The organism is Kitasatospora sp. NPDC001095 (assembly GCF_053598615.1).
Window position 1 is genome coordinate 112,459 of record NZ_JBSFKQ010000004.1, and the last position, 57,096, is coordinate 169,554.

Here is a 57,096-nt window from a genome sequence, read left to right on the forward strand (position 1 = left end):
GCGCCCTGGTAATGGCAACGCGAAGGAGGCGGCGTTGCGCCAGGATCCGTTCCGCATCCCAGGTGGGGTCAAGCAGGCGCCCAGCGTAAGGGCCTTCGTAGATGACGACTCCGTCGAACTCCTTGCCCTTTGATCGGTGCATGCTCATCAGGGATACGGGCTCCGTGGGCTGCTGTGAGGCGGTGAGGGCTTCCGCGCCCAGGACTGCGCGTACGGCGGCGACAGCGCCGCTGTAGGAGGCTGTTCCATCCCAGGAGTCGGTCAGGGCCCAGGCAAGAGCGTCGGTGGCGTTCAGCAGACGCAAAAGCCGGGCGTGCTTGAGGACCTCGCCGAGTTCAGCGGATCCGGTAAGGCAGGAGCGGGCACTCTTCCAGTCGGTCACGGGCTGCCCGGTGAGCGAGATCCCAGCGTCGTAGGCCGCGACGAGCGCCCTTACTGTCTTGGATCGGATTGGCTTGCCTTCGATCAGAGCTGTCAGGCCGTTCTCCATCGTATTGATCTTGTTGCGGGCGCCAGCGGTACCGTTGGCGAGCTTCTCTCGGTAGAAGTCGCCGATGCTCCGCACGGTGCCGACGATGGCCTCGTTACGCGTCAGGCCGGGCCACTCCATGATCGATGCGACCGCGTAGCCGGCAGCGGCGGACAGCTCGGGGTCCCATTGAAGTGCGTGGTCGACGGCAGGGATCGTCCCACCCTCCGTCTGCCGCTCTGTCAACAGGGCCTCGGAGACGGGCCAGAGAATGGAGTTAACGCTGGCGAGGATGGCTATGGTGGGCGTCCGGCCCAGCCGTTCGGTCAGGTGCTTGCGCATGGCGACAACACCCCGGTGGACGACCACAGGACCGGGGACACCCCATCCGGGGGCATAGGTCGAGGTGAAGACGCCGTCCGCCTTGGGGTGCGGGACGTTACGCAGGACGGCATTGGCGAAGTCGAGCAGCCCTCCCGCCGGGCTTCGGTGATTGTCCTTGGACAGGTCGAACTGCCTTGGCTCCAGGTGCTCGATCGCCTCGTCGAGGCGTCCCTCCTCGACACCCTCCAGGTGACCGAAGATCCGCTGGTCGGGGTCGGCAAGGCAGATCACAGTGGAGTCGTCGCTCAGTGCCTTGACCACGCGCCACTGATCGGTGTTGGTGTCTTGGAACTCATCGACGATGATCAGCGGGTAGATGTTGCTGTAGAGGGCCCGCAGGGACGCGCTGCGCTCCAGCAGATCCGCAGTCGCGCCCGCGAGTAGATCGAAGACGTACCTGCCTTCCTCGGCGGCGAGCCTGCGCCGCTCGGCATCCCAGTCCCCGTCGAAATCTGCTTTCAGCTGCCGCTCGCGGTCGGGGGCGATGAACCTAGACGGCCGGCCGGTCAGCAGCCGGCCGTGACTTCGGACGATTTCGAGGAACGAGGCGTGGAAGGTCTTGACCTCCAGCCGTTCGCGTGCGGTGCGATCGAGCACTCCGGCCATACGGTCAGTGATCTGGCGGACCGCAGCCCTCGAAAAGCTCAGGAAGAGCACGCGCTGCTCGTCTTCGAGGGTGTCGAGTGCCTTCCGGGCCTTGAGGAGCGCGATCGACGTCTTCCCGCAACCGGGCCCGCCGACGATGACAAGATGGCCGACGGAGTCGAGAATCTTCTGCCTGACTTCGTCAATCCTCATCGAGCGCGCCCGCCAGCGTTCCGTCCTCGCCGTTAGTGGCTTCGGTGCTGGCCGCGGAGCGCAGGTCGTTGTCAATAGCGAGCAGGAGGTCGGCCAGGACTGCCGGCAAGTCGCTCCGGCTCTTGCACTCTGCGATGAGCAAGGCACCGTATCCATCACCCTTGCGGGCTGCGAGGACGGCAGCGGTCAGGGAGGTTACCTCCTCTTCGCTGGCCCCGGCCACCGGGCGTGCACACCCGCTCGGGTAGTCGTCGCGCTGGGCGACTGCATCGAGGAATCGCCGTTGGACATCCACGGGCACTTCCGTGACCAGGAGCCTCTCCACGCCCTTGTACGCGAGTTCCTCATAGTGCGTAAAGTCGGTCGTTTTGGCAGCGAGCGCCGGTATGAGTGGCTTGTTCGGCTGGTCGTGGATGCCGTAGACCGGCTTGTTCAACGCCTTGAAAACTGGCGCGAACAGCGGCACGTTGACGTCGCTCTGGGCGTCGAAGACGGTGATGCCGGCGAGGTCGATGTGCACGTAATCGGGCACCGCAGGGTCAGCCTCCAGGACATCCGACACCGCGGGGAACAGCGCCGCCTCTGTGGCTCCCTCGACCACCAAGACCGCGCGGGCCAGGATTGCTTCGGCGAACTGCCGGCGATACAAGCGGTACTTGCTCGGCTTGAAGTCCGGCGGAAGTGTGACGCCCCGGCTCGTCAGTGCGCCCTGCCCGTCCCGGGTAATGACGACTGTTCGGGAAGGTTCGAACTTCTCGATGACGTAGGGCGAGTGGGAGGTGACGATGACCTGGCCCATGTTCTTGAGGACGAAGTCCACCAGTCGCCGCTGGGCGTGGGGCGGCAGGGCAATCTCCGGCTCCTCGATCGCGAAGATCACTGACTTGTCGCCTTTGAGCTCGGCAATGTAAGTGAGCAGAGCGAACACCAGGAGGTTCAAAGAGCCCGTGCTGAGCCGGTTGAACGGCACCGAGTGGGTGCTGGGCTGTGTCGCGATGAACAGGCGCAGGACCTCGCGCAGGTGCTCCCGGGTGATCTCCGAGGCGCGGAAGTCCACCGGGTCGGGAGCATCACCCAGGGCTACGAACCGGTTGATCCGCTCGTGGATCTCGGTCCGGATCTTGTCGAACCCGGAGTCCGCGGCGGCGATGGTGACCTGGTCCAGGTTGCGCAGAGTGCTTTCCCATAGCGGGCCAGCCAGCTCGGCTTCCAAACGGACGATGGTGTCCAGCAGCGAGCCGCGCTGGAAGGTGAGCGCCCTGTTCCCGGTCCGGTTGGGTCGCAGGTAGAGGAAGCCGCAGTGCCTCTTGTCGGCGCGGGTGAACGGCTTCAGACCTGCGCCGAGCGCCGCCGTGTCGTCGCCGACAGGCTCGTCCGCCAGGTTCTCGGGGTGGGCGAAGAAGGTCCCCCCGACGAAGTCATCCTCCTGCGGGTCGTAGCGGCCGCAGAAGACCACGGGCAGACACCACTCGCCCGTATCGGCCGCATTGAGGCCGTTCGGGCCAAGGTCGAGGAAGTCGGCGGCCTGGCGCGACCACTGACGCAGATGACTGCCGAACCGTCGCTGGGCAACCTCCGACAAGTCGGTGAGAACGACCTCGATCCGGACCTCGGGCAGCTCTCCGTCGTGCTCCTGGTACTGCGCGCCATAGAAGTCGTACTCGTCGATCACTGGGCGCCGCGCCATCCGTTCAGGCCCCAGGACCAGATCCAGCGCTTCGCAGATGGTTGACTTGCCCGCGCTGTTAGACCCGGCCAGCAGGCAGTGACCGTCCAGGGAGACGGTCCCTTGCCTGATGCCACGGAAGTTCTGAAACTGCACCCGCCGGACCTGCACGCACCGCCCCGCTCTCCAGGGCGCGGACGGCCCTGAGCCGTGTTCCTGTGCTACGGCCGCACGCGCAGTCGGGCAGCGATGCGCCGAGATTGTACGAAAGTGTACCCGGGCGCAGCCGCTGGGTGAGCCCGAGAGTGATCACGTTGGCTGCTGTCGCCATAGATCACTTGGTGATGAACCCGCGGGTCAGGACGTTGCGCCGTGGCTCATGATCCCGCCCAAACCGGCACGTGCTCCGCAGTCCGCTCACGCATAGAACGGCGCGCCGAGGCCCCACAGGCTCTTCATCGTGGTCGGCGGTGGCGCGGCTCGGGTGCCTTACGGGCGGGTCGAGTTCGAGGTTCGAGCGAGAGTCGCTGGCCTCGCCTTCGGCAAAGCCAGGCGTCGAGCCCGGGACTGACACGATGGCTGATACTCCGCTTCCGGCTCCCGACGCTACTGAGGCCGACGTCGCTCGCACGGCTGGCCATGCAAGCCGCCTGCGGCAGCCGTTCGTGACACCGACTGCTTCGGTGGATGCTGGCTCTCTCATGAGGCGTTCGGGTACGAGCTCAGACTCCCCGTTGTAGGTTTGGGACCGTCATCAGCGCGGCCCGCCGGGCTTCCCTCCAGGGACATGCCCCCACCCGCACGAGTCACTTCGTGCTGCCTGGGAGCATTCCTTGCTGTTCCGCGACTCCGCGTCCGCGGTCGCCGCCGAGAACCTGGCCGGATCACTGTTCGTGCGTCTCATAGATCAGTTCGTCCACAAGCATGGCCACAAGCCCAGCCCATCCGAGGTGCGCTCCTGGGAGCGGAGCATTCCGGCCCTGACCAACGCTCTCCTGGACGCCGGGCTCGGCATGGTGGAGGTACTCCTTGAGTACTCGCTTCCGCTCAACAGCAAGCGAGCTGATGTCATACTCGCCGGCACCCACCCGAGCACGGGCGAACCGTCGTACGTGGTGGTCGAGCTCAAACAGTGGAGCAGCGCGGTCCCGGACGACGGCGAGCCCCTGCTCTGCCGGGTCGACGCGTACACCCGGCCGGTACTGAATCCCATCGAACAGGTCCGCGGCTACTGCGACTACCTCATCTCCTTCAACGGCGCACTCGCCGCCCATCCCGAGCGGCTCTCCGGAGTGGCCTTTCTCCACAACGCGACGGAGTTCGGCGTCCAGGGCCTCTACGAGGTGCAGCAGGACGAGCGTGGCCGGCTCTTCACCGCCGACCGCCGCGGGGAGTTCATCCAGTACCTCCTCTCGAAGCTGAAGCCGGTCTCCGGTGCCGAGGCAGCGGACCAGTTGCTCGCGGGGAAGGTGGCCCCGTCCAAGCAGTTGATGGCAGTCGCCGCCGAAGAGGTTCGCGAGCGCGAGCAGTTCGTCCTGCTGGACGAACAGCGAGTCGCCTACGAGCTGGTGCTGCGCGCGGTCCGTCAGGCGCAGCAGTCCGACCACAAGGAGGTCGTCGTCATCACTGGCGGCCCGGGTACCGGGAAGAGCGTCATCGCGCTGTCCCTCCTCGGCGATCTGTACCGGCGTGGCGTCACGGCTCTCCACGCGACCGGATCCAGCTCGTTCACCACCACCATGCGTCGGATGGCCGGGGCACGGAAGAAGCAGGTGCAGGAGCTGTTCAAGTACTTCAACAGCTTCATGACCGCCGAGCGCAACGGGCTGGACGTGCTGATCTGCGACGAGGCCCATCGGATCCGGGAGACGTCGGCGAATCGCTACACCCGGGCCGCCCAGCGCACCGGCAAGCCCCAGATCGAGGAGTTGATCGACGCCGCCCGAGTACCGGTGTTCCTGCTGGACGAGCACCAGGTCGTCCGGCCTGGCGAGATGGGCACGGTGGCCCAGATCCGGGCCGCCGCTGCCGTAAAAGGCCTGGACTGCCGGGTGGTTGAGCTGGATAGCCAGTTCCGCTGTGGTGGTAGCGACGCCTACCTGCACTGGGTGGTGCGCCTACTGGGTCTGGAGGCCGGCGGTCCCCTCGGCTGGGAGCCCGACGGCAAGGTCGTCCTGGAGGTGGTCGACAGTCCCCAGGAACTGGAGGCGTTCCTCGACGCGCGACGCGCGGAGGGATACGGCGCCCGCATGTCGGCCGGGTACTGCTGGAAGTGGACGACGAAGGTGGCCCCGGGCGACCCGCTTCCACTCGACGTGCACATCGAGGACTGGGCCCGGCCATGGAACGTGTACGGCGACCGCTCGATCGCCGGCGCCCCTCCGGCCGCGCTATGGGCCACCGACCCGGCCGGCTTCGGCCAGGTCGGCTGCGTGTACACCGCCCAGGGCTTCGAGTACGACTGGAGCGGCGTCATTCTCGGGCCGGACCTCATCTGGCGCACCGATCGCTGGATCACCGACCGGACAGCGTCCAAGGACCCTGTCTTCCGCAAGTCCACCACCGACGCCGACATCGATCGTCTGATCCGCAACACCTACAAGGTACTTCTGACGCGAGGAATGATCGGCACAGTCGTGTACTCGACGGACCCGGAGACGCGCGCCAAATTGCGGAAACTGATAACCGGGCAGCGTGGCCCGGAGCCCGGGTGCGAGCCTGCCGGCAGCTCCGCTTGAACGAAGGACCCGAACGCCGCTTCCGGGACTCCCCGGACCTTGGTTGGTTCGGACCCCTCCTGGTCAGATGGTGGGCACCGGCCTACCGGTGTTCAGCGGCGAACCTTTCCAGAGTAGGGAAGGCGCCGGTGTCGATCGTGTTGGACGACTCATACTGATCAAGTCCCATCGTGAACAGAGCTCGGCGGTACTGCCACTTGATGTGCTTGTCGTGCCGCGCGGGGTCGGTGGGCCGCATGAGGGCGAGGAAGAAGAAGCACTTGACGAGCAGGAAGTCGCCCAGGTGCTCGCTCACACGCCGCCCGATCAGGGATGCGGTGGTCTCGTCGAGTGCGGCGGTGTAGGCGGCGCGCTGCCCCGGAGTGATCGTGTAGCCCTTGCCTCCGCCCTTGAAGGCCACGATGTCGAGCGCGGGGTAGACGTCATAGCCGAGCGGGGCCGGCCCGTGATGCTGCCAGTCGATGACCCCGGCCCGGAGGGCGTTGGGCAGGCCGTAGTCCAGGTGCCCGTGCACCATCGGAAGTTGAGCCAGCCGGTCGAGGGAGTGCTTGACCGCCTCGTGAACCCGCGGGATGTCGAAGTCCGGGTTCTCCTCAAAGACCGCGGGTGCGAAGGCCGCCTTCTCGAACCATGCTGTCGAGGGCAAGGGGTGCCTCGCCTGGGCCTGTAAGAGACACGACGCGACAGCAGCAGCCGTGCTGATCACCTGGTCGCTGACCTGCCCGTCCCGCCTGGCATCGGCCATAGCCTCCTCGTGCAGCGAGGTATCACCGACGGCTCGCTCGACGACGAAGTAGCTTCCGTCTTCGGACCCGCTGTCGACGATCTCCGGGACGGGGTAGCCCAGGCTGGCGGCCACCTGCTGGAACTCGCACTCCGCCCGCAGGTCCTCGCCGCCGATTCGCTTGTAGAGCAGGCCGTCGGCTGACCTCAACACCGCGCCTTCAGTGGCGGTTCTCTCCTTCACGAACTCCCAGTCGCTCATCCATCCATCCTTCCGTAGCGCCGAGTTGGCGTGGAGGAGGCACACCGGCCAGGCAGCGACGGTGGGCACGCGGCGAGCGGTCGAGGTCAGCGGACTGGACGAAGCGGACGCCGTCAGCGCGTCGTTGATCGTGGGCTCGCCGCCAGCGCGGCGGCCGACGTCTCGATGCTTCAGTGCCATCGGCGGGCGACGCCGCGGCCCTGGCCGGGCGACGGCTACGCGAACCCGCCGGGCTTCGAATTCTCCTGAACGCCGCTGGGGTTCAAGCCCAATCTGACCCGAGCTGGAGCAAACCGGTGGGCAGTTGCTGGGGTTGGCCGGACGCCGAGCGACACGCTCCGGCGGCCAGGTGCAGTGATCAGTAGGACCAGGTCGAGCCCGTCCCCCGGTACTCCTCGACCGGGATCGGGTGAACGTCGGGGCGCATGCGGTCGGTGTAGAGGAGTCCGTCGAGGTGGTCGATCTCGTGGGCGATGAGGCGGGCGAGGCCGAACTCGTAGGTGACCGTGGTGATGGTGCCGTCGAGGGTGGTGGCGGTGACGTCCATGCGGAGGGGGCGGGGGACCATGCCGCGGACGTCGAAGAAGCTGAGGCAGCCCTCGTACTGTTCGTCGGTCTCGTCGGAGACGGCGGTGATCTTCGGGTTGAGCAGGATGATCGGGTCTGCGCCGGCAGCCGGGGGAAGGACGAGGGCGGCGGCGCGGGGGATACCAATCTGCGGGGCCGCGAGGCCCATGCCCTTGGCGAAGGAGTGGACCTGGCCGATCCGCTCGACGGCGGCGAACAGCTCGTCGATCACGGCCTGGGCGCCGGCACGTTCGGCCGGAAGGTCGAAGGGCTCAGCGGGACGGTTGAGGATGGGGGTGCCCTGTTGGACGACGCCGAGGGACTGCATCTGCTGGCTGGGCCGCACCTCGATCACCTGATCTCCTTGGTCTGCTGCGGGTTGTTAGCGCGCGGAAACGCCATTCGTCGGTGCCCCGGCGAAGTGCCGGCGCCCGCCGTCGTCGTGGCTGCTGATGGCTGTGCGGAGGGGCACGGTCTCGGCGGTCATGGAGGTCTTGGTTCCCACAGGGCTCCTTATGCCCAGGCACCGACCAGCATCGGCTCGGGGCAGAGCGAGATCCCGGTTGCGATCTCGACCTGCGCCGAGAGTTCGGTAAGGGCCTGGGCGAAGCCCGTCGCGGTCGCCCCGCTGTGGGCGGTGAGCGTGAGGGTCCGGCGTTCCGAGCAGCGAATGCCGTCTGCGATCTTGTAGGCGGGGCGGTAGCCGATGTGCTCCAGCATCCAGCCGGCGCTGGCCCGTAGCTGCCCGTCGTTGTCGGTGTGGACCGGGCAGCCGGCAGCCGACCAGCGGGCTGCCTGGGCGGCGGTGACGGGCGGATTGAGGAAGACCGATCCAGCCTGGCGGGCATCGGGACTGTGGGGGTCGAGGAGGAGTCCACGGCGGTGGCGGTTGGCGAGGACGGCGGCGGCCACCTCGGCCACGGGCGGTCGCGCGCTGACGTGGACGCCGAGTTCGTCGGCGAGCGGCTGGTAGCTGATCGGCGCAGCTGGTGAGCGGGTGAGATGGAACGTTGCGGTAAGGATGGTCCAGCGGCCGGGGTCGTTCTTGAAGCGGCTGTCGCGATGGTGGAGGCGGCATGCCTGGGCGGGCAGGGTCCGCAATCGGCCCATGTCCCAGTCCCACGCGGTGAGGTGGTCGAGGACGTCGGAGACCTGCTGGCCGTAGGCTCCGGCGTTCTGGACAGGGGCGGCGCCGACAGTGCCGGGTATGCCAGCGAGGCACTCGATCCCGGCGAGGTGTTCCGCTGCGGCCCACTGGACGAGGTCGGCGAGCGGGTGGCCAGCCTGGACGGTCGCGGCCACCGTGTCGTCGTCCACCCGCTTCACGGTGATGCCTCGGGTGTTCATCACGGCGACGGTGCCCTCGTGGCCGGTGTCGGAGGCGATGACGTTGCTGCCGTGACCGAGGGTGAGGGGTGCGTCCTCCTGCCGGTCGCCGATCGTACGGACCAGTTCGAACCAGTCGTCGGGATCGGCGACCTGCAGGACGTCGCGGGCCGGGCCACCGAGCCGCAGGGTGGTGAGGGACGCAAGCGTGGGGCTTGGCATGGGGCCTCCTAGGGTTCGTCGGTGATCGCCTTGAGGGCGAGGGCCCGCAGCGGGGCGAGGCGGGTGCGGTTGTCCTGGTGGTGGTAGACAGCGTTGGTGCAGATGGCCAGGTAGCGGCCGGTGGCCGGGGCGAGGTAGAGGCTGGTCCCGGTGAAGCCGTGGTGGTAGGCGACCCTGCCCTCGTCGGCGAGGATCCAGGCCAGGCCACGGTCGAGGCCCGGCTCGATCTCGGCCTGCGGCTGCATGCTGTGGGCGAGCCAGCGGCCCAGGGGCCCGCCGGTGGCGTGCGAGGTCAGCAGGTGGGTGGCGAAGGTGGCGAGGTTGGCCGGGGTGGTGAACACCCCGGCGTGGCCGGCGACTCCGCCGAGCAGGGCGGCGTTGTCGTCGTGCGGCATCCCCCACAGCCGGGGCCCGCCGGTCAACCGCTGCTCGGTCGGGGCGACCTGAGCGGAGCGGGGCACCGGTCCGTAGGTCGTGCTTGTCATGCCGAGGTGCTGCCAGAGCTCGGTCGCCAGCTCGTCCAGGCGCTGGCAGCGGTAGTGGGCCAAGGCCAGGCCGAGGAGGATGAAGCCGCGGTTGATGTAGCGGTGACCGGCTCCGGGGTCGGCGATCAGCGGCTCTCCGCAGATCAGGTCGGCCAGCGGCTCGGCGCGGTGCCGGTACTGGTCGAGGCGGGTGTCGGCCCGCAGACCGGAGGTGTGGGCCAGGACCTGGCGAACCGTCACCTTGCCCCCGGGTGCCTCGGTCGGGATGTCGGTCAGCAGTTCGCGGATCGGGGTGTCCAGGGTGAAGCCATCCATGAGGGAGGTGCCGACCAGCGGCCAGGTGGCCAGGACCTTGGTCAGCGAGGCCACGTCGTACACCGTGCCCGGCCCCGGCCGGGCGTCGCCGCACTCCGGGGCGACGACGCCGGACGCCAGGTAGCCGGGCTCGGTGTCGAAGGTGCCGTGGGCGATGACACCACCAGGCACGGTGCCGTCTGCGGTCATCAGGTCCAGGCACTCGCGCAGGTCGGCGAGCGCGTTCGGGGTCCACGGCACGGTGTTGGTCACGGCTACTCCTGGTCGATCGTCAGGTTGGCACCGAGCGCGGCCAACTTCGGCAGCAGGCTGCCGTATCCGCGCCGCAGGTGGTACATCCCTCGGATCGTAGAGGTGCCCTCGGCGGCCAGGGCGGCGATCACGAGAGCGGTCACCGCCCGGATGTCTTCCCCGGCCACGTCGGCGCCGGTGAGGGCGGATCGGCCCCGGACGGTGATCACCGAGCCGGTCGCGTTGACGGCGGCGCCGAACGCGGCCAGGGCGGGCAGGTGAGTGTCGCGCTGGGTGTAGATCCGCTCGTTGATGCGGGAGGTGCCCTCGGCCTGGGTGAGGAAGGCGGTCAGCTGCGGCTGCACGTCGGTCGGGAAGCCCGGGTGCGGGCCGGTGGCCATCTGCACCGGCCGCGGCCCGGCCGGGGTGCTGATGGCCGTTCCGCCGTCCAGCGGGTCGAGCTGGATTCCGGCATCGGCGAACACTGACACCAGCCCGTCCGGGAACGCGGCCGGCGGGAAGCCATCCAGGTGGACGGTGCCGCCGGTGATGGCGGCGGCCAGCGCGAGGGTGGCGGCCTCCAGCCGGTCCGGCGGCACGGTGAACACCCCGCCCCGAATGCGGCCGGTACCAGTGACGTTCAGGACCTTCCTGCCGCGCCACTCGATGCCGACGCCGGCCTGCGAGAGCAGGGCGGCGGTGTGGGTGACCTCGGGTTCCACACTGGGGTTGAGGATCGCGGAGGTGCCCGGAGTCCGGGCGGCCAGCAGCATCGCGGTGACCGTCGCACCCAGGCTCGGCCCCCACGAGCGGGTCTCGGCGTCGGTGATGAACGGCAGCCGTTTGCCGGTGAAGCGGGCCCGCACCCGGCCCCGGTCCACCTCGACCTCGGCCCCTGCGGCTTCCATCGCGGCCAGGTGCCGGTCGATGTAGCGGGCGCAGAAGGCGTCCCCGCCGGGCAGCGGGAAGGTGACCTTGCCGGTGCGGGCCAGCAGAGCGCCGCCCATCACCGCGGTGGTGCGGATGCGCCGTCCGAGATCGTCCGGGATGACGGGGAAGTAGGAGTCGGCCGGGCGGGTGGCGAACTCGTCGCCGGTCACGGTGGTGCGGGTGCCGGTGCGGTGCAGGATGTCGGCGACAACCAGGGTGTCCAGGATTTCGGGTGCGCCGATCAGGGTGAGCGGGTCGTCGGCGAGGATCGCGGCGGCGTACAGGTGCAGGGCGATGTTCTTGCTGCCCTGGACGGTGGCGGTGCCGGCCAGGCGGCGGCCGCCGGTGATCCGCACGGCCCGCTCGCCGGTCGTCGGGGTGGTGTCGGTGGTGGGCATGGTCACCTTCCCTGGCTTCCGGCCGGGAAGAAGCCCCCGACCTGGGTCTTCGGGTAGAGCAGGGTGTGCGCGCCGATCAGGGTGGCGGGCTGGAGCACGGTGCCAGCGGGAACGATCACGCCGTCGCCGATCACCGCGCCGAACTTGGTCTGGCCGGTGGCGACGCGGCGGCCGTCGAGGTGAGCGCAGACCTCTTCGGTGGCCGGTTCGGTGACCGGCCCTGAGGTGACCCGCAGGCCGGTGGTGGACACGAACGCACCGATGTTGACGCCGAGGCCGAGTACGGAGTCCCCAATGAAACTGGTGTGCTTCATGAAGACGCCACCGGTCAGCAAGGAGCGGGTGACCTCGGCGCCGAAGCCGATCCGGCAGTCAGGCCCGATGACCGTGTTGTCGCGGACCCGGGCGCCGGCCTCGATCACCGCGCCGGGGCAGACCAGCACCGGGCCGGTGACGAACGCGCCCTCGGCGATGACGGCTCCGGCCGCCGCGATCACCTGGCCGCGGACCGTGGCGCCGGGCTCGATGACCCCGACGGGCTCGGGCAGCGTGATGTCCAGGTGCCCGGCCAGCAGGTCCGCGACGGCCTTCTTGAGGCCGAACACGGTCGGGCAGCAGCTCAACAGGTGCAGCACCACGGGGTCGGTGACCTGTTCGGTGTCGATGTAGTACTCGGGGGTGGTGCGGTAGTCGATGCGCGCCAACTCGGCGCTCATCATGGGAGTTTCTGGCAGTCGGTGCATGGGCTGGTTCTCCTCTCGGGCGAGCGAGCGGAAGAAGGGGGGCTGGCGGTCGTCATGACCTACGAGATGGGCTCCGGCGCGGTCGCCGCAGCCTGGAAACGGGCTTCGACCTGGTGGTGGACCGAGAGGCCGAGCAAGGCCAGCACGGGCAGGTGCAGGGCGGCCCAGGAGGCAGTCAGGAAGGCGCCGAACCGGTCGCGGTCCGGTTCGGCGGCGTGCTGGGGGCCGACGGAGGGCAGGGAGGTGCTGTGCGTTGGCATGCGAAGGCCTTCGGCAGCAGGGGCGGGAGTGGACGTTCCCCAGTGAACTGCCAGGCCGAAGACCGGATCCGTAGCCGGGCTACGGGCCGTAATCCTGCTACGGGTCAGACGATCTGCACGCCCGCTCGGGCGGCGAAGTCCCGAACGCCGGGCAGCTTGCGGTCGTGCCGCAGCAGGCTGGCGGCGAGGTCGCGGACGGCGCCCCGGCGGATCTCCTGCGGGGCGGCCTCCTCGGCGGCGAGCAGGGCCTTGAAGCACTGCTCGGGCTTGCCCCACTGGTCGAATGCGCGGGCCACGTCGGTGAAGAAGCGGGCCTGTCGCTCGGCGGTCGGTAGCACGGTGGGGTCGATGGTCCTGGCCAACTCGATTGCCTGGCCGGCGTCGCCGAGCTCGTAGTGGACCGACAGCTCGTGTAGGGCGACGCCCTGGATGCCATCCGTCAAGCCGGAAGCCCGGCCAGCAGCGGCGGCGCTGTCGGCGGCCTCCCGGATCAGGGCGTGGGCGTAGGAGCGGTCACCGGTCTTCGCGGCGGTGTAGGCGGCGGTGGCGTACAGGTCGCCGCGGGCGGCCAAACGGGCGGCTTCTGGAACTGAGTTGTCCGCGAGCAGGTCCTCGGCCGCGACCACCACGATGTCGGTCGCCCGAGACAGGCTGCCCTGGCGGCGCCAGGCGCTGGAGACCATGCGCTGTGCCTCGGCAACGACCAGCGGATCTCCGCCTGCCCGGGCGGCAGTCAGCGCGCGGTCAGCGGTGATGGCAACCAGGTTGTTGTCGCCGATCTTGATGCACAGCCGGACGGCGATGTTGTAGAGCTGGGCGACGTTGCGGGCGCGTTCCTCGGCTGCACCGACCAACTGGGCAGCCGCAATTCGGCCCGGCAGAGCCTCGGCGAGGGCGTCGTACCGGGCCGCCTTGAACTCCAGGCGCGACGTCACCAGCGAAGTCGCGACGGACTCCTGGGTTGGCTCACGGCGAGGGGCGGGAATTCGATCCGTCCCGTAAAGCAGGAGGTCTTCCAGGCCGGCTAACGGTGCCATCGAGTCAGCGTGCGCGGCCTGTTGACCAGTGGCTGGGGTGAACAGGGCGGCAGCCGCCAGGGTTAGGAACGGGCGGCGTCGCACATCGTCCTCCTCGGCAGCGGAAGTGCTCGTCAGCGTAGCGGAGGCGGGCTTTCGAGGGCGTGATCTCGCCCGGTCGGCGGCCGGTTGCGGCAGGGCGATCAGCTCGGTGAGGTCGACACTCAGAACCTCAGCGAAGCGCTGGAGGAGCGTCAGATCCTTGACCTGCTGCATGTCCCGCTCGACCAGGGACATCCAGTCCTCACTGCGGCCGACCTCGGTGGCCAGCCGCAACTGGGTCCACCCCAGCGTCGACCGCCGGAGCGAGATGAATGCTCCGAACGTCTTGCCGTTGTCCCCCACCGCAGGCCCCCGCGGATCGTACCCAATCAGCTACAGGCCGCTACCGTACCGACGATCGAGGGCCACGGTGTAGGACTTTCGGATCGAACCCGGCGTCCACTGTGCTGTCCGGCGGGGCCTCGGCAGCCGCCTCCGCCCCGTTACGGGCGTGCTGTGCGAGTACTTCCTGTGCGAGTACCTGGCCGGCGAGGCAACCAACAGCGACGCCGTCGAGAACGTCGACGTGATGTGGGTTCCTCGAAACTCGGTGACCCGCTTCATTGACGCCGATACGATCTTCCCACCCATCCTGGCCGTCCTGGAGGAGCAGACGTGACACAGCAGACTGCGGAGGAACGCCCGGGCATTGCAGCCGCGATCGTGGTCCACGAAGGCCGCGTTCTGATGGTCCGGCGGCGGGTCAGCGAGGGCCAGCTCTCCTGGCAGTTCCCGGCCGGTGAGATCGAGGCCGGCGAGTCGTCAGAGAAGGCGGCCGTCCGCGAGACCGCAGAGGAGACCGGACTGGGTGTGGCCGCCGTCAAGCTCCTGGGCGAGCGGGTGCATCCGAAGACTGGTCGGCTGATGTCGTACACGGCCTGCGAGATCGTCAGCGGTACAGCCGAGGTGGTCGACACGGAGGAGCTGGACCAGCTCGCGTGGGTGGCCCTCGCCGAGATCTCCGAGTACGTGCCGTACGGGCTCTTCGAGCCGGTGCAGGAGTACCTGAACGCCACCCTCGATAGCTGATCAAGCTTCAACAGAAACCGCCCTGTGGGCGGTCCACCGACTGGTGGACCGCCCACAGGGCCGTTGACATAGTTCCAGGTCGTTTCGGCCAGGAGCCCGTCGTAGCCGAGGCTCACCATCGCGGAGTCGTTTCCGGTCGCTGATGGTCAGCGGCGTCGGGACTGGGTCCCGGGCTGTTGGAGGGCAGCCGCAGTGGTCGGACTGGTGGCGTGATGGCGGACGGTCGGGGTGGCAGGCGAGCGCAGGAGTGCGGCTTCGACGGTGCGGTTGGGTGCGGGGTTGTAGCTGGTGTGCTGGATGCGGGCGATGAGGACCTTGGCGGGCAGCCGGGCGCTGCCGAGTTCGCGGCGGGCGGCGGCCTCGGTGAGGAGCTGGTGGGGCGTGTAGCCACCGGCTTCGGCGTCGGCGAGGACGGTTGCAAGGGCGGGCCAATTGGGGTCAGCGAGGATACGGGCGGCGTGGTCGGGGATGGCGGCGCGGACGTCGCTGGCGAGGGTGTTGCGGGTCTGCTCCTTGGGCTGGCGTTGGACGAGGAAGGCGAGCTGGTCGGCGGCGGCCTGGTCGTAGGCGGTCTGGAGGTGCTGGACGGTTCGGCGGGCGGCTTCGGCCTGCTGGGCGTGGCCCTTGGCGGTGTGCCAGCGCTGAGAGAGGATCGCGGCCCAGGCGAGGGCCGCGACGAGGACGGAGAGGGTGCTGCCGTCCTTGCCGCTGCCAGCGTTCACGAGGTCGCGGGCGGCCTGGCGCAGACCGGCTGCCGCCGTGTGGTCTGCACGAATCTGGGAGCGCTGGGCGCGGGCGAAGGTCTTTGCTGCTGCTCGGAGTTCGGCGCGTAGGTCCTGGGGCGCGGTCTGGGCGGTGGCCTCGATCAGTTCACCGAGGGCGGTGATGTGCGCCTGCGCACGCGCGTCACCACTGTCGCCGGCGGTGTCCTGGTCGGTGGTGAAGGTGTCGAGGGCGTTGGTGGCGTGCTGCCAGCGGGTGGCGGGCTTGTTGCGGCGGGCGGTGGGGTGCTCCTCCGGCTTGCTGGCCGCGAGGAGGTCCTGCAGCTTGGGCAGAGACAGGTCGGGGGCGATCTTCCCGCCGGGGATGTAGTTCGGCTGCCCGTTGGCCTTCAGGTCGCCAGAGCGGGCGACGGAGTAGCCCCGAAGGTCGCCGGACGGGAAGCGAAGGATCTTGACCTCGACGCCATCGGCGTGGAGGTAGGCGAGAAGTTCCTCCGCGTTGCTCGCGTGGGGGATGGCGGCACGGATGCGGTCCTGGAGCCACTCACGGCTGGTCTGTTCCCAGCCGAGGCGCTTGGCCTTGTGCATCTCGGCCTGGGTGGGGCGGCGTTCGGCGGTCCGGTCGCCGGTGCCGAGCTGACGCAGGCCGTAGTCCTTCTCGATCTCGCGGCATTCGGTGCCGACGCGCTGGCCGCTGTTGTGGAGCTTGGGGCGCCGGCCGTCCTCGCGGACGGTGGTGGCGAGGATGTGGATGTGGTCGTCCGCGTGGCGCACGGCGATCCACCGGCACGCGAGGTCGTCGCCCTTGGGAGCGATGCCGGCGGCCCGGACGATGCGTTCGGCGATCTCGGACCATTCAGTGTCGGAGAGGTAGCGGTCCTCGGGTGCGGCGCGTACGGGGCAGTGCCAGACGTGGTCGGTGAGCTTCTTGCCGGGCTCGCTGTTGCGCAGGCGGACGGGCTCGTCGAGGTAGCGGGCGAGCTGGGTGAGGGTAGCGTTCTCGTCGCGGCCGGGGTCGGGCATGGCGAGCATGGCGAAGCCGGCGACGATGTGCGGGTCGCGGTGCTCGTCGTGGCGGCCGGGTCCGTAGAGGTAGGCGAGCAGGCCGCGGGTGTTGGAGCCGGGGTTCTTGATGGGTGCGATCACGGCAGTGTTCAGCCTTCCTGGCTGGCGGGCTGGCGAAGGGCCTCGGCGATCTCAGTGAGCAGGCCGTGCAGTTCGTCGAGGGTGCGGCGGATGTCGGCTGGGGGCTCGTATCCGCCGTTAAGGGCTCGGGCGATCTGGTTGACGTTGCTGGCGATACCGCTGATCTGGCGCAGGACGCGGGCGCGGAACTCGTGGATGAGTCGGCGTTCTTCCGCCAAGGGCAGGTCGATGAAGAACCGGCCAGCTATGAAGGCCAGGACGACATCGGCGGCGAACCCGGACAGGCCGCGGTAGCCGTTGGCGGTGGCAGCAGCACGCAGCCGAGGTTCTTCCTCGGGTTCGAACCGCAGAGGGCCGACGCGCTCTTCGCGTTTGGTGCCGGTGTAGCGGCGGTTCTTCGGCTCGGCCGCATCGGCGGCGCTGTCGTCGGAGGACTCGTTGTCGGTCTCGGTCGGGCGGACGTCGGCGAGGATCTGCTGTTGGACGGCAAGGAGCTTGTCCGGGTCGGGGCCGCCCTCGGCCCCGGCCTCCTGGCCCGGCGCGCCCTCGCGCCGGGCCTTCTCCGCCACCCCTGGGGCGGGGATCCCGCGAGTCCGGCCACGAGTCGGACTCGCGGTACTACTGGCTCCGCCAGGGGCTCGACTACCGAACGCCCACCGCCAAAGACCCTTCACGGTATGAGACTTCATCGCCTCCTTGGCGCTCTCGTCGGTGGTGTCGTGGGGGTGCTGGGTGTCCGTCACGGGCTGATCTCCTGTCGCGGGGTCGTCGAGGCGCTGTGGTGCGAGCGGGGTGTGCACGCGGCGCGCAGACCGGCTCGGGCAGCGAGCGGTTCGGCGGAAGCGTGATTCGATGCTTTGGCGAATGTCGCTGACCACGTGTTGGACATCCGCCAGACCGATTGGCGGTGAAGGGGCCGCCCGCCAGGCGCCGTGCCAGTCGTTGGCGGGCGGCCACCCATGGAGCGGTGACGCGTCAGGCGGGCACCGGATGCTCACGCGCCTGCTCAGGCTCGCGGTCGGCGTGCTCGGGCTGAGGGTCGGCCTGCTCATCCCGCAGGAGCGTCATCAGCTCCGTCCGGCGCTTGCTGCTGATCGGAATCCTGGCGTCGCTGAGGGCCTTCTCGACCACGGCGACGCTGACGCCGTGCTCGGCGACGACCGGCCGCACCATCTCCACGAGCTGGTCCATGGTCTTTGCCGGTGGGCGTCCGGTGCGCTTGCGAGGCGCGGCTGGTTCCTCGTCGGAGGCCGGGCCGCCGTTCCTGCGCTCTGTGACCGGCGTGGAGCTGGACGGGCCGTCCTGCTCCGCCTTCGGTACGGGCTGGACTGCCGGGGTGTACTCGGGGTTTTCGCGGAGCGGGAGTTCGCCCTTGGCGGGCTTCGGTTTGGTGGCGGTTGCGGTGGTGTTGTGGGCGAGGAGGGTGCCGCCGAAGAAGGCGAGGGCGGGCCATCCGGCGACCAGGATCCGCAGCCAGGCGGGGACGTGGGCAAGGTCGAGGAGTCCGGCGGTGGCGACGTTCGCGCCGAGGGAGGCGGTCAGGGCGATGGCGAACCAGGTCCAGGCGGTGCCGGCCGGGCGTCCGGTGGCGCGCAGGGTCCGCATGCGGTGCCAGGCGGCGACGAGCAGCAGGTCGACCGAGACGGGGTAGGCCCAGGCTTTCCAGCCGTGTTGTCCGGCGGCTTCGGCGATGTCGTGGAGGTGGGCAAAGGACAGGGCGCCAGCGATGGCGGCCTGTACGAGGACGGCGTCCGGGCGGGGCAGACGCGGTGGGGTGGTGGCGGTCATGCGGAAGGTGGTCCTCGCGGGTCGGGCGGTGGTGGTTTGTGGGATTGCCGTCTTTGCCGTCTTGCCGTCTTGGGGCTGCGAGACTGGCTCTGGGCTGGGGCGGGTTCGGCTGCCCGGGTGGTGCCGTGGACGCGGCGGTGTTCGGGTTCGGGACGGTGCGGTATCCGTCTTGGGGCTCGCATCCGTCCCGGCGGCATGGCCTTTGACCTGCGGTTTTACGGCAGGGACGGCAGGGACGGCACAAGACGGATGTGTTTCCCCGTCCCGGGGTCGGCCCGCCGCTCGCGCCTAGGTCCGGGCGGCGGCGGGCCGATGGCGGGGTGGGACGGTTGCCGTCCCACGCGCCGTCTTGCAGGCGGGGTGCTGCCGTCCCCGGTGCGGGAGCGATTCCCGTCTTGGGAGGCCGTTCCGTCCCGGCGGCAGGTGCTGTGACCTGCACTGTTACGGCAGGGACGGCAGGGACGGCAGTTCGGGGAGGCTGGTCAGGCTCTGCTGCCCATGCCCGCGCTCTCGTCCGTGGCCGTGGCCGTGGCCGTGGCCGTGGGGATGACGGGGTGGACGGTGGGGCAGTAACGGCGCCAGGCGTCGAGGAACTTGTGGCGCGTGTAGCCCTTGCGCTGGGTTCCGTCACCGAGGCGCACGTTGCCGGAGATGATGCCGAACTCGCGGAGCATCGCGCCGAGTGCGCGCGGGGTCAGCCCGCCTCGGGCCGACTCCGCCCACGGCGCCTCCTCGTTGCCGTTGAGCGCGAACAGCAGCTGGCCGGTGGTCATGCTGTCCGGCTCCGGCTCGCTGGCGGCGTGGAAGATCCGGCGGATGTCGGCGAGGATCCGCGCGCCGCCGGGGTTGTCCTCCTCCGTCTGCACCTCAGCGTCGACCATGCGCCTGCACGCCTGGCGGGCACGGCGGGGCCAGGGGCCTCCGGCGAGGTCGGCGACGATCACCAGGGGCTCCCAGGTGTCGGCCGCGCGGTCCTCGACCGGCATGGCGGGCTCCAGGCGCAGGGCCCGGTCGGCGAGCGGTGCCGTCCAGCGGGCGATCTTGTCGCGGATCGCGTGGAGGTCGGGGCTGTCGCGCTTGGTGCGATACGGGGCGACGCTCTCGCCCTCGGCGCGGCGGCGCATGCGGATCACGATCGAGCGGTCCATGATCGTGTCGGGAAGGTCACCGATGCCGGCGATGGCCGCCATGGCGAAGGTGTGGAACTTACGCGGGGTGTGGTCGTTGCCGACGACCCGCAGCACGTAGCGGTCGCGCTGGTGCCCGGCGTTGAGCAGGCCGCGCATCTCCTCGTTCTTCTCCGCCATCTTCGGGCTGCCGAAGATCGTGTCCGCCTCGTCCACCAGCAGAGTGGGCGGCTCCTCGGTGATCGAGCGGAACACGGCGGCCGGGGTCGAGTTCACCGTCAGCACCGGCTGGTGCACCGTCTCGGTGAGCACGTCGAGCAGGCGGGACTTGCCGCAGCGCTTGGCCGGGCCGACCACGGCCAGGCGCGGGGCGTGCTGCCACGAACTCTGCAGGTGGGTCGCCGCGACCCACAGCGTGGCAGCGTCCAGGGCCTGCTCGGAGGGAAGGATCACGAACTTCGCGATCTGGGCCCTCAGCCGCGCGAGCAGGTCGGCGCCCTCGGTCGCCTCGGTGTCGGGCATCAGGTCGGTCCCGTCCGGGGCGGTGAGCTCGGCAGGCGCCGCCTCGCCATCCTGTCCACAGGCTGTGGACACGGGCTCCGGCTGTTGGCCCGGCAGGAAGGATCCGGGCTCGCCGGGCCTCGCGACCGGCGGCCAACTCGCGGTGGAAGCTGCCGGATCGGGCCGGTGGGACGTAGACTCCATGGTGAAGCTCCAGACTGGGGCGCGGGACCTGATGCGTCGCGCGCCGCCGATGAAGGTCGTGGGTAAGGACTTCGCCTGGCCCTCGGTGTTCGCTGCACCGGGGGCCTTCGTGCGTCCTGGGGCCGGCGGACCGGGGGTTCCGGTCCGCTCAACTCGCAGGGACTGCTTGCGCCTTGGCGGCGGCCCCTCGGCGGCCGAGGCCGCCGAGGGACCACGAACGTACGGTCATGCCGGTGGAGGATCCACTCCAATCGAGCAAGTACGCCCACGGCAGACAGGCTTGTCGATCGGGCTCTCACCACGTCAAGCTGCATCAGCCGCCGAACCTTCACCGGCCGCCGAACCTTCACCGGCCGCCGCCTCAATGCCGAGCAGGCGCAGAAGGTCCGCTGTGATCACGCGGTACTTCTTGCCCAGCCGCAGGACCCGGCAGGGGTACGCGCCGAGGCGGGCCAGCTCGTAGCCCTTGCTCCGCCCGAGGCCGATGGCGCGGTTGGCGGTATCGAGGTCGATAGCCGCCGGCAGCCTGAGAAGTTCGGCCCGACCCATCCCCTGCGCTGTCGCCGATATCTCACCAGTTCGCACATGAACTCCAAATCAGAGCTTCCCCCGGAAGGGGGCTGCGGCGGAGTGCCGCAACGGAGAAGAGATTTCCAGTGGCTACTGTGTCGATATGACACAACGCCGCGAGGAACACTGGTCCACCGACGACGAGGACGCACTCGACTGGCACGAACGGATCACCAAGGACGTGATCCGAGCAATCACCCGAAGGAGGAAAGACCTTGGACTGTCCGCGCAGGATGTGGCCGACGAAACAGGGAACTTGGGCTACGAAGTCCCCCGGAACGTCATCGCCAACTGGGAGTCCGGCAGGCGCAAGACGATCACGATTCCGGAGCTGATCGTTGTGGCTGAGGCCCTGGACGTCGCTCCGGTCGAGCTGCTCTTCTCCCCAGCTCTCGGCGGTTGGGTCGACTACCTGCCAGAGCTGAGCCACCCTCGCTGGTCGGCCCTCACCCACTTCACCGGAGAGGACCGCCGCTCGATCGGGATGTACCGGCTCCGCCTCTACCGGGAGCACGCCCGGATCTGGCAGGAGCTCCAAGAGGAGCATCACGACGCTTTCCAGCTGGAGTTCAAGTTCTTCCAGCAGGAATGGCCTCCCGGCCCGAAGGAGAAGCACGACGCTTTCGTCGCAGCCATCCGCGAGCGGCTTCAACCTGTCAGGGCACAACTGCGCGAGATCGGTCTGGAAGTCCCGTACCTCGCACCGAGTCTCGACTTTCTCGACGCCGAGCTTCCCCCGCTGAACACCGATACCGATCTGGAGGACGAATGAAGGGTTCCACCTACCACCGCTGCTACTGCCGCGACGCCGAGACCGGGAAGCCGCTCGGCAAGGCGTGCCCAAAGGCAGGCGGCCGTAAGCACGGCTCCTACTCCATACGCCAGGAGCTGCCCAACGCCGAGGACGGCACCCGCCGTTCATTCAACCGTGCCGGCTACGAGACGCTGAAGGAGGCGCAGGCCGACCTCGACCACGTTCGTGGCCTGCTCGCCCTCGGCAAGGACGACCCCGACGACCTGGCCCTGGTCGCCGAGCTGCTGGTGAAGGTCGCCGACGAGAAGGCCCAGCTGCCCGACATCGAGGAAACCCGCAACCGTCTGAAGGCTGGTCAGGATCTCTCCAGCCGCGTCACCGTGGGCGAGTGGCTCGATACCTGGCTGGCCGGCAAGAAGATCCGCAAGTCCGGGATCACCCGATACGAGTGTGACGTGCGGGTCCACCTCAAGCCCCGGATCGGGCACATCCGCGTCGACCGGCTGCGGGTGAGCACGCTCGCCGAGATGTTCACGGCCATCGCCGACGCCAACGAGGAGATCCTGGAGAACAACGCCCTGCGGCACGCGCTGAAGGCCGAGCTCGCCACGGTTCCGATCAAGGGCGTGGAGAACCGCGCCCGCCGCAAGGCTCTGAAGGCCGAGCTCGCCGAGATGCCGCCATTCCGGCGCACGACCGGCGCGACCACCCGCCAGCGCATCCGCGCCACGCTCCGGACCGCCCTGAACGACGCGATCCCCGAGGGCCTGATCACCCTCAACCCGGCCGCCCACGTCAAGCTCGACCCGGCTGCCAAGCCGAAAGCTCTGGTCTGGACGCCGGAGCGGGTCGCCCAGTGGCAGGCGACGGGCGTGAAGCCCTCCCCCGTGATGGTCTGGACACCGCAGCAGACCGGCGCGTTCCTCGACTCCGTGGCCGACGACCGCCTGTACGCGCTGTGGCACGTGATCGCCTTCCGCGGGCTTCGCCGGGGTGAGGCGTGCGGGCAGCCGTGGTCCGAGACCAATCTCGACAACAGCTCGCTGACCGTGACGGCCCAGCTCGTGCAGGACGGCTGGGCGATCGAGGAGTCCGACCCCAAGACCGATGGGAGCTTCCGAACGGTGGCCCTGGACGACGACACGGTTGCCGTCCTGCGGCTCCACCGCGAGCGGCAGCAGGAGGAGCGCCACGACTGGGGTTGTGCTTGGAAGAACACCGGCCGCGTCTTCACGAATGAGGACGGTTCCTGGCTCCACCCCGGCAAGGTCACCGAGATGTTCGAACGACTCGTGACCGCGTCCGGCCTGCCGCCGATCCGCCTGCACGACCTCCGCCACGGCGCGGCCACCCTCGCGCTCGCAGGCGGGGTCGACATGAAGGTGGTGTCCGACATGCTCGGCCACTCCTCCATCAAGATCACTTCGGACATCTACACCAGCGTCCTGCCGGAGATCGCCAAGGACGCCGCCGAGGCTGCCGCGAAGCTCGTCCCCCTCCAGCGGAAGACCGAAGCCGAGGCTCACGCCAAGGCCGCCGCGAAGGCTGCGGCCGAAGCCGAGAAGGCCAAGCGGAAGGCCGCGAAGAAGGCGAAGTCCAAGGCCAAGAAGGCCAAGGGCTAGCCCAAGATCAACTCCCGCGCTCACGCATCGCTCACGCAAGCGATCTCGTAGCGCGTCGCCGACGCCTGCCCGCACGCCAAGAAACAACAAAAGGCCCAGGTCAGCGGCTATCTGACCTGGGCCTTCACTGAGCCGCCTGCGGGATTCGAACCCGCGACCTACGCATTACGAGTGCGTTGCTCTGGCCAACTGAGCTAAGGCGGCGCCGCTGCCGTGTGTGGCGGCAACGCGGGCCAGTCTACACAGGTTCGCGGGTGATCCGTACCCGGGTTTCCCGGGGCGGGGTCAGGCGGAGGAGACGGCGAGCTTGACGGCGAAGCCGGCGAAGAGGACGGCGACGCCGCTGGTGAGGGTGGCGGAGAGGCGCTTGCGGCGGCGGAAGGCGGCGGCGAGCGTGGTTCCCGCGAAGATCAGCAGGGAGAGGTAGAGGAAGCTGAAGGTCTGGAGGATGCCGCCGAGGAGGACGAAGGAGAGGGCCGGCTGACCGTAGGAGGGGTCGACGAACTGGGTGAAGAACGAGAGCAGGAAGAGGATGGCCTTCGGGTTGAGGAGGCTGATCACCAGGGCCCGGCGGAAGGGGTTCTCGGTGCTCTCGGGGGCCGGTTCGGCGGTGGGGTCGGCCGCGGCCCGGCGTTCGCGCCAGAGCTGGCGGGCTGCGCGGAGCATGCCGTAGCCGATCCAGAGCAGGTAGGCGGCGCCGCCGAACTTGACCACCGCGAAGACCGCCGGGTTGGCCTTGAGCAGGGAGGCCGCGCCCAGCGAGGTGAGGCTGATCAGGGTGAGGTCGCCGATGAAGACGCCGGCCGCGGCCCGGTAGCCGGTGCGGATGCCCTTGCGGGCCGCGACGGACAGGACGTACAGGGAGTTGGGGCCGGGCAGCAGGATGATGACGAGGGCGCCGAGGACGTAGGTCGCCAGGTCGTTGACTCCGAGCACGATGAGCTCCGGTGCAGGACAGGGTGGCAGGGGGCGCTCATCGTAACGTCGCACCGGTAATCGGTTGAAGGGGAAACCACCTGTCGGACGGCCCGCACGGGCCCGCCCTACCGCTCGCAGCGCTTGCCCGGCTCGGGGGCCTCCCCGGCCAGCAGGAAGCGGTTCACCGCGCCGTCCACGCAGGCGCTGTGCCGCCCGTACGCCGTGTGGCCGTCCCCGTCGAAGGTGAGCAGGCGGCCGGACTCCAGCTGGCCGGCCAACGACTGCGCCCAGGCGTACGGGGTGGCCGGGTCGCGGGTGGTGCCGATGACGACGATCGGGGCGGCGCCGGCGGCCCGGATGGTGTGCGCCGCGCCGGTGGCCAGGACCGGCCAGTAGGCGCAGGTCAGCGCCATCCAGGCCATGTCGCGCCCGAAGTGCGGCGAGACCCGCTCGAACTCGGGCACCGCCCGCTGGACGTCCTCCGGCCCGCGGAACGGGGCGGGCAGGTCGAGGCAGTTCACCGCGGTGTTGGCGAACATCAGGTTGGGGTACGAGCCGTCGGCCTCGCGCCCGTAGTAGTCGTCGGAGAGCTTCAGCAGCCCGGTGCCGTCGCCGGCTTCGGCGTCGGCGAGCGCGGTGCGCAGCTCGGGCCAGAGGAAGTCGGCGTACATGGCCTGGATGACGCCGGTGGTCGCCTGGGATTCGGTGAGCCGGCGGCCCCCGCCGGTGGTGGGCAGCGGGGCGGCGCGGATGCCCGCGAGCAGGGCGGTGAGCCGCTCGCCGACCTGCTGCTCGGTACGGCCGAGCGGGCAGCCCTCGCGCCTGGCGCAGTCCTGGGCGAAGGCGGCCCAGGCGGTCTCGAAGCCGCCCGCCTGGGTGCGGTTGCCGGTGACGGAGTCGAGCGCCGGGTCCATCGCGCCGTCCAGCACCAGCCGCCCGACCCGGCTCGGGAACAGCCCGGCGTAGGTGGCCCCGAGGAAGGTGCCGTAGGACTTGCCGACGTAGTTCAGCTTCTCGTCGCCGAGCAGGGCGCGCAGCACGTCCATGTCGCGGGCGGCCTCGACGGTGCTGAGGTGGCCGAGCGCCGCCCCGGCCTGCTTCCGGCAGCCCTCGGCGAACTCCCGGTCGGCCGCGACCAGCGCGTCGATCCCGGGCTGGTCGTCAGGGGTCAGACCGACGGCGGTGTAGGCGTCCATCCGGTCGCCGCTCAGGCAGCTGACGGGATGGCTGCGGCCCACCCCGCGCGGGTCGAGGCCGACCAGGTCGTACTGGGCCCGCACGCCGCGGTCGTACGTCCGGGCGGCGGTCTCCAGGTACTCGATCGCCGAACCGCCCGGCCCTCCCGGGTTGAGCAGTAGGGAGCCGAGCCGAGTGCTGCCCGGAGAGGCTGACGCGGCGGGAGAAGCGGAGGCGGAGGCGGAGGCGGAGCCCGACGGTTCCGCCGCCGCACGGGCGGCCGCGAGCGTGAGGTCGCCCTCGCCCGGGCGGTCGTAGTCCAACGGCACCCGGAACGTCGTGCACTCGAACCCGCTGTCGCAGGGCTGCCAGACCGGGCGCTGCGCGTAGTACGGCGCGAGCGCGGCCGGGACGGCGGCGGGCAGCGGCTCCAGCGGGGTCGCCGCGCCCCCGACGGCCGCCGGGCCCGTCGGGGCCGCCGAGCCCGAGGCGGAGGCCGTCGGCGCCCCGGACGGGTCCGGGCTGCACCCGCCCGCCAGCAGCCCGGCGACGACCAGCGCCGCGGCCGATCCCCGCGCCCGCGCCCGTACCGGTACCAGGGCCCGCTCGAAGGTCCTCATCCGCCACCTCTCCGCCATCGACCAGCACGTGGAACAACCGGGGAAGCCCCCGGAGGAAACGCCGCTGCCCGACGCCCCGCCCCGGGGTCCCGGGCAGCGTAGCGCCGCCGATCCCGCCCTCAGGACGCCTTGGCCAGCGCCTCGGCCAGGAACTGCGCCGCCTGCCGGACCAGCCGCAGCCGCTCCCGGTCGGGGGTGAAGTCCTGCACGTTGTCCGAGATCCGCACCTCCGCCTTGGCCGCCGCTCCGGAGCCGGCCTTCAGCGCGGACTGGAGCTTGCGCGCGGCGTCCAGCCCGGCGGAGTCGCCCTTGGCGGCGGCCAGCAGCAGCTTGGCCGCGCTGCCGGCCGGGGCCTCGGCGCCGGCCTGGGCGAGCGCGAGGGCGTCGTAGCGGCCGGAGACCGCCGCGGCCACGCCGTACAGGTCGGGCCGGGACAGTCCGGCGGCGGCCGCGCAGGGCGCGCCGCCCTCGACGCCGAGGACGCCCCAGGAGGCCGGGCCGGGCGGCAGGGTGCGGAAGGAGGTCGCGACGGTGGTGCGCAGCATCGCGTCGTCGGCGACGGCGGCCGGGGCGGCGGCGACCAGTTCGCAGGGGTACGCGGTGCCGTTCGGCGCCTCGGGGGCGACCAGGATGAACGGGTGGGTCTTGCCGCTCTGGAGGGCCGAACCGACGCCCTCGAAGACGTCCGGGATCTCGGAGTCGGCGGTCTTCTGGGGCGTGGCCGCGTGCATCACGACGACCGGGAAGCGGGCGTTCGGTTCCTTGGTGTACTGCGGCGGGAGCCAGACCCGGATGTTGCGGGGCTGGCCGTCCGGGCCGAGCACGGCGGACTGGAGCAGCTCGCCGCCGCCGGGGTGGCCGACGCTGTCGAAGCGGCTGGCGGCAACGGGGGCCGGGGCGGCCCCGCCGGCGGCCGCAGCGGCGGGCTCGGCGGCCGCGGGCGGCGCCGCCTGCTGCTGCCGGACGGCCGCCCCCGCGCCCGACCCGGCGTCCGCACCCACACCTTGACCCGCACCGGAGCGGGAGCCCGCGGTGTCCATGACCGGCTCCGCCCGGTCCGGCTGCTGGGTGCTCCGGCCGAGGCCGCCGAAGGCGCCGAGCGCGGTGAGCACCGTCAGCGCGGTGACGCACACCCCGCAGACCATCGCCCCTGCCGCCCGCACCAGCATCGGCCAGCGGTCACCGGCCAGTTCGTAGGTCTGGGCGGCACGTAGGTCGCGCCAGCGCTGTTGGGCGCCCCTGGCCAGCCAGATTCCGCCGATGGCGGCGGCCAGCAGGGGGATGACGAGGAGCGAACGAACCACGGGACGCACCGCCTCTGGAGGGGGCCGCGCCGAACCGGAACCGGCGCGTAGGGGAGACGACCACCCCGGCAGCGGGCGCAGTCGGCCCCCAGCGTGCACAACGGGCCGACGGTCACACGACGGTGTTCCCGGCGAGTGTCGCTCGTTCACTCGAAGGTGGGACGGCGCACCGCCTCCGGGAGGCGTACGGGCGCCAGGCCCGCAGCCCGCGCTCGGCCCGCGCTCAGACCGGACCGGACTCAGGCCGCTCAGATCAGACCGGACCCAGACCGCGCTCGGCCCGGGCTCAGCCCGCGCGCAGCGCCACCGTCATCGCCTCGACCGCGAGCAGCGGGTCCACGTTGCGGTCCAGCGCCTGACGGCAGGCCAGCACCGCCTCGATCCGCCGCAGCGTGCTCTCCGCCGGCCCCGCCTGGGCCACCCGGTTCAGCGCCTGCCGCTGGTCCTCGTTGGCGAGCGCGCCGGTGGAGCCGAGCTGGATGGCGAGCACGTCCCGGTAGAAGCCGAGCAGGTCGAGCAGGGCGACGCCGAGGGTCTCCCGGCGGGTGCGGGTGGCCCGGCTCTTCTGCCGCTTCTCCAGCTCCTTGACCGCGCCGGCCATGCCGCGAGGCGCCTTGCTGCCCTCGGCGGCGCCGTAGGCGGCCTTGAGGTCGTCCGTCTCCTTGGCGTCCTGGGTCTCGGCGAGCGCCTCGGCATCGGCCTTGGCGGTGTCGACCAGGCGCTGGGCGGCGGCCAGGCAGCCGCCGATGTCGCCGACCTCCAGCGGGATGCGCAGCACCTCCGCCCGGCGCGTCCGGGCCTGCTCGTCGACGGCGAGGCGGCGCGAGCGCTCGATGTCGCCCTGCCCGGCGAGCGCGGCGAGGCGGGCGGTCTCCGGGTCGACGCCGTCCCGGCGGACGAGGGTGTCGGCGACCGCCTCCGCCGCGGGGGTGCGCAGCACCAGCAGGCGGCAGCGCGAGCGGATGGTCGGCAGCACGTCCTGGACGGAGGGGGCGCAGAGCAGCCAGACGGTGCGCGGGGAGGGCTCCTCCACGCCCTTGAGCAGCGCGTTCGCGGCGGCCTCGGTGAGCCGGTGGGCGGCGTCCACCAGGATCACCGACCAGCGGCCGCCGGTCGGGTAGCTGGAGGCGCGCATCACCAGGTCACGCATGTCGCCGACGCCGATGGAGAGGCCGTCCGTCCGGACGTACTTCACGTCGGCATGGCTGCCGGCCAGCACGGTGTGGCAGCCGTCGCAGAACCCGCAGCCGGGCGTGCCGCCGAGCGCGAGGTCGGGGCTGGTGCACTGGAGCGCGGCGGCGAAGGCACGCGCGGCGGTGACCTGCCCGGCGCCGGGCGGGCCGGTGAACAGCCAGGCGTGCGTCATCAGGGAGGCGTTCGCGCCCTCGGCCGGGGCGGCTCCGCGACCGGCCTCGACCGTCGCCCCGGCCGCCCGGGCTGCGGCGGTCAGCTGCTCGACCACCCGCTCCTGGCCCACCAGGTCGTCCCAGACGGCCACTGCTGCTCCCAAGCTCCGTACGGCAGCGCTCGTGGCGCCTCTTCCCCGCCGTCGAGCATACGTCTCCGCTCCGACACCCACTGCTCCGTCCGGGTCACGGCGGGCGGGGGCCGGCTCACGGACGCCAGGCCGGCGCCCGACGGAACGCGGCCCCACCGAAACGCGGCCCTCCGGAACGCGGCCCCACCGGAAGGCGGTCCGCCCGGAACACGCCTGCCCCGAACGCGGCGGCGCCGCCGGGAACCGGTCCCGGCGGCGCCGCCCACGCGTGTCCGGTCAGCCCCGGCGGCCCCAGCGACGGCCCTTGCCCTTGCCGTCGCCCTTGTCCCGGGCGTCGCCACGGCCCTCGGGCCGCTCCGCGCCGCCCTGCGGGCCGCCGTACGGAGCGTCCTGGCCCGGGCCGCCGCGCTCCCAGCGCGTCCACTCGTCGTGGGAACCGAGCAGGGTGTCGGTGAGGCTCGGCAGGTCGTCCAGCGGCGTCTCCTCGGCCCACTCCGGCCGCGGCCGATCGGCACCCGGCTGCTGCTGCGACTGCGGCTCGGCAGCCGGCTCCGCGCCGACCACCGGCAGCTCGCGGGTGCTGTCCACCGGCTCCGCGCGCCGCGCCCCCTGCGCCGGCCGGCCCTCGGTTCGGCCGTCGGTACGGCCCGGCTCGATCCGCGGCAGCACCTCGGTGCGGTCGGCCTCCGCCGGGACCTTCGGCAGCACGGCCGTCTCGTCCACCGCCGAGGCCGGCACCACCGGCAGCTTGGCGGTCTCGTCGACCGCACCGGCACTCGCACCAGCGCTCGCGCCGACGTCCGCGCGCGCGGCCCGGCGCGCCTCGGCAGCCTTGCGCGCCTCGACGGCCTCCGCCGCCCGGACGGCCGCCTGCCGGTCCCGCGGCGACAGCTCTCGCGTCGCCTCGTCCCCGAGCCCGCCGCCCGACGGAGCCTGCGCCGACGGTTGAGCCGAGTCCTGCGGAGCGTCCTTCGGGACGTCCCGGACCGCCCGCAGCTCCGTGGTCGTCTCCCCGGCCGCCGAGCCCAGACCCGAGCCCGAGCCCGAACCCGAGCCCGAACCGTCAGCCGGTCCCGAACCGTCAGCCGACCCCGAACCCGATTCCGACCCCGCAGCCGGTCCCGCCCCCGGCCGCCCCTCGGCCCGGCCCTCGGCCCGGCCCTCCGCCGACTCCGCCGCCGCGGCCGCGGCCGCCAGCGCGGCGGCCTGCGCCAGCCGCGCCTCCTCGGCCCGCTGGAGCGCCTCCTCCGCCCGGCGGCGCTGCTCCTCGCGGGCGAGCTCGCGCTGCCGCTGGAGCTCGGCCTGGGCGGCCGCCTCGTCGGCGATCCGCTTGCGCTCGGCGGCCTCCGCGGCCAGTCGGGCCTCCTCGGCCTTGCGGCGCTCGGCCTCCTCGGCGGCGCGGCGCTCGGCCTCCTCCTCCGCCCGGCGGCGTGCCTCCTCCTCGGCCTTGCGCCGGGCCTCGGCGGCGGCCCGCTCGGCCTCCTCCTTGGCCAGCCGCTCCTGCTCCGCCTGCTCGGCCCGCAGCTGCGCCAGCACCTCCTGCCGCTTGCGCTCGGCGGCCTCCTCCTCGGCCTTCTTGCGGGCCTCCTCGGCGGCGCGGCGCTCGGCCTCCTCCTTGGCCAGCCGCTCCCGCTCGGCGCGCGCGGCCTTCTCCTGCTCGGAGAGCGGCAGCTCGCGGTCGAGCCGGTGGCGGATGGCAGTGGTGACGAAGCCGGGGGCCTGGCTGCCGTCCACGACCAGGTAGCGCGCCGGGTCGGCGGCGGCGAGGGCGAGGAAGCCGGCCCGGACCCGCTGGTGGAACTCGGTGGGCTCGGACTCCAGGCGGTCCAGCGCCTCGGTGAAGCGCTCGCGGGCCCGGGTCGGGTCGACGTCCAGGACGACGGTCAGGTCGGGCAGCAGCCCGCCGGTGGCCCAGCGGGAGATCCGGGCGACCTCGGTCGCGGCCAGGTCGCGGCCGGCGCCCTGGTAGGCGATGGAGGAGTCCATGTACCGGTCGGTGATCACCACGGCGCCGCGGGCGAGGGCCGGCCGGATGACGTTCTCGACGTGCTCGGCGCGGTCGGCGGCGTAGATCAGCGCCTCCGCGCGGTGCGACAGGCCGGTGTTGCCGACGTCCAGGACGAGGCCGCGCAGCCGCTGGCCGACCGGGCTGCCGCCGGGCTCGCGGGTGAGCACGACCTCGTGCCCCTTGCCGCGGATCCACTCGGCGAGCGCCTGGGCCTGGGTGGACTTGCCGGCGCCGTCGCCGCCCTCCAGCGCGATGAAGAAGCCAGTGCCCGTGCCCCGGTGCGGCACCGGGCCGCCCGGGCCGCGCACCGAGTCCACCAGGTCCCGGACGAACGGCGCGGTGCCGCGGCGGTCGTCGGTGCGCAGCAGCACGACCGCGGCGAGCACCAGGGTGAGCAGCCCCGCGGTGGCGACGGCCAGGGCCGCGCCGCCGTGGATGAAGGTGAAGGAGCCGGGCTCGACGGTGCCGTACTCGACGTCCCCGTAGGCGGCGGCGATCAGCGGGACGGCGACCAGGGCGGCGGCGACCACGGCCCGGAGCACCGCGAACAGGTGCTCGGTGACCTTCGGCAGCCGGGCCTCCTCGACCTCCTGGGCGAGCAGGGTGCGCCCGGCCGAGACCACGATCCCGGTGGCCAAGCCGGCCAGCACGGTGAGCAGCAGGACCAGCACGAAGTCGAGCACCAGCCCGGCCAGGATCAGCGCGACGCCCTGGGTGAGCAGCGCCAGCGCGAGCAGTCGGCGGCGGGACAGCGAGGGCAGCGTGGCCCGGGTGAGCCGGGCGCCCAGGGCGGGCGTCCCGCTGGCGGCGAGCACCAGCAGGCCGTAGCCGATCGGCCCGGCGCGGTGCTCGGCGGCGGTGAGCAGGGCCAGCGCGGCGACGCCCGCCATCGAGGCGTAGCCGGCCGCGACGGCGAAGGTGAAGTACGGGGCGCTGCCGGTGCGGCCCTTGCTCAGCGCGGGGCCGGGGACCGCGTCGGTCGGAGCGCGCAGGCCCTGCAGCGGGGAGACCGGCGCGACGGACACGGGGCCGCCGGGCAGCTGCTGGAGGTGGCCGCGGACCGCCGAGGCGGCGAACATCCCGGCCGCGCCGAGCGCCGCGAAGGTGAGCTGGTGGGCCCGGAGCCAGTCGGAGCCGAGCGCCGCGCCGATGTTGTTGAGCAGGGTGAAGGCCACCAGGCCGACGGCGCCGAGCGGCACCGTCACCCAGCCGGTGAAGCGGTCGATGCTCCGGACGCTCTCCAGGTTGGCGGCGGAGGGGCGCTGCTCGGCGACCGGGAGGTGGGGGTTGGCGGACGGCAACAGGCCCGGGACGACGGCGGACCTGGCGATCCCCCGGACCCGCTCGGCGGCACCGGTCACGAACACGGTGGCGAGCAGGACGTAGGTGGCGGCCCCGGAGGGCTTGGCGGCGGAGCCCAGCCAGACGCTCCACCAGGGCGCGAGGCCGATCAGCAGGGCGCACAGCACGTCGGCGCCGAACATCGTCCAGCGCCGGTCCAGCCGGCCCGCGACCAGCCTGTGCACCGGGCCGAGCAGCGCGACGCCGACCAGCCCGGTGGCCAGCACCCGTACGGCGAGGACCGCGGCGACGGCGAAGGCGAGGCTGCGTGGCAAGCTGCCGAACCGGCCGCCCTGGGCGGCGGCGATCACGGTGAGCGCGAGCAGCACCAGCAGACCGAGCCGGTCGGCGGTGCCGCCGATCAGCTGGGTGGTCCACAGGCGCCGGTAGGCACGTGTCCGCAGCAGCGCCCGGGCACGGTCCATCGGAGTCCCGGCGGGCGCGACCTCGGGCAGGTCGGACGCCCAGGCTCTGGCGGCCGGGGCGGCGCTGGGGGTGGGCTGCTCCTCGCTCGTCATACGGTCAGCGTAGCGGGCGGGGCCTGGCCGGAATGAGACGAACGGGCTTCCGGATCCCGCTCATCACCGGGTTGTGACGTACCCCGCACGACCCGGACGACCCCGGGCCCGCACCCCCGGATCGGGGGCACGGGCCCGGCTGCCGTGACCTGGGCTCAGCCCTCGTCGGTGGCGGTGGTCTCGCTCGCGGCCGTCTTGGTGGCGGCGGTCTTCTTGGCCGCCGTCTTCTTCGCCGCCGTCTTGGTGGCGGTGGTCTTCTTCGCGGCGGTCTTCTTCGCCGCCGCGGTCTTGGTCGCCGCGGTCTTGGCCGTGGTCGTCTTCTTGGTCGCGGCCTTCTTCGCCGGGGCCTTCTTCGCGGCCTTCTTCACCGGTCCGCGCGCCCGCTTCTCGGCGAGCAGCTCGTACCCGCGCTCGGGCGTGATGGTCTCGACGTCGTCGTCCTTGCGGAGCGTCGCGTTGGTCTCGCCGTCGGTCACGTACGGGCCGAAGCGGCCGTCCTTGACCACCACCGGGCGCTCGCTGACCGGGTCGTTGCCCAGCTCCTTGAGCGGCGGGGCGGCGGCGGCCCGGCCACGCTGCTTCGGCTGGGCGTAGATCGCCAGCGCCTCGTCGAGGGTGATCGTGAAGAGCTGGTCCTCACTGGTGAGCGACCGGGAGTCGGTGCCGCGCTTGAGGTACGGGCCGTAGCGGCCGTTCTGCGCGGTGATCTCCGCGCCCTCGGCGTCGGTGCCGACCACCCGCGGCAGCGAGAGCAGCCGCAGCGCGTCCTCCAGCGTGACGGTGTCCAGGGACATCGTCTTGAACAGCGAGGCGGTGCGCGGCTTGACCGCGTTCTTGCCGGTCTTCGGCGTGCCCTCGGGCAGGATCTCGGTCACGTACGGGCCGTAGCGGCCGTCCTTGGCGACCAGCATGTTGCCGCTGACCGGGTCAGGGCCGAGCTCGAAGTCGCCGCTGGGCTTGGCCAGCAGCTCCTCGGCCAGCTCGACGGTGAGCTCGTCCGGCGGCAGCTCGTCCGGGATGTCGGCACGCTGGCCGGGCTCGCCCTCGACGGCCGAGGCGCGCTCGACGTACGGGCCGTAGCGGCCGACCCGCAGGGTGATGTCGTCGCTGACCCTGAACGAGCTGATCTCCCGGGCGTCGATCGCGCCGAGGTCGGTGACCAGCTCCTTCAGGCCGCCCAGGTGGTCGCCGTCGCCGTTGCCGGCCTCGGCGGCCCCGCCCGCGGCGTGGCCCTCGCCCTCGCCGAAGTAGAAGCGCTTCAGCCACGGCACGGACTGCGCCTCGCCGGCGGCGATCCGGTCGAGGTCGTCCTCCATCTTGGCGGTGAAGTCGTAGTCGACCAGCCGGCCGAAGTGCTTCTCCAGCAGGTTGACCACGGCGAAGGAGAGGAAGGACGGGACGAGCGCCGTCCCCTTCTTGAAGACGTACCGGCGCTGGATGATCGTGTCGATGATCGACGCGTAGGTGGAGGGGCGGCCGATCTCCCGGTCCTCCAGCTCCTTGACCAGCGAGGCCTCGGTGTAGCGGGCCGGCGGCTTGGTGGCGTGGCCCTCCGGGGTGATCCGCTCGGCGGCCAGCGGGTCGCCCTGGGCGACCTGCGGCAGCCGGCGCTCGCGGTCGTCGAGCTCGGCGTTCGGGTCGTCGGCGCCCTCGACGTAGGCCTTGAGGAAGCCGTGGAAGGTGATGATCTTGCCGGAGGCGGAGAACTCGACGTCCCGGCCGTCGGCCGAGGTGCCGCCGACCCGGACGGTGACGGACTGGCCGACCGCGTCCTTCATCTGGGAGGCGACGGTGCGCATCCAGATCAGCTCGTACAGCTTGAAGTCGTCACCGGTCAGACCGGTCTCGGCGGGGGTGCGGAAGCGGTCGCCGGACGGGCGGACGGCCTCGTGCGCCTCCTGCGCGTTCTTGACCTTGCTGGCGTAGGTGCGCGGGGCGTCCGGCAGGTAGTCGGCGCCGTACAGCTGGGTGACCTGGGCCCGGGCCGCGGTGATCGCGGTGTCCGACAGCGTGGTGGAGTCGGTACGCATATAGGTGATGAAGCCGTTCTCGTACAGCTTCTGGGCCACCTGCATGGTCCGCTTGGCGCCGAAGCCCAGCTTGCGGCCGGCCTCCTGCTGGAGCGTCGTGGTGCGGAAGGGCGCGTACGGCGAGCGGCGGTAGGGCTTGGACTCGACGCTGCGGACGGCGAACGCCGTCTGCTCCAGGGCGGCGGCCAACTGGCGGGCCGCCTGCTCGTCCAGGTGCAGGGTGTTCGCGCTGGCGGCCTTCAGCCGGCCGTCCTGGCCGAAGTCGCGGCCGCTGGCGATCCGCTTGCCGTCGACGGCGGCCAGCCGGGCGCCGAAGGTCTCCGGATCGGCGGAGTCGACCGGGGTGCGGCCGGTGCCGAAGGTGCCGACCAGGTCCCAGTACGAGGCGGTGCGGAAGGCCATCCGCTCGCGCTCGCGCTCGACCACCAGACGGGTGGCGACGGACTGCACGCGGCCCGCCGACAGCTTCGGCATGACCTTCTTCCACAGCACCGGCGAGACCTCGAAGCCGTACAGCCGGTCGAGGATGCGGCGGGTCTCCTGGGCGTCGACCAGGCGCTGGTTGAGCTCGCGCGGGTTGGCCACGGCCTCCTGGATCGCCGACTTGGTGATCTCGTGGAACACCATGCGGTGCACCGGCACCTTGGGCTTCAGCACCTGCTGGAGGTGCCACGCGATGGCCTCGCCCTCGCGGTCCTCATCGGTGGCGAGGAAGAGCTCGTCGGACTCCGCGAGCAGCGACTTCAACTTGCTGACCTGGGACTTCTTGTCCGCGTTGACCACGTAGATGGGCGCGAAGTCGTGGTCGACGTCCACCCCGAGGCGGCGCACCTCGCCGGTGTACTTGTCCGGCACCTCGGCCGCGGTGCTGGGGAGGTCGCGGATGTGCCCGACGCTCGCCTCGACGATGTAGCCGGGGCCCAGGTAGCCCTTGATCGTCTTCGCCTTGGCCGGCGACTCGACAATGACGAGTCGCTGTCCGTGCGCGGTCTCGCTGCTCGGGGACACCTTCGCTCTTCTCTCCCGGTCCTTATGTGGCTGGTCGGCGCGGCAGCACGGGCTGCGCTCCGCCCGACCCCCTCACCGTCCCGGGGCTGCCGCGGCACGACACCCCCACCAGCGGAGTGTGACCGTACCCCGGCCACCCTTGTCAAACGGACGGATCCCGCTTTTTCACTTGCCGGGCTCTCCGACGCCACTCGAACGGTAACCCGATGACGGAGGTTCGCGCCCCGCGGAGGGGGGCCTTCGGCAGGTTCCGGAGGATGGAATGACGGATTTCAAGATCTGTCAACGGAAAATCAACGGGCGGGCACGGGCACTCGCCCGCGAACCGCTCGCGGGTACCCGGGGGTGGCGCTGCGGGGGGTGGTGCTCCGGGATCACAGGGGCCGGGTGTGCGTCTGGGGTGCGAACAGGGGTTGCGCTCGGCGGTGTGAGCAGGGGTTGCGCTCGGGGGACGTGCTCAGGGACTCCCGGGGGCTCAGCCGCCCGCGGCCAGGAGTCCGGCGCCCGCCGCCAGGCAACCCACGCCCAGGACGCTCCACAGCAGGTCGACGACGACCGCCCGGCCGACCTCCTCCGCCGCCAGCACCACCCGGCTCGGGCGCCGCGGGTCGTAACAGATCCGCACCGAGGCGCCGGGCACGAAACGGTCCGGACGGCGCAGCGGGGTGTGCCCGCGCGGACGGGCGATCACGAGCCCCGCGATCCCGAACGCGCCGGGCTCCCCGACCGAGGGCGGCACCGAGAAGGAGAGCAGCGGCGCGCTGTCCAGCCGGCCGTGCACGTCGTCCTCGGCCACCACGGTGGCCACCGCCGGCGCCCCCCGGCGGCGCACCCGCAGGCGCAGGCTCACTTCGGCGGCGCACCAGAGCAGCAGCACGCCACCGAAGAGGGCGAGCACCGACCCGCCCACCATCGCCGTCGTCGCGTCCACCCCTGGCCCCCGGCTCTCCAGCTCTGTCCACAGCCTGTGGACAGACAGAGCTTCACAGCGGAGAGCCAACGGGAGACAGCCGCTCGGCGGCGACCGGACGAACCAGGGGGTACGGGCGGGTGAACCGGCCCGGCAACGGCAGGGCCGGTCCCGGCAAGGGCTCACCTCGACGGGGCCGGCCTCGGGTGCCCGGCCTCGCGCGCCCGGGTTCGGCGTGCCCGGGCTCAGCGGACCGGCTCGATGAACCCCTGCTCGGTCAGCAGGCGCAGCGACTCCGGCACCCGGTCCCGCAGGGCCACCCGGTCCTCGCCGAGCAGCTGCGCGATGGCGTCCACGATCTCGCCCGCCGACAGCGTCCCGTCGCAGACCCCGACGAAGCCGGCACCCACGGTGTCCACCTTGGTGGCCCGCCGCATGCCGCGGTTGTGACGCAGGATCACGTGCTCCGGGTCCTCCGCGCCCGGCGCGCCGACCTGCTCCTGGACCACCTCGTCGGCCAGCACGTAGCGGGCCGCGAGCAGGCCCGCGTCATCGTGCGACCGGAGGAAGTCCTGCCGGTCGAACCAGGCCTCGATGTGCGGGCCGAGCGGCTGCTCCACCGGGTGCGGCCACTCCTCGACCCGTACGGTCGGACGCTCGGCGCCACTCGCCCGCAGGGTGATCCAGCCCATGCCGATGCCCTCGACCCGGCCCGCCTCGAAGGCGTCCAGCCACTCGCCGTACCGGGCCTGGTAGTCGCCGCCGGGGCCGCGGTGGTCCCCGCCGTCGCGCAGCCACAACTCGGCGTACTGGGCCACGTCCTGGACCTCGCGCTGGACGATCCAGGCGTCCAGGCCGGTGCCCGCGACCCAGCCGGCCAGCCGCTCGTGCCAGTCCTCGCCCTTGACGTGCTGCCAGTTGGCGAGCAGCTGGCAGTAGCCGCCGGGCTCCAGGTGATCGGCGGCCGAGCGGACCAGGTTGCGGCACAGGTCGTCGCCGGCCATGCCGCCGTCGCGGTAGGTGAACCGGCCGGCCGGCGAGATGACGAACGGCGGGTTGGAGACGATCAGGTCGAACTTCCGCTCCCCGACCGGCTCGAAGAGGCTTCCGGCGGACGCCTCGATGTTGTCGAAGCCGGACAGCGCCAGGGTCAGCTCGGTGAAGCGCAGCGCACGCGGGTTGACGTCCGTCGCGGTGACGGACCCGGCGTGCCGGGCCGCGTGCAGCGCCTGCACGCCGGAGCCCGAACCGAGGTCCAGCGCGGCCCGGACGGGGCGACGCACGGTGATGTTGGCCAGCGTGGTGGAGGCACCGCCGACGCCCAGCACCAGGTCCTTGCGGGCCACCCCGTGCGCGGTCTCGCCGGAGCCGATGCCGCCGGCGCCACCCACCGCGCAACCGAGGTCGGAAACCACCCAGGCGTCCGAACTGGGCATCCCGGCCACCTCGTTGGCGTACGGTCGGACGTCGACGGTGGCGCGCACCAGATCGCCGTCGGAGCGCAGCCAGCCGTCCGCCAGGCAGTCCTCCACCGGCAGCGCGGCGGCGGCCGCCCGGTACGGGACCGGCTGCTGGAGCAGGAACAGCCGCACCAGCGTCTCCAGCGGGCTGCCCCCACGGGTCGCCCGCAGCGCCGGGACCGCCTCGCTGCGGGCCAACGCCGAATAGCCGGTGGGCCCGAGCAGGTCCAGGCACCCGTCGGCGGTGAACGAGGCGGCGAGCAGCGCCTCACGGAACTTGGCGAGGCGGGTCGGGTCGAGAACGGGGCTACTGATCACCCCGCCATTGTCCCCCGCCGCCCACCCCGCGGCCGCCCCTGCGCCCCGCGCCCACCCAACCGAAGCCCACACCACCCCGCGCGCCCCCGAAAGCCCCCACGCGCCGCCCGTGGGCGCACACCAAGTCGTTCCGCGGCTGCCCTGGGCCTGCCAGCTCTCGGGAACCGCCCCTCCGATGGCGCCGACCCGCGGCAAACGGCGGTTCCGGGGCCGGCCCACCGCAGACACCACCTCCGCGAGGCCCGCAGGCCCGCACCGGCCAGCACCGGCAGCACCGGCCGTGACCGGTACCGGAACGGACGCGCCGGATCGTCCGGCCCGCCCGGGCTCGGCCCGTGCTGGGCGCGGGACTCGCCGCAGTCACAGGCGGCATCGCACGAGCGGCAGCCGCACCAGGCGCCAGGGCTCGCGGAAAACGGCGGTTTCGGGGCGGCGGCCCACCACGGACACCACTTTCCGCGCGGGCCCCGGGCCCGCGCCACCCGGCACCGGACATGGCCGGCACCGGGACGGACGCGGCCGGTCGTCCGGACCGCCCAGGCTCAGCTCGCGCTGGGCGCGGGGCTCGCCCCGGTGGCGGGCGACGCCGCGGGAGCGGTGGTCGCACCGGGCGCGGCCGGGCTCGCCCCGTCAGTCGCACCGGGCGCCGGGGTGGCAGCCGGGGTGTCGGTGGCACCGGGGGTGCCGGGCGCCGCCGGGGTTGTGGCCGCGCCGCCCGGCGCCGGGGTGCCGCTCGCGCCGGCACCCGCGCCACCGGTGGCACCGGCGGTCGGGGCGGTCGTCGAGGACGGCTTGCAGCCCTCCTGCTTGGCCATCGCCGCGCCGAGGTCGCCGCGCTGGAGCTTGCTCTGCGCCTGGGTGGAGAGCGAGGCCAGCTGCTGCACCTGGTCGGCCACGCTGCGCAGCCCGTCGGCGAACTTGGCCTGGTCGGTGTTGGGCAGCGCGTCCAGCTTCTTCTGGACCTCCACGTAGCCGTCGGCAGCCTTCTTCAGCTCGTCGACGGTGTCCTTCTGGAGGGCCGCACCGTCCTGCACCTTGGGCGCCCCGGCCGCGTCGATGGCGGCGGCTATGTCCTGGTTGGTCTTGGCCAACCGCCCGATGTCCGTGGAGAGCCGCTTCTGGAGGTCGGCCGGGGCCTCGCCGGTCTTCACCTGGCCGGTGTCGGCGAGCGCGGCCTGTGCCTGGGCGATCGGGTCCTTGGCCGCGCCGCAGACGGTCGACGCCCAGGACTCCAGCTGCTTGCTGTTGTTGTCGTCGCCGCCGCAGCCGACGGCACCGAACGCGAGCAGCACGCCGAGGGCGGGTACGGCCAGCAGTCGCTTGTTCACCGGGAGAGGCCTTTCGGTTTCGGTCGTCATCGGTCGTCGAACCTACACGGCCGGTGTCCGTCCCCCGGTTCCCTGCCCTGTTGCCCGCCCGTCGGCCGAACCCCGACCGGGCCGCGTCCGCGGCGGCACCCGGGCATCCTCGTCCAGCGCGCCGGAGGCGGCCACGGGCGTGGGGCGGTGCACCGGGCCGGACATGCCGGAAGCGGTGGATCGCCGGGATCACCGAGTTGTCACCGCGTGCCCGGGGAGCGGGCTCCAGCCCCCGGCACGGCGAGGGAGCGCCGAAACAAACGGGAGCGCGGAAACCCGGACACGCGGAAACGCGAAACGCCGAACTCGGGAAAGGCGCCTCAGACAGCGACGGAAGCGACCGAAACCGGCCAGCTCATCCGGATCAGGCCACCGTCCGTGCCGTTGGTGACCTCCAGGTCCTCGACCAGGCCGGTGATCACGGCGAGGCCCAGAGTGTCCTCATCCGGCTCGCCGCCCTCGGCGTCGCCGGAGGCCGGGACGGTGGCAGGGCCGGCCTCGTCCTCGACCTCGATGAGGAAACGCTTCTCCTGATCGATCAACGCGACCCTGACCGCGCCGCCGATGCCTCCGCGCTGGTGCAGCCCGACCGCACGAGAGCAGGCCTCACCGACCGCGAGCCGCACCTCGTCGAGCACCGACTCGTCGACCCCGGCCCGTCTGGCGACGGCCGCGGCGACCAGCCTGGCCGTCCGCACGTGCTCGGGAAGCGCGCTGAATCGAAGTTCGACGGTTGCCATCTCTCCCCCTCGGGGTGCTCCGACCGGGGCCGGAGGTCCGGCCCCTGCGGGCCGGCTGAACCGACCCAGGGGCGCCCGGGGGAGACCGGGCCACACGGGCCCGGGCCCCGGACGCGAGGTAACGAGCTGGGCCGGCCGCACGGACCGGCCCGGCCGCGTCAGTCGGTCGCCTGGACCGCGTCGTCCACCGACGTGTGGATCGGGAAGACCTTGGTCAGGCCGGTGATGCGGAAGATCTTCAGGATGCGCTCCTGGTTGCAGACGAGGCGCAGCGAGCCCTCGTGAGCGCGCACCCGCTTCAGACCACCCACCAGCACACCGAGGCCGGTCGAGTCGAGGAAGTCAACGCCCTCCATGTCGACGACGAGGTGGTACTTGCCGTCGTTGACGAGCTCGACCAGCTGCTCCCGCAGCTTCGGGGCGGTGTACACATCGATCTCGCCGCCAACCTCGACGACCGTACGATCGCCGACTGAACGGGTCGACAGGGACAGGTCCACGGAACCTCCAGCACCTTGCCTTGCTACGTCATGTGCGATCCTCGGCCGGACGGCCGCCACCGCATGGTCGCGAGCCCGGGCGCGCCCAGCCAACGCGTGGCAAGCCTCAGCGCTGCGACCCACGGCCATACGGCCGTCACGGCCACATTCAACCACCTGCGGCCATGCCCGCACGATGGCTTACGACGATTCTCCGTCACGCCGGTGACACACTGGGTCCTCATGCCGCCCCGACACAGCCCGCCCGAGGCACTGCTCACGACCCTGGCCACCAGCCGGGGGCGGTCCGACCGGCTCACCCATACGGAGCACCTTCCCGCCCGGCCTGCACGTTATTCACCGTGGCCCGACTCGATCCGTCCGGAGGTGGTGGCCGCGGCGCGCGCCGTCGGGGTGGAACAGCCGTGGGCGCACCAGGCAGAAGCGATGAACCTGGCCAAAAGCGGCCAGACTGTGGTGATCGCCACAGGCACCGCCTCGGGCAAGTCGCTGGGTTACCTGGCCCCGTTGCTCAGCGACCTGCTGGACGGCACCGAGGCCCGCAACGGCCGCGGCGCCACCGCGCTCTACCTGGCCCCGACCAAGGCGCTCGCCGCCGACCAGCGCCGCCGGGCCGCCGAACTCGCCCCGCCTAGGGTCCGCGCCGCCCTGTACGACGGCGACACCCCGCCCGAGGAGCGCGAGTGGGTCCGCCAGTACGCCTCCTACGTGCTCACCAACCCGGACATGCTGCACCGGGGCATCCTGCCCGGCCACGCCCGCTGGTCCTCCTTCCTCAAGGCGTTGCGCTACGTGGTCGTCGACGAGTGCCACAGCTACCGGGGCGTGTTCGGCTCGCACGTCGCCCAGGTGCTGCGGCGGCTGCGCCGCATCTGCGCCCGTTACGGTTCGTCCCCCACCTTCCTGCTGGCCTCCGCCACCACCGCCGACCCGGCCGCGACCGCCCGGCGGCTGACCGGCCTGCCCGCCGTGGCCGTCACCGAGGACGCCTCGCCGCGCGGGCCGATGGTCTTCGGCCTCTGGGAACCGCCGCTGACCGAGAACGTCGGCGAGCACGGCGCGCCCGTGCGCCGCACCGCGACCGCCGAAGCCGCACACCTGCTGACCGACCTGGTCGAGCGGGAGACCCGCACCGTCGTCTTCGTGCGCTCCCGGCGGGCCGCCGAGCTCGTCGCACTCCAGGCCCAGGACCAGCTCGGCCGTCCGCTCGCCGGACGGGTGGCCGCCTACCGCGGCGGCTACCTCGCCGACGAACGCCGGGCCCTGGAGCGCGACTTGCACACCGGCCGACTGCTCGGCCTCGCCTCCACCTCCGCTCTCGAACTCGGCGTCGACATCTCCGGTCTCGACGCCGTCCTGATGGCCGGCTACCCCGGCACCCGGGCCTCGCTCTGGCAGCAGGCGGGCCGGGCGGGCCGGGAGGCCCAGGGCGCGCTCGCCGTCCTGATCGCCCGGGACGACCCGCTGGACACCTACCTGGTGCACCACCCGGAGGCACTGTTCGCGGCTCCCGTCGAGGCCACCGTGCTCGACCCCGACAACCCGCACGTGCTCGCCCCGCACCTGTGCGCGGCCGCCGCCGAACTCCCGCTCACCCAGGCCGACCTGGAGCTCTTCGGGCCATCCACCGAGCCGCTGCTGCCGGTCCTGGAGCGGCGCGGCCTGCTGCGCCGGCGCGGCGACGGCTCCTGGTACTGGACCCGCCGCGAGCGCGCGGCCGACGCGGTGGACCTGCGCGGCAGCGGCGGCAGCCCGGTGCAGATCGTCGAGGCCGACACCGGCCGGCTGCTCGGCACGGTGGACGCCGCGGCCGCCCACACCACCGTCCACACCGGGGCCGTCCACCTGCACCAGGGCCGCACGTACCTGGTCAGGGAGTTCGACCTGGAGAACTCCGTGGCGCTGGTCGAACCGGCCGACCCTCCGTACACCACGGCCGCCCGCGACATCACCTCCATCTCCGTCCTCGACACCGACACCACTGTGGACTGGGGCGAGGGCCGACTCTGTTTCGGCTCGGTGGAGGTGGTCAACCAGGTGGTCGGCTACCTCCGCAAGCGGATCTCCACCGGGGAGATCATGGGCGAGACCAAGCTCGACCTGCCGCCCCGCACGCTGCGCACCCGCGCGGTCTGGTGGACCGTGACCGAGGACCAGCTGCTCGACGCGGACATCCCGCTCGACCAACTGCCCGGCGCCGCCCACGCCGCCGAGCACGCCTCGATCGGCCTGCTGCCGCTGTTCGCCACCTGTGACCGGTGGGACATCGGTGGCGTGTCCGTCCCGCTGCACCCGGACACCGGGCTGCCGACCGTGTTCGTCTACGACGGCCACCCGGGCGGGGCCGGCTTCGCCGAACGCGGCTTCCAGCGGGCCGTCGAGTGGCTGACGGCCACCCGGACGGCGATCGCCTCCTGCGAGTGCGAGCGCGGCTGCCCGTCCTGCGTCCAGTCACCCAAGTGCGGCAACGGGAACGACCCGCTGGACAAGGCCGCAGCCGTTCGGCTCCTGGACGTCCTGCTGGCCGGAGCACCCGGCGCCGCCGAGGCACCGGACGACGGACCGCAGCCGGACGACGGGCGGAAGCCCGCGACGGACGAACCGGAGGCGCCCTCGGGACCGGACGGTGGAGCGCCGACCGGTTCATGAGGCCGCCGCCGCTGCGCTCGGATCCCCGCCCGGGGATCTGCCCGGCCCGTCGCCCGGGGATCCGCCCGGCCCGTCGCCCGGCGCGTCCTCGGAGCCGGTGACCGGAGCCCGTACCGGTCCGGCTCGGGCGCTCGCCCGGGCCGGACCGACCGGCATTCGGGCCGGGAGCCCGCGGACCTCCGCCTCGGCCACCACCTCGACGGCGTCCGCCGACCGGTCGACCGCGCAGGACACCAGCCCGGCGCCCTGTGCGGCGGCGATCCCGGCGGCCCGGCCGCAGCCGCCGTCCTGATCCAGCAGCAGCCGGTCCGCGGCGGCGAGGGCCGCGAGGTCGGCCGCCGACTCGGCCCGGTGCCGAGCGGCGACCACCGAGCCGACCGCGAGTGTCCCGGCGAACACCGCCGTGCCCGACATCGCCAGGGCGAGCAGCCAGACCGTCGCCGAGCCGGCGTCCGGCCCTCGTCCGCCCAGCGCCGCCGCTCGGGCCGCACGAGTGCGCAGCACCCGCTCCGCCGTCTCCCGCGGCCCGGTCAGGACGGCCATGGGCCACCACCGCCCTCCGTGGCCGCCACCAGGACGTCCTCCCGCGCCGCCACGGCCGCCGCACCGAGCCGGACGGCCAACAACTCGCCGAGTCTGCCCGGCCCCGCGCACGGCGCCTCCACGTCGACCCGGACCGTGTCGGCCGCCACGGCCACCCGGACCTGTGCGCCCGGCGGGGCCGCCGCGCGGGCGAGTTCGGCCGCGTCCGCCTCCCCGCGCGCGGCCGCCCTGGCGCCGACCCGGGCGGCGTCCACGCAGCGGATCTGTGCGGCCGCCGCGAGCACGCCCCAGATCAGCATCGCCGCGAGCAGGACGAGTGCCGGCAGTGCCACCGCCGTCTCCGCCGTCACGAAGCCCGCGTCGCCGCGCCGCCCCGGGCGCAGCGACCACGCCCGGCGGGCGCCGCCCTCCCCCGTGCGGCCCCTGCTTGTGTCCGGGCCCCCACCACCCGCCCGGAGCGCGGGCGGGGCGGGGTCGAGGTGTCCGCCTCGCACGGCGGGGGCGGGGCCGTCCATCGCCCGCCGGGCCGACAGAAGGCGGCGGCCGACACCATCCGCGCCCCAAGGCTTCCCGGCCCTACGCCGCATGGAGTGCCCGCACCAGCATGTCGGTCAGCGCACTCGTGATGGCATCGCCGGTCACCACCTTGTACAGCACGGCCGCGAGGGCGCACGCGGCCAGCGTCCCGACGGCGTACTCGGCCGTGGTCATCCCGGCGTCCGAGCGGCCCCGGAGCCGGGCCACCCTGCGCACCCGGCAGGCCGCCCGGCGGCTTCTCCGCCGCCACCTGCCGGCCGACGGGCGGAGCGGACGCCCGGCACCGGGCCCGATCGTGATCACTGCGGTCATGAAACTCTCCTGTCGCTCGATGTCCACTGCTGTCTGTTGCTGGCCGGTCGTCGTCTGCTGCTGTCCCGCGCCCGCCCTTGTTCACATCGCCTGGGCGAAGCGGCTGGTGAGGCCGACGACCACCGGCACCACGCCGATCAGGACGAAGGCCGGGAGGAAGCAGAGCCCCAGCGGCGCGGTGGCGAGCACCGCGGCCCGGCGGACCCGAGCGTGGGCCGCCCGGGCGGCCGCCGCGCGCTGCCCCTGGGCCAGCCCGATCAGGGGGCCGGCGGCGGGGACACCGCCGAGGCTGCTGCGCTCCAGGCAACGGGCCAGCGGTGCCAGCGACGGGTGCTGCTCTCCCAGTCGGTGCCAGCACAGCTCCGGCGGGGCGCCCAGGGCCAGTTCGGCCCCGATCGCCACCAGCCGGGGCCCCAGTGGCGCCCCCACGCTCCGGCCCACCGCCGACACGGCTTCCGAGGGCAGCGCCGCCGAGCCGAGGCAGGCGGCCAACAGCTCGGCACCCAGGGGGAGTTGCCTCGTCAGAAGCTCCTCCTCGCGGACCGCCTTGCGATCGCCCGTCGACGGCGCCCGGGCCGACCACCGGTGGACGCCCACCGCCAGCAGCAGCCCGACGGCCGGCCCGGTGCCGCCACCGAGCAGTGCCGTCGCCGCGAGCCCGACGACGACCGCCGCCACCGCCTGCCGCCGACGCCCAACCCCCAAGGCCGTCAGCCCGGTTCGATTCCGAGCCTCCTGCCGCTCGCGGGCCCGGGCGAACACCCCTCGGCGCCTCACCCGGCCGCGCACCCACGCCCACCCCAGGACAGCCGCGCCTGCTGGGAGGATGGCCGCCGCCCACTCGATGCCCCGGATCACCCCGCCCCCGCCCCGAGCACTCGTGCGCGCACCCGGGACAGCCCGCAGTGCCGCTCGTCCGCCCGCGGAGCCGGTGCGACGCGGTCGGCGAGTCGACGCCGCCCGCCCCGCCCCGGGGGCTCCTCCAGCGCCCCTCGGGCCGCAGCCCGGACGATGCGCGCCGTCCAGAGCACACCCAGCCCCTCCAGGACCGCCCCCGCCACGAGGCAACCCAGCCCGGACGGGGTGTGCAACAGGACCTCCAGCGGACGCGCCCCGAGCGCGGCACCGAGGAACAGTCCGACACCGGGCAAGGCGGCCAGGACGGCGATCGTCGCGCGCGGCCCGGCCAGTTCCCCGGCGATCTCCTCCGCGAGTGCCCGCTCGCCGCGCAGCGCCTCCGCGACCCGGTCCAGGGCGGCGGCCAGCCCCGACCCGCTGTCCGCGGCCACCCGCCAGCAGGCCGCGATGGCCGCGGCCCCACGACCGCCCGGCAGTTCGGCCAGCAGGTGCAGCGCGGCGGGCACGTCTCCGCCGTACCGGCCCGCCGCCAATCGGGCCACCGGCTCCTCACCGAGCCTGCGCAGCGCCTCCGGGGCGGCGGCGAGCCGCGCGGTGACCAGGTGCAGCGCCTGTTCCGGCGTCGCCCCGCCCCGCAACTCCCCTGCCAGACCCGCGCAGAGGTCCACCACGGCCGCGGCCCGGTGTCCGGCCTCCGCCGCCAGGCGTCGCCGCAGCCGCCAGCTGCGCAGCGGCGGAACGGCCAGGACTGCCGCGAGCGCCGGCACCGCCGAGGCGGTGGCCTGCCCGGCAGCCAAACCCAGCGGCAGGACCAGGAGTTCGGGCGCCAGGAACTCCGGCAACCGGCCCCGGCTCCGACCCCGAACAATCCGCCTCCGCCCTCGGCTCCGCTCCACGACCTCCGCGCCCGGCCACCGCACCGGAGGCCCACTGCCCGCCAACACCAGCCTGGAACGTCGCCCACCCGGCAACTGCTCCTGCACCGCCCGCCATGCGGCGGCGGCCACCAGGCACAGCACCACCGTCCAGCCCAGTGCGATCTGACTTTGCGCCATGTCGGTCACCTCCGTTGCCTCCAGTCCTTCCGGCCCTGGCCACCAAGCAGCACCAGGGCGCCCACGGCGCACCCGCCCAGCAGCAGGGCGAAGGCGAGTTCCACCACCCGCACGTCCGCGCCGACCGCCCTCGCCGCCGCGATCACGACCGCCCCGGCCCGAGCGACACCCCGCGCGCCGCCAGCAGTCCGACCAGCCGCGCCCAACCCGCACCGGGACGCATGCCGCCGGCCGCGGGGAAGGCCACGGCGGGTGTGGTCACGGCCGAGCCGTCTCCCGCCCCGGCCAACGTGTGGACCTCCGCCACCCGGCGCCGCCCCGAACCCGGATCGCGGACCAGGTGCACCACCACGTCGAGTGCGGCCCGCAGTTGGCTGTGCAGCGCCGCGCGGTCGAGACCGGCGAGCGCGCCCAGGGCCTCCAGCCGGACCGGCACGTCCGCCGCCGTGTTGGCGTGGACCGTGCCGCAGCCGCCCTCGTGCCCGGTGTTCAGCGCGGCCAGCAGGTCCGACACCTCGGGCCCGCGGACCTCGCCGATCACCAGCCGGTCCGGGCGCATCCGCAGCGCCTGGCGGACGAGGTCGCGCAGGGTGAACTCGCCCAGCCCCTCCTGGTTGGGCGGCCGGCCCTGGAGCCGGACCACGTGCGGATGGGCCGGTCGCAGCTCGGCGGAGTCCTCGGCGACCACGATCCGCTCGTCCGGCCCGGCCAGGCCGAGCAGGGCTGACAGGAGCGTGGTCTTGGCTACCCCACCTATGTACCGCCCCTGGAAGTCCTCCCGCTCTCCCCCTGTGTGACTACAGATCGAGCGGAGCCCAACCATGCGAGTACTGTGCGCAATCCGTCTGTCGAACCTGACCGATAACACCACCAGCCCAACCCGGCAGCGCAAGAAGACCCGGGGATGGTGCGACACCAACGGCGCGAACGTCGTCGGCGAAGCGTTGGATTTGGACGTCTCAGCCTCGAAGGTCGGCCCCTTCAAGCGCCCGGAATTGGGCAAGTGGCTGGAACGGCCGAACGATTATGACGCAATTGCATTTTGGCGCCTCGACCGCGCAGTCAGGTCAATGGCTGATATGGCAGCACTGGGCGAGTGGGCAAAGCTTCACGGAAAGCTGCTCGTTTTTGTCGAGGGCCCGGGAGGGGCGCCGCTCGTTCTCGACATGCGGGAAACCTCACTCGTTTCAGAGCTAATTATGATGCTTCTGGCCTTTGCGGCTCAGATGGAGGCGGAGGCGATCCGGGAACGAGTCCTTGGATCTCGGGCTGAACTCCGAAGCCAGGGACGCTGGCACGGCGGGCGAATTCCATACGGCTGGACTGTCACAGAGAACCCCGAAGGAAAGGGATGGGTTCTCGTAGAGTGCCCCGAAACGGGCCCCATCGTACGCGAGATTATTCGGCGGGTAATTGCTGGAGAGTCGATCTACTCGATAGCCAACGACCTCGATAGCCGCAAAGTCCCAACCGCAACCGATCGCGAGAAAATGCGAAAGACCGGCAAGCTTCCCCAGAAGCCCAAGAAATGGGACCATCAGCATATTTCGGCAATGCTCCGTTCCGAGCATCTGCGCGGCTACACCCTTCACGACCCGGATGCCACCGCGAAGCGTGAACGACGGGCCAAAGGCTCGGAGTTCGAGGCATGGGAAGGCCGCCCCCTCCTCGATAGCACGGGGCACCCTCGAATCGACCGGCCTCCACTTATCAGCGATTCAGACTGGTACAAGCTCCAGGCCATCATGGAGACCAAATCCCGCCCCGAAGCAATCATCCACAGCGCCGAATCCCGACTTGTCCGGGTCGCCTATTGTGGTGGAATCAATCGCGACGGATCGATCTGCGGAGCACCCATGTATGGCAGCAGCAAGAAGAGGCGAAGCAATAGGCGCACTGCCAAAGAATGGGCGGGAAGTCATGTTCGAGTCTATCGATGCAAGATTCGCGGAATGGGCCACTCCGTCGAAGCGGACGCCGACATTCTTGAGAAATGGGCAGAAGGAGAATTCCTGAAGCGGATCGGACATCTGCAAATCACACTCCAGGTCGAAGACCCCGGAGAGGACCACTCCACGGAAATCGAAAGAGTAAAGGAAAGCATTTCGCGACTTCGGCGAGACCGGAGCGCGGGCTTGTATGACGAAGACGATGAAGTCGAGTACGGGCGAATGATGGAATCTCTCCTGAGCGAACGAAAGCGACTGAAGGCGCTTCCTTCACGCCCGCCGGGTGTTTCCCAGGTCCCTACCGGCCGTACCTATGCCGACTTGTGGCATGAGGCGGGCGAAGACCAGAAGCGCCACATGATGGTGGAGGCGGGCGCACGGTTGGTTGTTGTCAAGGGGAGGCCCGTCGGACCCGGATTCGATTACGGACGACTGTCCTTCGCAATCGGTGAGCACGACGACCCGGAGGCAACGGAACTAGCCGCTCTGGCCCGCGTCCAGGCCGCCTGACGGCCCCCTACAGCCCCGCCTGGCCTCCGTTGGTCGGGCGGGGCTTCTTCACGCCCTCAGGCGGGCATCTACGGCCTTCTGGGGCGGTGCCCGCGCGGGATGCCTGCCTCTCCAGCGCTGGCCCGGACTGCCAAGGATGGTGTTTTGGCGTTTTGATGCCTCTTCTCAACACACTAAAGAAAACTCTTAGGGAAGTCAGGATCGACGTCCCAAACACCAAACCACCATCGTGACCGACCAGCGGCCGGCGGTTGAGCGCGCTGCCCCTCACATAGCCCCGCCCGACCTGACTTCTGTCATACACGCATCTTGCCTGAGTCTCAGCAGTACGGGCGGACAGCGCCGGTGGTGGTGTAGTGACGGTTTGACGAGTTTTCCAGTACGTCATAGAGAACTCTTAAGCAAACCGGAAACGACGCCAAATCACCTGTTCGTCATCCTGGACACCCGGGAAGCTCTTGCGCTCAAGTCCCCCCCGAGAAAGCGAGGGACGACCCGCTCACGCAGGGGCGGGAATGTCTTGCGCTCTAGAGAGGGGCGAGAGAAGCCTTAGGAAGGGGGTTCCCATGCCATCTGTGCTGATACGAGATCCCGGCGTCCAGAAGAGGACGGCGCCGTTCGTTGTCTCGATCCGGAGTTCCGGAGGCGTCAATACGATCAGCGGGTATGCCGTTCGGTTCGGCGAGCTGAGTCACGATCTCGGAGGGTTCCGGGAGCGGATCGACCCGGCCGCGTGGAATCCGGCGACGGACCGAAGCGATGTGCTGGCCACGTTCAACCACAACATGGACCACGTCCTCGGCCGGCGCAGCTCGGGAACGCTCCGGCTTGCTGCGGACGCGACGGGGATTCGCTACGAGATCGACGTCCCGAACACCCAGGCCGGTCAAGACGTCGCCGAGTTGATCCGGCGGGGCGACGTGATCGGCAGCTCGTTCACTTTCCGGGTCAACCCCGGCGGCCAGAAGCGGGCCAGCGACGACGACCCCGAGACCGGCCTTCCCGTTCGCGTGATCACGTCGATGACCGTCTACGAACTCGGCCCGGTGACCAACCCGGCCTACCCAACGACGACCACCAGCGCCCGTTCCCTGGACGCTGCCTATCCGATGGAGGGTGACTCCCGCATGACCGACGCGCCTATCCGAACGGCGGACGGCTTCCTACCGGTGAACCGGCGCACCATCCCGAATGGGGCGTCGTGGACGGCCACGGAACCGGCCGCGCTGTGGGTCAACATGATCGGCCCGAAGTCTCGCTTCCTGGCGAACATCCCGGCTTCGAACAAGCTGACCATGCACGAGGCTTCGATGATGCTCCCGGCGGTCAAGACCGCCGACGGCGGATACGTGGATGCCAACTCCCTGATCCCGGAGCCGGGCACGGACCTGCCCTCCCGCACCTGCTGGGCGGCCAAGTTCGGCGCGGTGGAGAAGGCGTCGTCCGAAGTCCTTCAGGACGCCCGTCCGGATCTCGTCGCCGGGATCAACCAGTCTCTTGCACTCGCCATGGCACGCGGGATCGACAACGGGCTGTTCAACGGCGCTGGACCGGCCGATCCGAACGACAGCCGTCGGGTAACTGGCCTTCTGTTTCAGGGAGTTACCAAGCACGCGGCTCCGTCCGTTGCGGAGATCAGTGCCGCAATCAAGCGCCTGGAAGGCTCCGACGCCGAAGCTACGGTCCTGTGGGCCGACCCGGTGGCAGCCGAGGCGCTTCGGGCGGAGATCCCTGCCGCTCAGTGGACGGAGGGAATCTACGGGCTGATCCCGGTCGTCTCGCGACGTCTTCCCGCCAACACCGTTGTGGTGGCGGACAGTTCGCGGATCTTCGTCGGGCTCCACAGTGGCATCTCGATCACGGTTTCACGATCCGCGCCGGAGGCGTTCGCCCAGGACCGCGCGCTGTTCCGTGCCCTTGCGCGCGTGGCCGGCGTCTGGGTGCAGGAAGCCGGGTCGGTGCAGATCGTGAGCGCCACGCTCCCGGACAAGACCCCGGACCTTCGGGCACTCGCTGACCAGCCGGAGCCGGACATGAACTCTCCCCAGATGCTCGCCGCCCAGGCCGCGCGGCACGCACAGGAGATGGCCGACCGCCAGGGCGACCCAGGCAAGCGCTTCACGGTGTCGGCGCCGAAGCTGTCGGACGACGACGCCCAGCGGCTCCGCGACCGCCAGCGACGGGCACGGGCACAGCAGTGATCACGACCACTGGAGGTAGGGGGGTGTCCTGGGTATGGGGGTGCTGAGGAAGGGGGCGGCCTGTCTCGCCGCCCTGTGGCGCTGGCACGGCCGACCGCCGCACCGTGAACCACTGCTGACCGAGATCGCCGCGCGTCTGGCCGAGATCGGGCTCAGGAACGTGCCGGTGCCCTGCCAGCGCTGTACCGGCACAGGCCACGTGGCTGCCGTCGTACTGGCCTGGACGAAGCCGATCCGCGACGGCGGAAGGCGTGAGCGTCACAACGTCCACGCGTCGTGCCTCGGGTGTTGGCGGGACACAGGCCGGAACGACGGCTTGCCCGTGCTCGAAGGCGCGAGACTCCACCAGCGCCGGACGCCGAAGTCAGACGCAGTGATCATCTGCACCTGATGTCCGGTGCTCCGGCTGCCGGGCGGGGGGAGAGCACAGTCGAAGTTCGCGGCCTGGCCGCTCAGCGATCCCGGTCCCAGCTCGAAACACGCACCCTGGGTGTGATGCCATTTTCACGCCCCCGTGGGTCAACTTGCTTGAATCTCAGACTAGTTGGCAAGTCAAGCCCGCGAGAAAGACTACCTGTAAGCGGTCTTAGCCGCCTGATCAGGGCAGGCAGGGTTCCCCAAACAGCAAAGAGACCCCAGCGGATTCCCGCTGGGGTCTTTCTGCGTTCTGGGTCAACCTACGGCGTGTACTCGTAGCCGATGGTGAACCGGGGAGGCAGGCAAGCCTCCGTGTACTCGATCAGCCCTTCGTCGTCCGACCAGCGGTGGACGAGAGCCAGGATCGAGCTGCCAACCGGTACCGCCAAGGCGGCGGCTTCGCGCTGGTCTGCCGTGCGCGCGTGCATGTCGTCGCGTGCCGCTGTGATGGTTCGGCCAGTGGCTTCGAGGACGCGCGCCGTGATTCCGTCGTTCCGCCCCGGAGCCGTGTTGAGCAAGTCGGGCACCAGCGCGGCGAAGTGCGCGGGGTACCAAGACACCGCGAAGAGGGTTCGAGACTTGCCGCGCCCAGCGATGTACTCGCGGCGCACCAGCTGGGCGCCGTGCTCCAGGTCGAAGAGATCCGCGACGTAGAGCGGCGGGATGACGAGTTCGGCAGCCGTTACGCGACTGGTCTCGCCCTCCATGAGGCTGGACTGAACCCTCTGCACCCGGGCAAGACGGTCCCGACTGCTGGCGCTCACGCGTGGATCATCCGCGACGAATGTTCCACGCGGTGAAGTGCGGAGATAGCCCTCCACCTGTAGGTGCTGAAGTGCCCGGCTGACCGTGGCCACGGCAACGTTCCAGCGCCCGGCGATCTCCTTGTTGCTGGGCAGCTTCGCGCCCGGCTCCAGCTCCCCTGACAGGATTCGCTGACGGAAGTGGTCTGCGATCACAGACCACGTTTTCGGCGTCTTGCTCGGCATGTTCGCTCGCTTCCGCTCGGTGGGCGACCCCCGTTTGAGCAGACTAGTTCACTCGCAACCGTAGCGGCCGAACTAGGCCACTCTTCATTCTGGACTAGTTCACTGACTGGCCGTCATGCGATCGGCGGTCGGTCTTGGCCCGAGGGAGCATGCATGCAGGTCACGGCGGGAAAGTGTGTGTGCGGCAAGTCGATCAGCGGCACCGTGGGCACGGACGGCGTCAGCACGTGGTCGTGCGTCTGTCGCCGGTTCGGCTACCTGTTGCCGCCGGACTACGCGCTGACGCACCCGGACGAGTCCCGCATTCAGGTCTGCGGCCGGAAGCGGCTCACCAGCGTGCCCGCCCCGGTCATGGCGTGAAGGCCCGTTCCCGGTGCCGGCTGTGGTTCCACCGGGCGACTCACCCGGTAGGCACAGCTCGGATGCTCTGGGGCTTGCACATCCAATTCATGTGGCCCGTAACGATGTTCAGCCCACGGCGCCGCCAGATCATCCGTGACGAACGCGCCTACGTCCGACGTCTGAGACTTCGCGCGGAACTCGACCGGCGCCGCCTGAGACTGCCGCCGTCCCCCGAGTAGCACCCATCGACTCCCGTTCCGGCCGATTTCTCCGCCAAGAGATCCCGGCGGGGAACGGGTTGCACAACCCGGGGATGAACGTCCCCGGTCGCACTGCCAAACCGGCACGGCGCCTGCCGTGCACACGAGTCGAAGGAGGAACGTTCATGAGCGAGTCCCTGAACTTCAACCCGCCGTCGCACCCCGGCCTGGAGTGGTCGGTGGCGATGCAGAGCCAGCTGGACGACCAGGTCCAGTGCTTCGCCGTCGCCGACGCCGGTAACGGCCGGGTGGTCATCGCCAACATCGACAACGAGAACGCCGTGATCACCGGCACCTCCGGTGAGCTGCGGAAGCTCAAGGCCGCCTTCGTCTCCGGGCAGTACGACCACCTGATCGGCGCCTGACACATCAGCAAGTGAGTGAGAGGCGACCGCCCCAATTCAGGTGGGGCGGTCGCCCCTTCCTACCCTACGAGAAGGGAGCACCGCCGTGCAGACCGCGCTTTCGAGGCTGGTCACAGACCCGGCCGTTTTCCGCAAGGCGTGGCCGTCGGTTCCCACGGTCTTCAACCGAGACGTTGCAGACCTTCAACTCCTCGCCACTCGCCAAGCGGCGCGGGAGATCCTGGCTGACCCGGACGTCCGCCCCTACAGTTTCGGGATGGTCCGGAGCGGCGGCCTGACTGCCGAACGCGCATCCGCCGACCACCCCACGGACACGCTCGTCTTCAACGGGCTGCATCAGAGCTACCCGCCGATCGTGGCGTTCTGCAAGGAACTGTCCGCCCAGCTCGGCCACCCGATCACCGGAAATCTCTACCTCACCCCCGCTGGTGAGGCTCAAGGATTCGGCTGGCACTGGGACTGCCACCACGTTCTTATCGCCCAGACCGAAGGCGCGAAGCGGTGGCAGCTCTTTCGGCCCACGTTCGTGGACCCGCTGGAGCACCGACACCACAACTGGTCGAGGATCGGGTTCGCTCCGGAGGACAAGGAACGCTTCGATACGACGGACCCGGATTTCGAGTTCAACCTGACGGCAGGGCAAGTGCTGTTCATCCCACGCGGTTGGGTTCATGCGGGTCGGACCGGCCCTGACCAACCCAGTCTCCACATTACGTTCGGCGTGCAACTTCTCACCGAACACTGGGCGCTGCAAAAGCTGTTGGATGCTGGTGGGGAGTCGGTGGAGCTGCGCGGCGCCTTGCCTCCGGACCTTGCGGGCAGCGACTTCGAAGCTCTCGCGGAACGCCTTCGTTCCACGCTGGTGCAGTGGGCGACCAAGCAGCCGGCGGAGGAACTCGTGATGAAGCTCCGATCCGCGCAACGGATGTCCATCTACCACGGGACGCCGCAGTAGGGGCGTTGGGGAAGACTGTCGGGATGGGAGTGGATCGGGCTACCAGCGGCAGGCACCGGCGGATGTGCCAGTGGGGCGGGTGCCAGAACTACGCCAATCTTCGGGACCTCGACACGGACTGTGACTTCTGCCTCGGCTGTGCTCTGGCGATGCTGTGCGCGGCGCAAGATCCGATCACGGACTACGTCGAGTTCGACGGGGACGAGTACACCAAGGCTCTGGAGACGCGGGCCCCGTTCGCCTTACTCGGTTGGCCCTTACCGCCGAACGGCGTTGGCCACTAGCCTCTAAAGGACGGCGAGGGAGAGGTAAGGACCGTGCTCGAACCCGACGACGAGACCATGTCCGACTGGTACGCCGCGCGGAGCAACCGGCACCGACCGCCGGGCACCCGGGACGCCATGGCCCTGGACCCCGGGGCCCAGCACGGTCTTCTCTTTCAGGACACGCCCCGTCTGGTGGTCGAGTGGGACGGCTCGGAGTGGCAACCGGTAGGCGTAGCCGCCAACTACTCAGAGGCGTACTCGGTCATCGTTCGGCGGGGTGCCGACTCCGTTCCGCCGCAGGATGACACCCCCGTTGCGCTACTGCGGAAGGGAAGCGGTCGGCACCGTAGGAACTGACGGCGCTACCCGCGTTCTTCCCGGCCCCGTCCGGGTTCGCCTGGTCGGGGCTACTTTGTGCGGTCTGTCACGAAGCTCCCCATCCCGGTCTCAGTCCGGATCAGTCCATCCTCGCGGAGCGCCGCCGTGACCTTTTGAACAGTCGCACGCGCTACTCCGAAATCCCGTTCGAGTTGCACCGCCGAAATCAGGTGGCCGGGCGCATACTCGCCGCTTTCGATCTTGCGAGCGATCTCGTCGCGGATCTGTCGCCACTTGGGGCGGGTCGGGTCGAACTCCATGCCACGAAGGTAACCGTCGGCGGGCGCTGACGGGAGTCGGGTGCTATAGGGGGCGATAGACAGGGGTAGGGACCCCTAGTAAGGTCTGCACAACAGAAAACCCGGCGACCGCGCCAACGGTCCCGGGGATGGCCCTAGCTTTCTCGGAGCTAAGACATGACTCAGCTTATCGTCCTGGCCGCACTCTGGGTGCTGCGCTTGCTGCTGCCGGCACGCGGAGAGCACCGCCGCCGGACCCTGGTGATCTGCGGTCCCGAGGTGTTCCGGCTCGCGGTGCCGAAGCGCGTCATCTGCGCTCCCACCCGTCCTGTCTCACTGCTCGATCTGCGCGAAACCGTGCAGTACTGCCCCGGCCCTCTCGTCCGACCGCACCTGATCGCATGGGAGCGCATGACCCCCGCACAGCAGGAAGTCATTCAGCGACGTCACGCGGACGACATGGCACGACGCTGGGAAGCCATCGTGGTGGCCGAACTTGCACGGGACGCGAACGACCAGCGGAGGCGCCGCGCCGCGCTGTTCGCTGCTGCACTCGACTTGCCCGACCCCATGCACTGGCTCGACAGCATCACGACCGGTGTCCCTCACACTCTCGCCGGGGCAGTGGCCCAGTGAGCAAGGTGTTCATGAAGGACTTGCCGGACGGTACTCGCCGGGGCAACACGCGGGGGCTGCTGGCAAGCGAACGGAACGGGTGGCGGGTCTTCACGGGCGGTCGCCCGATGGTGCGGGTGATACACCGCCCCCGCGCGTCCAACGACACCCGTCCGTGGGTCGACGCCTACGGACGCCGGTACTTCTCGCGTGACTGCTGGGCAGTAGGCGGAAAGTAGCACGTCACAGCCCCGTTCGGGTTCGCCTGGGCGGGGCTCTCTCGGGAGCTTCTAGAGGCGGTACATAGGCAACGTGGTCTTCCCCGAGCCAGTCCCACCGGACACCAGCAGTGACAGCCGGGCCCGCACGATGCCCGCGAGCAGTTCCGCACCCTCCGGTGGAAGCGACCCGCCCGCCACCAACTCGTCGAGCGTGAACGGCCGGGAGCGGCAGACCCGCAGCGAGATGTGCGTGCAGCCGGCCGCGATCGGCGGCAGCACCGCGTGCAGCCTGGTGCCGTCCGGCAACCGGGCGTCCACCCAGGGGCGGGCGTCGTCCAACCGCCGGCCGGCCGCGGTGGCCAGCCGGTGGGCCAGCCGCCGCACCGCCTCGGCGTCGGCGAAGCGGACACCGGTGGCTCGCTGCAGGCCGCCGCCACGGTCGACCCACACCTCCTCCGGACCGTTCACCAGGACGTCCGTGACGTCGGGTGCCGCCAACAGCCGCTCCAGCGGGCCCGCACCCACCAGTTCGGCGCGCAGCGAGCGCACGGTGTCCAGGACCTCGTCCCCGCCGAGCGGCGGGCGGGTGGCCCGCAGCGCTGCCGCGACCGAGCCCACCGTCGGGGCGGC

General features: G+C 71.2%; 46 protein-coding genes, 1 tRNA gene and 4 pseudogenes (2 of these 51 cut by a window edge). 13 read left to right on the forward strand and 38 right to left on the reverse strand.

Going from position 1 to position 57,096, the window contains the following annotated elements:
- Positions 1–1,651, reverse strand: partial view of a UvrD-helicase domain-containing protein gene (locus tag ACWDBB_RS05915; RefSeq protein WP_449788397.1) — the 5' portion only. 65 nt of this gene lie to the left of the window's left edge; only the first 1,651 of its 1,716 coding nucleotides appear in the window; the start codon lies at positions 1,649–1,651; the stop codon falls past the left edge of the window.
- Positions 1,641–3,473, reverse strand: a complete 1,833-nt coding sequence (locus tag ACWDBB_RS05920; protein WP_449788398.1) for an ATP-dependent nuclease — start codon at positions 3,471–3,473, stop codon at positions 1,641–1,643. Before ACWDBB_RS05920 ends, ACWDBB_RS05915 begins: the two co-directional genes overlap by 11 nt.
- Before the next feature lie 677 nt (positions 3,474–4,150).
- On the opposite strand from ACWDBB_RS05920, the gene ACWDBB_RS05925 reads away from it, so the two are divergent.
- Positions 4,151–6,055 carry a DNA/RNA helicase domain-containing protein gene (locus tag ACWDBB_RS05925; RefSeq protein WP_449788399.1) on the forward strand — a complete coding sequence of 635 codons (1,905 nt, stop codon included), beginning with the start codon at positions 4,151–4,153 and terminating at the stop codon, positions 6,053–6,055.
- Here ACWDBB_RS05925 and ACWDBB_RS05930 read toward each other — a convergent pair.
- From ACWDBB_RS05930 to ACWDBB_RS05970, 9 genes and pseudogenes are all read right to left on the reverse strand, one after another.
- Positions 6,008–6,109, reverse strand: a pseudogene (locus ACWDBB_RS05930) (phosphorothioated DNA-binding restriction endonuclease); the annotation flags it as partial. The gene ACWDBB_RS05925 and the pseudogene ACWDBB_RS05930 sit on opposite strands and share 48 nt — an antisense overlap.
- Before the next feature lie 28 nt (positions 6,110–6,137).
- The gene (locus tag ACWDBB_RS05935) at positions 6,138–7,040 is read right to left on the reverse strand and encodes a phosphotransferase (protein ID WP_449788400.1); all 903 of its coding nucleotides are present in this window, start codon (positions 7,038–7,040) and stop codon (positions 6,138–6,140) included.
- A gap of 358 nt (positions 7,041–7,398) precedes the next feature.
- Positions 7,399–7,962, reverse strand: coding sequence for a peptide deformylase (locus ACWDBB_RS05940; RefSeq protein ID WP_449788401.1), 564 nt, complete (start codon positions 7,960–7,962; stop codon positions 7,399–7,401).
- A gap of 158 nt (positions 7,963–8,120) precedes the next feature.
- Positions 8,121–9,155: a UDP-N-acetylmuramate dehydrogenase gene (locus ACWDBB_RS05945; RefSeq protein ID WP_449788402.1), complete on the reverse strand. Its 1,035-nt coding sequence runs from the start codon at positions 9,153–9,155 to the stop codon at positions 8,121–8,123.
- Between the two features lie 8 nt (positions 9,156–9,163).
- Positions 9,164–10,207: a serine hydrolase domain-containing protein gene (locus tag ACWDBB_RS05950; RefSeq protein WP_449788403.1), complete on the reverse strand. Its 1,044-nt coding sequence runs from the start codon at positions 10,205–10,207 to the stop codon at positions 9,164–9,166.
- Positions 10,208–10,209: 2 nt separating this feature from the next.
- Complete coding sequence (locus ACWDBB_RS05955; RefSeq protein ID WP_449788404.1) at positions 10,210–11,514, reverse strand: UDP-N-acetylglucosamine 1-carboxyvinyltransferase; 1,305 nt, start codon at positions 11,512–11,514, stop codon at positions 10,210–10,212.
- A 2-nt stretch (positions 11,515–11,516) separates the two neighbouring features.
- Complete coding sequence (locus ACWDBB_RS05960) at positions 11,517–12,257, reverse strand: hypothetical protein (RefSeq protein ID WP_449788405.1); 741 nt, start codon at positions 12,255–12,257, stop codon at positions 11,517–11,519.
- Positions 12,258–12,316: 59 nt separating this feature from the next.
- On the reverse strand, positions 12,317–12,517 hold the full coding sequence (locus tag ACWDBB_RS05965; protein ID WP_380421691.1) for a hypothetical protein: 201 nt from the start codon (positions 12,515–12,517) through the stop codon (positions 12,317–12,319).
- Positions 12,518–12,621: 104 nt separating this feature from the next.
- Positions 12,622–13,938, reverse strand: a complete 1,317-nt coding sequence (locus tag ACWDBB_RS05970) for a helix-turn-helix domain-containing protein (protein WP_449788406.1) — start codon at positions 13,936–13,938, stop codon at positions 12,622–12,624.
- Positions 13,939–14,023: 85 nt separating this feature from the next.
- Between ACWDBB_RS05970 and ACWDBB_RS05975 the strand changes: the two are divergent.
- Together ACWDBB_RS05975 and ACWDBB_RS05980 are read left to right on the forward strand one after the other, a co-directional pair.
- Positions 14,024–14,254: pseudogene (locus tag ACWDBB_RS05975) on the forward strand (NUDIX hydrolase); the annotation flags it as partial.
- Entirely contained in the window at positions 14,251–14,664 is a 414-nt protein-coding gene (locus ACWDBB_RS05980; RefSeq protein ID WP_449788407.1) for an NUDIX hydrolase, read from the forward strand. The pseudogene ACWDBB_RS05975 and the gene ACWDBB_RS05980, both read left to right, overlap by 4 nt.
- A gap of 146 nt (positions 14,665–14,810) precedes the next feature.
- Here the strand turns inward: ACWDBB_RS05980 and ACWDBB_RS05985 are convergent, their stop codons facing one another.
- The 5 genes from ACWDBB_RS05985 to ACWDBB_RS06005 form a co-directional block, all read right to left on the reverse strand.
- The gene (locus ACWDBB_RS05985; RefSeq protein WP_449788408.1) at positions 14,811–16,532 is read right to left on the reverse strand and encodes a relaxase/mobilization nuclease domain-containing protein; all 1,722 of its coding nucleotides are present in this window, start codon (positions 16,530–16,532) and stop codon (positions 14,811–14,813) included.
- Positions 16,533–16,540: 8 nt separating this feature from the next.
- Positions 16,541–17,101 carry a MobC family plasmid mobilization relaxosome protein gene (locus ACWDBB_RS05990; RefSeq protein WP_449788409.1) on the reverse strand — a complete coding sequence of 187 codons (561 nt, stop codon included), beginning with the start codon at positions 17,099–17,101 and terminating at the stop codon, positions 16,541–16,543.
- A gap of 406 nt (positions 17,102–17,507) precedes the next feature.
- On the reverse strand, positions 17,508–18,320 hold the full coding sequence (locus ACWDBB_RS05995; RefSeq protein ID WP_449788410.1) for a DUF2637 domain-containing protein: 813 nt from the start codon (positions 18,318–18,320) through the stop codon (positions 17,508–17,510).
- A gap of 482 nt (positions 18,321–18,802) precedes the next feature.
- Positions 18,803–20,152 carry a DUF3631 domain-containing protein gene (locus ACWDBB_RS06000; RefSeq protein WP_449788411.1) on the reverse strand — a complete coding sequence of 450 codons (1,350 nt, stop codon included), beginning with the start codon at positions 20,150–20,152 and terminating at the stop codon, positions 18,803–18,805.
- 303 nt (positions 20,153–20,455) lie between these two features.
- Complete coding sequence (locus tag ACWDBB_RS06005; protein WP_449788412.1) at positions 20,456–20,701, reverse strand: hypothetical protein; 246 nt, start codon at positions 20,699–20,701, stop codon at positions 20,456–20,458.
- Between the two features lie 124 nt (positions 20,702–20,825).
- Here ACWDBB_RS06005 and ACWDBB_RS06010 point away from each other — a divergent pair, with 124 nt between their 5' ends.
- Together ACWDBB_RS06010 and ACWDBB_RS06015 are read left to right on the forward strand one after the other, a co-directional pair.
- Positions 20,826–21,494, forward strand: a complete 669-nt coding sequence (locus tag ACWDBB_RS06010; RefSeq protein WP_449788413.1) for a helix-turn-helix domain-containing protein — start codon at positions 20,826–20,828, stop codon at positions 21,492–21,494.
- Complete coding sequence (locus ACWDBB_RS06015; RefSeq protein ID WP_449788414.1) at positions 21,491–23,098, forward strand: tyrosine-type recombinase/integrase; 1,608 nt, start codon at positions 21,491–21,493, stop codon at positions 23,096–23,098. Before ACWDBB_RS06010 ends, ACWDBB_RS06015 begins: the two co-directional genes overlap by 4 nt.
- A 130-nt stretch (positions 23,099–23,228) precedes the next feature.
- Here the strand turns inward: ACWDBB_RS06015 and ACWDBB_RS06020 are convergent.
- From ACWDBB_RS06020 to bldG, 12 genes are all read right to left on the reverse strand, one after another.
- Positions 23,229–23,302 (reverse strand) — tRNA-Thr (locus ACWDBB_RS06020).
- A gap of 81 nt (positions 23,303–23,383) precedes the next feature.
- Positions 23,384–24,034 (reverse strand): leucine efflux protein LeuE, encoded by a 651-nt coding sequence (leuE, locus tag ACWDBB_RS06025; protein ID WP_449788415.1) that lies wholly within the window; start codon positions 24,032–24,034, stop codon positions 23,384–23,386.
- A gap of 107 nt (positions 24,035–24,141) precedes the next feature.
- The gene (locus tag ACWDBB_RS06030; RefSeq protein WP_449788416.1) at positions 24,142–25,812 is read right to left on the reverse strand and encodes an alpha/beta hydrolase; all 1,671 of its coding nucleotides are present in this window, start codon (positions 25,810–25,812) and stop codon (positions 24,142–24,144) included.
- 119 nt (positions 25,813–25,931) lie between these two features.
- Positions 25,932–27,116 carry a hypothetical protein gene (locus ACWDBB_RS06035; RefSeq protein ID WP_449788417.1) on the reverse strand — a complete coding sequence of 395 codons (1,185 nt, stop codon included), beginning with the start codon at positions 27,114–27,116 and terminating at the stop codon, positions 25,932–25,934.
- Positions 27,117–27,402: 286 nt separating this feature from the next.
- Positions 27,403–28,614 (reverse strand): DNA polymerase III subunit delta', encoded by a 1,212-nt coding sequence (locus tag ACWDBB_RS06040; RefSeq protein ID WP_449788533.1) that lies wholly within the window; start codon positions 28,612–28,614, stop codon positions 27,403–27,405.
- 276 nt (positions 28,615–28,890) lie between these two features.
- The gene (tmk, locus tag ACWDBB_RS06045; protein WP_449788418.1) at positions 28,891–32,481 is read right to left on the reverse strand and encodes a dTMP kinase; all 3,591 of its coding nucleotides are present in this window, start codon (positions 32,479–32,481) and stop codon (positions 28,891–28,893) included.
- A gap of 155 nt (positions 32,482–32,636) precedes the next feature.
- The gene (topA, locus tag ACWDBB_RS06050; protein WP_449788419.1) at positions 32,637–35,519 is read right to left on the reverse strand and encodes a type I DNA topoisomerase; all 2,883 of its coding nucleotides are present in this window, start codon (positions 35,517–35,519) and stop codon (positions 32,637–32,639) included.
- A 475-nt stretch (positions 35,520–35,994) separates the two neighbouring features.
- Positions 35,995–36,450 (reverse strand): hypothetical protein, encoded by a 456-nt coding sequence (locus tag ACWDBB_RS06055; RefSeq protein WP_449788420.1) that lies wholly within the window; start codon positions 36,448–36,450, stop codon positions 35,995–35,997.
- A 224-nt stretch (positions 36,451–36,674) separates the two neighbouring features.
- On the reverse strand, positions 36,675–38,207 hold the full coding sequence (locus ACWDBB_RS06060; RefSeq protein ID WP_449788421.1) for a DUF7059 domain-containing protein: 1,533 nt from the start codon (positions 38,205–38,207) through the stop codon (positions 36,675–36,677).
- A 542-nt stretch (positions 38,208–38,749) separates the two neighbouring features.
- Positions 38,750–39,535: a hypothetical protein gene (locus ACWDBB_RS06065; RefSeq protein ID WP_449788422.1), complete on the reverse strand. Its 786-nt coding sequence runs from the start codon at positions 39,533–39,535 to the stop codon at positions 38,750–38,752.
- Positions 39,536–39,885: 350 nt separating this feature from the next.
- A complete protein-coding gene (locus ACWDBB_RS06070) occupies positions 39,886–40,305 on the reverse strand; it encodes an ATP-binding protein (protein ID WP_449788423.1) in 420 nt (139 codons plus the stop codon).
- 158 nt (positions 40,306–40,463) lie between these two features.
- Complete coding sequence (gene bldG, locus ACWDBB_RS06075) at positions 40,464–40,805, reverse strand: anti-sigma factor antagonist BldG (protein ID WP_316522720.1); 342 nt, start codon at positions 40,803–40,805, stop codon at positions 40,464–40,466.
- Positions 40,806–41,027: 222 nt separating this feature from the next.
- On the opposite strand from bldG, the gene ACWDBB_RS06080 reads away from it, so the two are divergent.
- Complete coding sequence (locus tag ACWDBB_RS06080; RefSeq protein WP_449788424.1) at positions 41,028–43,454, forward strand: DEAD/DEAH box helicase; 2,427 nt, start codon at positions 41,028–41,030, stop codon at positions 43,452–43,454.
- Here the strand turns inward: ACWDBB_RS06080 and ACWDBB_RS06085 are convergent.
- From ACWDBB_RS06085 to ACWDBB_RS06115, 7 genes and pseudogenes are all read right to left on the reverse strand, one after another.
- Complete coding sequence (locus ACWDBB_RS06085) at positions 43,449–43,997, reverse strand: Rv3654c family TadE-like protein (RefSeq protein WP_449788425.1); 549 nt, start codon at positions 43,995–43,997, stop codon at positions 43,449–43,451. The two genes, ACWDBB_RS06080 and ACWDBB_RS06085, sit on opposite strands and share 6 nt — an antisense overlap.
- The gene (locus ACWDBB_RS06090; RefSeq protein ID WP_402409468.1) at positions 43,985–44,329 is read right to left on the reverse strand and encodes a TadE family type IV pilus minor pilin; all 345 of its coding nucleotides are present in this window, start codon (positions 44,327–44,329) and stop codon (positions 43,985–43,987) included. The genes ACWDBB_RS06085 and ACWDBB_RS06090 overlap by 13 nt, the downstream gene beginning before the upstream one ends.
- Positions 44,330–44,573: 244 nt before the next feature.
- Positions 44,574–44,846 carry a DUF4244 domain-containing protein gene (locus ACWDBB_RS06095; protein ID WP_449788426.1) on the reverse strand — a complete coding sequence of 91 codons (273 nt, stop codon included), beginning with the start codon at positions 44,844–44,846 and terminating at the stop codon, positions 44,574–44,576.
- Positions 44,847–44,927: 81 nt separating this feature from the next.
- Positions 44,928–45,551, reverse strand: coding sequence for a type II secretion system F family protein (locus tag ACWDBB_RS06100; protein ID WP_449788427.1), 624 nt, complete (start codon positions 45,549–45,551; stop codon positions 44,928–44,930).
- A gap of 149 nt (positions 45,552–45,700) precedes the next feature.
- On the reverse strand, positions 45,701–46,546 hold the full coding sequence (locus ACWDBB_RS06105) for a type II secretion system F family protein (protein WP_449788428.1): 846 nt from the start codon (positions 46,544–46,546) through the stop codon (positions 45,701–45,703).
- A 218-nt stretch (positions 46,547–46,764) separates the two neighbouring features.
- The gene (locus ACWDBB_RS06110; protein ID WP_449788429.1) at positions 46,765–46,905 is read right to left on the reverse strand and encodes a hypothetical protein; all 141 of its coding nucleotides are present in this window, start codon (positions 46,903–46,905) and stop codon (positions 46,765–46,767) included.
- Positions 46,902–47,510 (reverse strand): annotated as a pseudogene (locus ACWDBB_RS06115) (ATPase, T2SS/T4P/T4SS family); the annotation flags it as partial. The gene ACWDBB_RS06110 and the pseudogene ACWDBB_RS06115, both read right to left, overlap by 4 nt.
- Positions 47,511–47,580: 70 nt before the next feature.
- Here ACWDBB_RS06115 and ACWDBB_RS06120 point away from each other — a divergent pair.
- Together ACWDBB_RS06120 and ACWDBB_RS06125 are read left to right on the forward strand one after the other, a co-directional pair.
- Positions 47,581–49,218 (forward strand): recombinase family protein, encoded by a 1,638-nt coding sequence (locus ACWDBB_RS06120; RefSeq protein ID WP_449788430.1) that lies wholly within the window; start codon positions 47,581–47,583, stop codon positions 49,216–49,218.
- Between the two features lie 566 nt (positions 49,219–49,784).
- Positions 49,785–51,419, forward strand: a complete 1,635-nt coding sequence (locus ACWDBB_RS06125) for an HK97 family phage prohead protease (RefSeq protein WP_449788431.1) — start codon at positions 49,785–49,787, stop codon at positions 51,417–51,419.
- Positions 51,420–52,096: 677 nt separating this feature from the next.
- Here ACWDBB_RS06125 and ACWDBB_RS06130 read toward each other — a convergent pair.
- Positions 52,097–52,825, reverse strand: coding sequence for a GntR family transcriptional regulator (locus tag ACWDBB_RS06130; RefSeq protein ID WP_449788432.1), 729 nt, complete (start codon positions 52,823–52,825; stop codon positions 52,097–52,099).
- Between the two features lie 153 nt (positions 52,826–52,978).
- On the opposite strand from ACWDBB_RS06130, the gene ACWDBB_RS06135 reads away from it, so the two are divergent.
- The 4 genes from ACWDBB_RS06135 to ACWDBB_RS06150 all read left to right on the forward strand — a co-directional run bounded on the left by ACWDBB_RS06135 (position 52,979) and on the right by ACWDBB_RS06150 (position 55,370).
- Positions 52,979–53,185, forward strand: a complete 207-nt coding sequence (locus tag ACWDBB_RS06135; RefSeq protein WP_449788433.1) for a hypothetical protein — start codon at positions 52,979–52,981, stop codon at positions 53,183–53,185.
- Between the two features lie 367 nt (positions 53,186–53,552).
- Positions 53,553–53,792, forward strand: a complete 240-nt coding sequence (locus tag ACWDBB_RS06140; protein ID WP_449788434.1) for a hypothetical protein — start codon at positions 53,553–53,555, stop codon at positions 53,790–53,792.
- An 85-nt stretch (positions 53,793–53,877) separates the two neighbouring features.
- On the forward strand, positions 53,878–54,747 hold the full coding sequence (locus ACWDBB_RS06145) for a JmjC domain-containing protein (protein WP_449788435.1): 870 nt from the start codon (positions 53,878–53,880) through the stop codon (positions 54,745–54,747).
- Positions 54,748–55,064: 317 nt separating this feature from the next.
- Complete coding sequence (locus ACWDBB_RS06150; RefSeq protein WP_449788436.1) at positions 55,065–55,370, forward strand: DUF6087 family protein; 306 nt, start codon at positions 55,065–55,067, stop codon at positions 55,368–55,370.
- Between the two features lie 50 nt (positions 55,371–55,420).
- Here the strand turns inward: ACWDBB_RS06150 and ACWDBB_RS06155 are convergent, their stop codons facing one another.
- Positions 55,421–55,651, reverse strand: coding sequence for a GntR family transcriptional regulator (locus tag ACWDBB_RS06155; protein WP_449788437.1), 231 nt, complete (start codon positions 55,649–55,651; stop codon positions 55,421–55,423).
- 156 nt (positions 55,652–55,807) lie between these two features.
- Here ACWDBB_RS06155 and ACWDBB_RS06160 point away from each other — a divergent pair, with 156 nt between their 5' ends.
- On the forward strand, positions 55,808–56,266 hold the full coding sequence (locus ACWDBB_RS06160; protein WP_449788438.1) for a hypothetical protein: 459 nt from the start codon (positions 55,808–55,810) through the stop codon (positions 56,264–56,266).
- A 287-nt stretch (positions 56,267–56,553) separates the two neighbouring features.
- On the opposite strand, the pseudogene ACWDBB_RS06165 reads toward ACWDBB_RS06160, so the two are convergent.
- Positions 56,554–57,096, reverse strand: a pseudogene (locus ACWDBB_RS06165) (ATPase, T2SS/T4P/T4SS family); its annotated part runs 207 nt beyond the window's last position; the annotation flags it as partial.

Excerpts from the sequence above, each read along its gene's own strand:
- ACWDBB_RS06155 (WP_449788437.1), bottom strand. The coding sequence starts at position 55,651 with ATGGAGTTCGACCCGACCCGCCCCAAGTGGCGACAGATCCGCGACGAG.
- ACWDBB_RS06085 (WP_449788425.1), bottom strand. The coding sequence starts at position 43,997 with ATGGCCGTCCTGACCGGGCCGCGGGAGACGGCGGAGCGGGTGCTGCGC.
- ACWDBB_RS06010 (WP_449788413.1), top strand. The coding sequence starts at position 20,826 with ATGACACAACGCCGCGAGGAACACTGGTCCACCGACGACGAGGACGCA.
- ACWDBB_RS05995 (WP_449788410.1), bottom strand. The coding sequence starts at position 18,320 with ATGACCGCCACCACCCCACCGCGTCTGCCCCGCCCGGACGCCGTCCTC.
- ACWDBB_RS06160 (WP_449788438.1), top strand. The coding sequence starts at position 55,808 with ATGACTCAGCTTATCGTCCTGGCCGCACTCTGGGTGCTGCGCTTGCTG.
- ACWDBB_RS06135 (WP_449788433.1), top strand. The coding sequence starts at position 52,979 with ATGCAGGTCACGGCGGGAAAGTGTGTGTGCGGCAAGTCGATCAGCGGC.
- ACWDBB_RS06015 (WP_449788414.1), top strand. The coding sequence starts at position 21,491 with ATGAAGGGTTCCACCTACCACCGCTGCTACTGCCGCGACGCCGAGACC.
- ACWDBB_RS06000 (WP_449788411.1), bottom strand. The coding sequence starts at position 20,152 with ATGGAGTCTACGTCCCACCGGCCCGATCCGGCAGCTTCCACCGCGAGT.
- ACWDBB_RS05955 (WP_449788404.1), bottom strand. The coding sequence starts at position 11,514 with ATGCCCACCACCGACACCACCCCGACGACCGGCGAGCGGGCCGTGCGG.
- ACWDBB_RS06080 (WP_449788424.1), top strand. The coding sequence starts at position 41,028 with ATGCCGCCCCGACACAGCCCGCCCGAGGCACTGCTCACGACCCTGGCC.
- ACWDBB_RS05960 (WP_449788405.1), bottom strand. The coding sequence starts at position 12,257 with ATGCACCGACTGCCAGAAACTCCCATGATGAGCGCCGAGTTGGCGCGC.
- tmk (WP_449788418.1), bottom strand. The coding sequence starts at position 32,481 with ATGACGAGCGAGGAGCAGCCCACCCCCAGCGCCGCCCCGGCCGCCAGA.
- ACWDBB_RS05965 (WP_380421691.1), bottom strand. The coding sequence starts at position 12,517 with ATGCCAACGCACAGCACCTCCCTGCCCTCCGTCGGCCCCCAGCACGCC.
- ACWDBB_RS06120 (WP_449788430.1), top strand. The coding sequence starts at position 47,581 with ATGCGAGTACTGTGCGCAATCCGTCTGTCGAACCTGACCGATAACACC.
- ACWDBB_RS06070 (WP_449788423.1), bottom strand. The coding sequence starts at position 40,305 with ATGGCAACCGTCGAACTTCGATTCAGCGCGCTTCCCGAGCACGTGCGG.
- ACWDBB_RS05935 (WP_449788400.1), bottom strand. The coding sequence starts at position 7,040 with ATGAGCGACTGGGAGTTCGTGAAGGAGAGAACCGCCACTGAAGGCGCG.
- ACWDBB_RS05945 (WP_449788402.1), bottom strand. The coding sequence starts at position 9,155 with ATGCCAAGCCCCACGCTTGCGTCCCTCACCACCCTGCGGCTCGGTGGC.
- ACWDBB_RS06095 (WP_449788426.1), bottom strand. The coding sequence starts at position 44,846 with ATGACCGCAGTGATCACGATCGGGCCCGGTGCCGGGCGTCCGCTCCGC.
- ACWDBB_RS06030 (WP_449788416.1), bottom strand. The coding sequence starts at position 25,812 with ATGAGGACCTTCGAGCGGGCCCTGGTACCGGTACGGGCGCGGGCGCGG.
- ACWDBB_RS06130 (WP_449788432.1), bottom strand. The coding sequence starts at position 52,825 with ATGCCGAGCAAGACGCCGAAAACGTGGTCTGTGATCGCAGACCACTTC.
- ACWDBB_RS06005 (WP_449788412.1), bottom strand. The coding sequence starts at position 20,701 with ATGGGTCGGGCCGAACTTCTCAGGCTGCCGGCGGCTATCGACCTCGAT.
- ACWDBB_RS06140 (WP_449788434.1), top strand. The coding sequence starts at position 53,553 with ATGAGCGAGTCCCTGAACTTCAACCCGCCGTCGCACCCCGGCCTGGAG.
- ACWDBB_RS06125 (WP_449788431.1), top strand. The coding sequence starts at position 49,785 with ATGCCATCTGTGCTGATACGAGATCCCGGCGTCCAGAAGAGGACGGCG.